The organism is Pseudomonas sp. GP01-A4 (assembly GCF_058780865.1).
Genome location: NZ_JBYSWF010000063.1, coordinates 1 through 46,692, shown reverse-complemented (window position 1 = coordinate 46,692; position 46,692 = coordinate 1). Strand labels below are relative to the sequence as shown.

Annotated in this window: 31 protein-coding genes and 1 pseudogene; 18 read left to right on the top strand and 14 right to left on the bottom strand. The window is 62.9% G+C overall.

What is annotated here, in order from left to right:
* Nucleotides 1-234: 234 nt before the first annotated feature.
* A complete protein-coding gene (leuD, locus tag AC3WKX_RS27275) occupies nucleotides 235-849 on the bottom strand; it encodes a 3-isopropylmalate dehydratase small subunit (RefSeq protein ID WP_102605705.1) in 615 nt (204 codons plus the stop codon).
* Nucleotides 846-2,267 carry a 3-isopropylmalate dehydratase large subunit gene (leuC, locus tag AC3WKX_RS27270; protein WP_102605704.1) on the bottom strand — a complete coding sequence of 474 codons (1,422 nt, stop codon included), beginning with the start codon at nucleotides 2,265-2,267 and terminating at the stop codon, nucleotides 846-848. The genes leuD and leuC overlap by 4 nt, the downstream gene beginning before the upstream one ends.
* 251 nt (nucleotides 2,268-2,518) lie before the next feature.
* Here leuC and AC3WKX_RS27265 point away from each other — a divergent pair, with 251 nt between their 5' ends.
* Genes AC3WKX_RS27265 through AC3WKX_RS27230 form a run of 8 tightly spaced genes read left to right on the top strand, consistent with a single transcriptional unit; the run spans nucleotide 2,519 to nucleotide 8,673 of the window.
* Nucleotides 2,519-3,721: a PepSY-associated TM helix domain-containing protein gene (locus tag AC3WKX_RS27265; RefSeq protein WP_087695105.1), complete on the top strand. Its 1,203-nt coding sequence runs from the start codon at nucleotides 2,519-2,521 to the stop codon at nucleotides 3,719-3,721.
* Nucleotides 3,718-4,257 carry a PA2404 family protein gene (locus AC3WKX_RS27260; protein WP_008431660.1) on the top strand — a complete coding sequence of 180 codons (540 nt, stop codon included), beginning with the start codon at nucleotides 3,718-3,720 and terminating at the stop codon, nucleotides 4,255-4,257. The genes AC3WKX_RS27265 and AC3WKX_RS27260 overlap by 4 nt, the downstream gene beginning before the upstream one ends.
* Nucleotides 4,254-4,583 (top strand): hypothetical protein, encoded by a 330-nt coding sequence (locus tag AC3WKX_RS27255; RefSeq protein ID WP_003208992.1) that lies wholly within the window; start codon nucleotides 4,254-4,256, stop codon nucleotides 4,581-4,583. Before AC3WKX_RS27260 ends, AC3WKX_RS27255 begins: the two co-directional genes overlap by 4 nt.
* Nucleotides 4,580-5,140, top strand: coding sequence for a DUF6162 family protein (locus AC3WKX_RS27250; protein WP_102605703.1), 561 nt, complete (start codon nucleotides 4,580-4,582; stop codon nucleotides 5,138-5,140). The genes AC3WKX_RS27255 and AC3WKX_RS27250 overlap by 4 nt, the downstream gene beginning before the upstream one ends.
* A 26-nt stretch (nucleotides 5,141-5,166) precedes the next feature.
* A complete protein-coding gene (locus AC3WKX_RS27245) occupies nucleotides 5,167-6,087 on the top strand; it encodes a metal ABC transporter substrate-binding protein (RefSeq protein ID WP_023659272.1) in 921 nt (306 codons plus the stop codon).
* Nucleotides 6,084-6,830, top strand: a complete 747-nt coding sequence (locus tag AC3WKX_RS27240) for a metal ABC transporter ATP-binding protein (RefSeq protein ID WP_102369603.1) — start codon at nucleotides 6,084-6,086, stop codon at nucleotides 6,828-6,830. Before AC3WKX_RS27245 ends, AC3WKX_RS27240 begins: the two co-directional genes overlap by 4 nt.
* Entirely contained in the window at nucleotides 6,827-7,726 is a 900-nt protein-coding gene (locus AC3WKX_RS27235; protein ID WP_003208998.1) for a metal ABC transporter permease, read from the top strand. Before AC3WKX_RS27240 ends, AC3WKX_RS27235 begins: the two co-directional genes overlap by 4 nt.
* Nucleotides 7,726-8,673, top strand: a complete 948-nt coding sequence (locus AC3WKX_RS27230) for a metal ABC transporter solute-binding protein, Zn/Mn family (RefSeq protein ID WP_003208999.1) — start codon at nucleotides 7,726-7,728, stop codon at nucleotides 8,671-8,673. Before AC3WKX_RS27235 ends, AC3WKX_RS27230 begins: the two co-directional genes overlap by 1 nt.
* 149 nt (nucleotides 8,674-8,822) lie before the next feature.
* On the opposite strand, the gene AC3WKX_RS27225 is transcribed toward AC3WKX_RS27230, so the two are convergent.
* The 5 genes from AC3WKX_RS27225 to AC3WKX_RS27205 all read right to left on the bottom strand — a co-directional run bounded on the left by AC3WKX_RS27225 (nucleotide 8,823) and on the right by AC3WKX_RS27205 (nucleotide 13,575).
* Nucleotides 8,823-9,047, bottom strand: coding sequence for an MbtH family protein (locus AC3WKX_RS27225; RefSeq protein ID WP_003209001.1), 225 nt, complete (start codon nucleotides 9,045-9,047; stop codon nucleotides 8,823-8,825).
* A gap of 80 nt (nucleotides 9,048-9,127) precedes the next feature.
* Entirely contained in the window at nucleotides 9,128-10,528 is a 1,401-nt protein-coding gene (locus AC3WKX_RS27220) for an aspartate aminotransferase family protein (protein ID WP_087695097.1), read from the bottom strand.
* 150 nt (nucleotides 10,529-10,678) lie between these two features.
* Entirely contained in the window at nucleotides 10,679-11,452 is a 774-nt protein-coding gene (locus AC3WKX_RS27215; RefSeq protein ID WP_102605702.1) for an N-acetylmuramoyl-L-alanine amidase, read from the bottom strand.
* A gap of 123 nt (nucleotides 11,453-11,575) precedes the next feature.
* Nucleotides 11,576-12,895 (bottom strand): ATP-binding protein, encoded by a 1,320-nt coding sequence (locus AC3WKX_RS27210; protein WP_008431673.1) that lies wholly within the window; start codon nucleotides 12,893-12,895, stop codon nucleotides 11,576-11,578.
* Nucleotides 12,895-13,575, bottom strand: coding sequence for a response regulator (locus tag AC3WKX_RS27205; protein ID WP_003209011.1), 681 nt, complete (start codon nucleotides 13,573-13,575; stop codon nucleotides 12,895-12,897). The genes AC3WKX_RS27210 and AC3WKX_RS27205 overlap by 1 nt, the downstream gene beginning before the upstream one ends.
* A gap of 175 nt (nucleotides 13,576-13,750) precedes the next feature.
* Between AC3WKX_RS27205 and dsbD the strand changes: the two genes are divergently transcribed.
* From dsbD to dsbG, 3 genes are read left to right on the top strand one after another with little or no spacing between them, the layout of a single operon-like run.
* Nucleotides 13,751-15,481 (top strand): protein-disulfide reductase DsbD, encoded by a 1,731-nt coding sequence (gene dsbD / locus AC3WKX_RS27200; RefSeq protein WP_102605701.1) that lies wholly within the window; start codon nucleotides 13,751-13,753, stop codon nucleotides 15,479-15,481.
* Complete coding sequence (locus AC3WKX_RS27195; protein WP_087695093.1) at nucleotides 15,481-16,350, top strand: TlpA disulfide reductase family protein; 870 nt, start codon at nucleotides 15,481-15,483, stop codon at nucleotides 16,348-16,350. Before dsbD ends, AC3WKX_RS27195 begins: the two co-directional genes overlap by 1 nt.
* Nucleotides 16,326-17,087, top strand: coding sequence for a thiol:disulfide interchange protein DsbG (dsbG, locus tag AC3WKX_RS27190; RefSeq protein ID WP_003209017.1), 762 nt, complete (start codon nucleotides 16,326-16,328; stop codon nucleotides 17,085-17,087). The genes AC3WKX_RS27195 and dsbG overlap by 25 nt, the downstream gene beginning before the upstream one ends.
* Before the next feature lie 69 nt (nucleotides 17,088-17,156).
* Here the strand turns inward: dsbG and AC3WKX_RS27185 are convergent, their stop codons facing one another.
* Nucleotides 17,157-19,745, bottom strand: coding sequence for a carbohydrate binding domain-containing protein (locus AC3WKX_RS27185; RefSeq protein WP_102605700.1), 2,589 nt, complete (start codon nucleotides 19,743-19,745; stop codon nucleotides 17,157-17,159).
* 167 nt (nucleotides 19,746-19,912) lie between these two features.
* On the opposite strand from AC3WKX_RS27185, the pseudogene AC3WKX_RS27180 reads away from it, so the two are divergent.
* Nucleotides 19,913-19,993 (top strand): annotated as a pseudogene (locus AC3WKX_RS27180) (thiol:disulfide interchange protein DsbG); the annotation flags it as partial.
* 61 nt (nucleotides 19,994-20,054) lie between these two features.
* Here AC3WKX_RS27180 and AC3WKX_RS27175 read toward each other — a convergent pair.
* From AC3WKX_RS27175 to AC3WKX_RS27165, 3 genes are all read right to left on the bottom strand, one after another.
* Nucleotides 20,055-22,643 (bottom strand): hypothetical protein, encoded by a 2,589-nt coding sequence (locus tag AC3WKX_RS27175; RefSeq protein ID WP_102605699.1) that lies wholly within the window; start codon nucleotides 22,641-22,643, stop codon nucleotides 20,055-20,057.
* 132 nt (nucleotides 22,644-22,775) lie between these two features.
* Nucleotides 22,776-35,714: a non-ribosomal peptide synthetase gene (locus AC3WKX_RS27170; RefSeq protein WP_102605698.1), complete on the bottom strand. Its 12,939-nt coding sequence runs from the start codon at nucleotides 35,712-35,714 to the stop codon at nucleotides 22,776-22,778.
* 60 nt (nucleotides 35,715-35,774) lie between these two features.
* Complete coding sequence (locus AC3WKX_RS27165; protein ID WP_003209023.1) at nucleotides 35,775-36,533, bottom strand: thioesterase II family protein; 759 nt, start codon at nucleotides 36,531-36,533, stop codon at nucleotides 35,775-35,777.
* A gap of 278 nt (nucleotides 36,534-36,811) precedes the next feature.
* On the opposite strand from AC3WKX_RS27165, the gene AC3WKX_RS27160 reads away from it, so the two are divergent.
* Nucleotides 36,812-37,363, top strand: coding sequence for an RNA polymerase factor sigma-70 (locus tag AC3WKX_RS27160; RefSeq protein WP_003209024.1), 552 nt, complete (start codon nucleotides 36,812-36,814; stop codon nucleotides 37,361-37,363).
* Between the two features lie 138 nt (nucleotides 37,364-37,501).
* Here AC3WKX_RS27160 and AC3WKX_RS27155 read toward each other — a convergent pair whose 3' ends face one another.
* From AC3WKX_RS27155 to AC3WKX_RS27145, 3 genes are all read right to left on the bottom strand, one after another.
* Complete coding sequence (locus tag AC3WKX_RS27155) at nucleotides 37,502-38,515, bottom strand: GNAT family N-acetyltransferase (protein WP_102605697.1); 1,014 nt, start codon at nucleotides 38,513-38,515, stop codon at nucleotides 37,502-37,504.
* Nucleotides 38,516-38,581: 66 nt separating this feature from the next.
* On the bottom strand, nucleotides 38,582-39,370 hold the full coding sequence (locus AC3WKX_RS27150) for a substrate-binding periplasmic protein (RefSeq protein WP_083853176.1): 789 nt from the start codon (nucleotides 39,368-39,370) through the stop codon (nucleotides 38,582-38,584).
* A gap of 99 nt (nucleotides 39,371-39,469) precedes the next feature.
* Nucleotides 39,470-40,093, bottom strand: coding sequence for a TetR/AcrR family transcriptional regulator (locus AC3WKX_RS27145; RefSeq protein WP_087695088.1), 624 nt, complete (start codon nucleotides 40,091-40,093; stop codon nucleotides 39,470-39,472).
* Between the two features lie 154 nt (nucleotides 40,094-40,247).
* Here AC3WKX_RS27145 and AC3WKX_RS27140 point away from each other — a divergent pair, with 154 nt between their 5' ends.
* The 5 genes from AC3WKX_RS27140 (at nucleotide 40,248) to AC3WKX_RS27120 (ending at nucleotide 46,530) form a co-directional block, all read left to right on the top strand.
* Nucleotides 40,248-42,026: an acyclic terpene utilization AtuA family protein gene (locus tag AC3WKX_RS27140; protein ID WP_102605696.1), complete on the top strand. Its 1,779-nt coding sequence runs from the start codon at nucleotides 40,248-40,250 to the stop codon at nucleotides 42,024-42,026.
* A gap of 12 nt (nucleotides 42,027-42,038) precedes the next feature.
* Nucleotides 42,039-42,911 (top strand): SDR family oxidoreductase, encoded by an 873-nt coding sequence (locus AC3WKX_RS27135; RefSeq protein WP_102605695.1) that lies wholly within the window; start codon nucleotides 42,039-42,041, stop codon nucleotides 42,909-42,911.
* A gap of 3 nt (nucleotides 42,912-42,914) precedes the next feature.
* The gene (atuC, locus tag AC3WKX_RS27130) at nucleotides 42,915-44,531 is read left to right on the top strand and encodes a geranyl-CoA carboxylase subunit beta (protein WP_008431693.1); all 1,617 of its coding nucleotides are present in this window, start codon (nucleotides 42,915-42,917) and stop codon (nucleotides 44,529-44,531) included.
* A gap of 71 nt (nucleotides 44,532-44,602) precedes the next feature.
* On the top strand, nucleotides 44,603-45,760 hold the full coding sequence (gene atuD, locus AC3WKX_RS27125; protein ID WP_003209038.1) for a citronellyl-CoA dehydrogenase: 1,158 nt from the start codon (nucleotides 44,603-44,605) through the stop codon (nucleotides 45,758-45,760).
* The gene (locus AC3WKX_RS27120) at nucleotides 45,757-46,530 is read left to right on the top strand and encodes an enoyl-CoA hydratase/isomerase family protein (protein ID WP_008431696.1); all 774 of its coding nucleotides are present in this window, start codon (nucleotides 45,757-45,759) and stop codon (nucleotides 46,528-46,530) included. Before atuD ends, AC3WKX_RS27120 begins: the two co-directional genes overlap by 4 nt.
* Nucleotides 46,531-46,692: the final 162 nt, after the last annotated feature.

The following is a 46,692-nucleotide window of genomic DNA, read 5'->3' as shown; positions in this document are numbered from 1 at the left end:
AGGTCGTTAACGATGACGCGGGCATTCTGGATGAACGCGGCGCTCTCAGGTTTTTCGCGAGCAAGCCCGCTCCCACATAAAAGCAGATCTGTTTTCGCTCTGGTCTTTGCTTTTGCTTTTAACACTCAAGCCGGCCGGGAGGCCGCTGTGCTCTTGATTTTGATCTGACTGCCCCATTCATCCCAAGGCCGAACGCAGGCAGTGCGGAGCAGCCAACCTGCAACCACAGCCCCATCACCCGAGCCAAGGATTGGCCGCCAAATGCTCCCGCTCAAACGCCTCGATCTGCTCACTGCGCTGCAACGTCGTGCCAATAGCATCCAACCCCAACAACAACGCAGTCTTGCGCAACGTATCGATCTGGAACGCAATCACCTGCCCGTCCGCCAAAAGAATCTCCTGCGCCTCAAGGTCCACACTGATCTGCGCCTGCTCAGGCTGACTCACCATCTGCCCCAACCGCTGCAACACCGCCTCCTCCAGCGTGATCAACAACACCCCGTTACGCTGGCAGTTATCATAGAAAATCCCCGCAAAGCTGCTGCCGATCAACGCGCGGATGCCCATCTGCTTCAGGCCCCACACCGCATGCTCCCGGCTGGAACCACAGCCGAAGTTCGGCCCCACTACCATAAAGCTCGCGCCCTGCCAGGCCGGCTGGTTCAGCACAAACTGCGGGTCAGGCTCACCCGAGGGCAAAAAGCGCAAATCAAAGAACAACCCGCGGTCCAGCCCGTTGCGGTCGATGCCCTTGAGAAACTGCTTGGGCATGATCACGTCGGTGTCGATATTGGCCGCCAGCATCGGCGCCGCCTTGCCGGTGATCCGAGTGAAGGGTTGCAAGCTCATGTGCGGTCTCCAAAGTGGCGAATATCCGTCAGCCGGCCAGTGATGGCCGCAGCGGCGACCATGGCCGGGCTCATCAGGTGCGTGCGGGCACCCGCGCCCTGGCGGCCTTCGAAATTGCGGTTGGTGCTGGAAGCGCAGCGGTCGCCCGGCTCCAGCACGTCGTCGTTCATCGCCAGGCACATCGAGCAGCCCGACTGGCGCCATTCAAACCCGGCGTCGATAAAGACCGCGGCAAGGCCTTCGGCTTCGGCCTGGTCACGCACTTCGGTGGAGCCCGGCACGATCATCGCCCGCACATGGTCGGCCACGTGCTTGCCGCGCACCACGCTGGCGGCATCGCGCAGGTCTTCGATGCGGGCGTTGGTGCAGGAGCCGATAAACGCGTGGCTGATCACAATGTCGCTCAACGGCATGCCCGCTTCCAGGCCCATGTAGTTCAAGGCACGGCGCATGTCCTGGCGCAGGATCAGGTCGCTGATGTCTTGCGGGTCCGGCACGCGGGCACCGATGGGCGCGGCCTGGTCGGGGCTGGTGCCCCAGGTGACCATCGGCTCAAGGGCGCTGGCATCCAGCTGCACTTCGAGGTCGAACACCGCGTCGGCATCCGAGTGTAGTTGGCGCCAGCCCACCAGGGCGCGTTCCCACAACTCGCCCTTCGGCGCGCGTGGCTTGCCCTTGAGGTAGGCGAAGACTTTTTCATCCGGCGCCATGAACGCTCCACGTGCGCCGGCTTCCACCGCCATGTTGCAAATGGTCATGCGCGCCTCGACGCTCAAGGCATCGATGGTCGACCCACAAAACTCAATGGCGTAGCCGGTGGCTCCCGAAGCGCCGATCTTGCCGATCAGCGCCATGATCACGTCCTTGGAGGTCAGCCCACGGGCCAGTTCGCCGTCCACGGTCACACGCAGGCTTTTCAGACGCTTGTAGACCAGGGTTTGCGAGGCCAGCAAATGCTCGATTTCCGAAGTGCCAATGCCAAAGCCGAACGCGCCCAAGGCACCGTAGGTGGTGGTGTGGCTGTCGCCGGCGGCGATCACCATGCCCGGCAGGATAAAACCCTGTTCCGGGGCGATCACATGTTCGATGCCCTGGCGCTTGTCGAGGATATCCAACAGCTCGATCCCGAAATCCCGGCAGTTTTCCGCCAGGTACGACACCTGGCGCGCGCCGCCCGCATCCGGCATGGTCGCGATGCGCTTGGGCGTGGTGGGGTTCACATGGTCGACCACCGCCAACGCCGTACCGGGCCGCCACACACCACGGCCCGCCTCGCGCAAGCCGCTGAAAGCTTGCGGGCTGGTGTATTCATTGATCACCTGGCGGTCGATGTACAGCAGCACATGGCCCTGGTCATCCAGGCGGCACACCGTGTGGGAATCGATGTGTTTGTCGTAGAGGGTTCTGGCAGAAGTCATTATGGGGCTCGCTCAACGGTATGACCCCATCATAGGCAGCGCCCCCGCCCCATCAATCCCGCCTTGGTGATGGCTCGGAACATGTTTCGTGTTGCATGAATGCGTATCTGAAACATTTACTTTCATATCCGCCTTAGGGTTTTGTGTTTCTCATCCGTCTTAACTTAGATACAGCCGCTCGCGTCAGCAAAAGCTACGGGTGGCGTTTTCCGGGCCTTTACCGCCTCCCTCCGATCAAGACCCTCATTCACATGTCGAAGAAGTCACGCTCAAAACTCTGGTTTCTCGTGCACAGCTGGCTGGCATTGCCCATCTGGTTCTTTGTGCTGATCGTCTGCGTCACCGGCACCCTGGCGGTGGTCAGCCAGGAGATCGTCTGGCTGGCCAACCCGGACATCCGCGCCAGCAAGCCGTCGGACGATGCCGAACCGCTCACCTACGACCAGGTGATCGGCGCCATCAAGCGCGCCGAACCCCAGGTGATCGTCGAATCCCTGAGCCGCCCGGACGAATCGCACTTCGCCCTCAGCGCCGACCTCAGCTACCCCGACGGGCGCTCGCTGGAGGTCTACGTCAACCCATACACCGGGGTGATCCAGGGCATCAGCCCATCGTTCAACTTCCAGCAATTTACCCGTGCCCTGCATGGCTGGTGGCTGGTGCCTTTCACCAATGGCTACAGCTGGGGCTGGTACCTGGTCTCGCTGCTGGGCTTGCCGCTGCTGGCCTCGCTGGTCACCGGCCTCGTGGTCTACAAGCGTTTCTGGAAAGGTTTTTTCAGGCCGACCCTGCGCATTCGTCACGGTGCGCGGATTTTCTGGGGCGACTTCCACCGGCTGAGTGGCATCTGGTCGATCTGGTTTATCGCGGTGATTTCCATCACAGGCACCTGGTTCCTGATCCAGGCGATCCTGGGTGATAACCAGATCACCATTTCCAGCGAGCCGATCGTCCCGGCGATTGCCCGCGACAAAGTGCCGATGTCCGCCCCGGGCGTACCGGCGCCCATGATTCCCCTGGACGAGGCGATCAACATCGCCACCCAGCGCATTCCCGGGCTTGAGGCCAGCTTCGTGAGCCTGCCCAGCAACGCCTACAGCCACCTGCGCATCGGCGGGCGTGGCTGGTACCCGCTGATGTTCCAGACCGCGGAAATCAACCCGTACAACGGCGAAATCGCCGCCTCGCACCTGCTGTCCGACCGTTCGGCCCTGGAGTTCGTCACCGAATCCATGCGCCCGTTGCACACCGGGGACTTTGGCGGGATCTGGATCAAGCTGATCTGGGCCTTCTTCGGCCTGGTGCTGAGCATGATGGTCTTGAGCGGCTTGCTGATCTGGACCAAACGCACGGCGCTGGCCACCCTCAATGCGCTGAAACGCGAAGCCAAGGCAGCCCGTCAACCGGCGAAAACCCAGGCCTTGCAGGCTGAGACCACGGAGGCCAACCCATGAACAAGGCCATGACGGTTCAACCCCCCTCGCCCCTGCGGGCCTTCTGGCTCAAATGGCGCTTCCACATCAATATCCTGCTGTTGCTGGTGCCCCTGGGCTTCATGCCCAAGTACTTTGCCGACGCGGCACTGTTTCGCGGCGACAGCGGCCTGGGCGAACGGGAGATCGGCGAAGTACAGGTCGGCCCCTGGAGCCTGAAGCTCGCCGAGCTACGCAACGAGCCGCCGCGCCCGGACCCGGCAGGCCCGATGAAATCCTTCAACGCTGCCCTGTGTGCCACGTGCATCGACCAGGTCAAGGCGACCTACCTGCGTATCGGCAAGCCCCGCAGCCTGCGGGCGGCCGGGGTGATTTTCTTCGGCACCCCATACCGCATGGGCGCCGCGTTGCCGATCCCTGAGCGCACCCCGCTGGACGCCGAAGTGTGGATCACCATGGAAGGCTGGGACGGCGCCATGCACCAGGCCTCCATTCCCTTGAGCCAGGCATCGCCGGCCACCATCGACTGGCTGAAAAAACGAGGAGTTAAACCATGACTTTGCCGCAACTGGCCCGCACCGTTGGCGCGCTGATCCTCAGTGCCGGTTTCAGTACCGTCGCCCTCGCCCACAACCCGATGTGCGAATGCAAGGAAATCGCCGGCGAGCAGATCCAGTGCACCGGTGGTTTCTCCGATGGCAGCGGTGCCCCCGGCGTGACCCTGGATGTGATCGGCTACGACGAGACCATCCTGGTGCCCGGCAAGCTGGGAGAAGACTCGAAGCTGACCTTCAAGAAACCCTCCGCCGAGTTCTACGTGTTGTTTGATGCCGGCCCCGGCCACGTGGTGGAAATCGACCAAGCGGATATCCAGCCCCAATGAGCCGTACAACCCAAGTCGTGCGCCCGGCCGGTGCCGGGCACGAAACCCTGTATGTCCTGCTGTTGTGCCTGATCATCCTCGCCGTTGCCGGCACGGTGGTGGCCTTGCGCGGTGAAAGCCAGGAGATCGCCGCCGTGCCCAGCCACCAACTGGACGCCCGCCGCGACCTCAGCGCCGCCGAGCAAGGCATCTACGCCGACCTGCGGGTGACCCTGGATGAAATCCACTTGCTGCAGGAGGAACACAGCGCTCTGCCGACGCCTGAACAGCTGGCCGAAGAGGGCTTCGCGCCCTTCGCCCAGGACGCCAGTTCGGTGAGCCGTGGCGACCACCGCTGGCAGTTGCTGGACGCGGCCTATCTGGGCCTGAGCCAGACGCCGGACCTCAGCGGTTCGCTGTTGATGCGCATCCGCGGCGCCGAGCCGGATATCTGGCTCAACCGCAGCGCCCACCTCACCGCCCCCACCGACCTCACTGACCAGGCGCTGATCAGCGCGGGCTGGCAGCAGGTAGTCGCGCAATTCGATGCCGGTGTCACCCGCCAGCATCGTCACTGAATTCACGTTGCAGCCGAGAGAAGACCATGTCTATTTCATCTCCATTATTACGTCTGGTGCTGGTCGGCCTGATCACCGTGCTGCTGGCCCCGTTCGCCAGTGCCGACCCGGCAAAGCGCCTGCGCATCGGCATCACCCTGCACCCGTATTACAGCTACGTCGCCAATATCGTCGGCGACAAGGCTGAAGTTGTCCCGCTGATTCCGGCCGGTTTCAATCCCCATGCCTACGAACCCCGCGCCGAAGACATCAAACGCATCGGCACCCTTGATGTGATCGTGCTCAACGGCGTCGGCCATGACGATTTCGCCGACCGCATGATCGCCACCAGCGAGCGCCCGGACATCCCGGTGATCGAGGCCAACGCCAACGTGCCGCTGCTGGCCGCCACCGGCAACGCTGCGCGCGGTGCGGGCAAGGTGGTCAACCCGCACACCTTCCTGTCCATCAGCGCCTCGATTGCCCAGGTGAACAACATTGCCCGGGAACTGGGCAAGCTCGACCCGGACAACGCCAAGACCTACACCCAGAACGCCCGCGCCTACGGCAAGCGCCTGCGCCAGATGCGCGCCGACGCCCTGGCCAAGCTCACCAGCGCGCCCAACCCCGACCTGCGGGTGGCCACCGTGCACGCGGCATATGACTACCTGCTGCGGGAATTCGGCCTGGAAGTCACCGCCGTGGTGGAACCGGCCCACGGCATCGAGCCGAGCCCCAGCCAGTTGAAGAAAACCATCGACCAACTGCGGGAACTGGACGTGAAAGTGATCTTCTCGGAGATGGATTTCCCGTCCAGCTACGTCGACACCATCCAGCGTGAGTCCGGGGTGAAGCTGTACCCGCTGTCGCATATTTCCTATGGCGACTACAGCGCGGAAAAATACGAAGTGGAAATGACCGGCAACCTCAACACCGTGGTGCGGGCGATTCAGGAGTCCGGGGCATGACGGCGGCTGAACACCTGAGTGTGGCCAGCGTTGGCCCGACCCTCGACTTCGATAACGTCGCGCTGACCCTGGGCCGTACGGTGATCCTCGATGCAGTGAGTTTCCAGGTGCAGCCCGGCAGCATCCATGCGCTGGTGGGCCCCAACGGCGGCGGCAAAAGCTCGCTGATCAAGACCCTGCTGGGGCAAACGCCGCACCAGGGCCAGTTGAGCCTGCATTGGCCGGATGCACCCGGCACCATCGGCTACGTGCCCCAGGCGCTGGAGTTCGACCGGGGCTTGCCGATGACCGTCGACGATTTCATGGCCGCGATGTGCCAGCGGCGTCCGGCGTTTCTCGGGCTGTCCAAACATTACGCCGCCGCGATTGGCGACGCACTGGAACGGGTCGGCATGCAGGACAAGCGCAAGCGGCGCATGGGTGCGCTGTCTGGCGGTGAACGCCAGCGGGTGCTGTTGGCCCAGGGCTTGATCCCGGCACCGCAATTGCTGGTGCTGGACGAACCGATGTCGGCGCTGGACGAAGCCGGGATCCAGGTGTTCGAGCGGCTGCTGAACGACTGGCGCCAGGCCGGGATCACCGTGCTGTGGATCGAACACGACCTGGAAGCCGTCGGCCGCCTGGCCGATCGCGTCACCGGCCTGAACCGCCGTGTGCTGTTCGACGCCACGCCGAAAGAAGCACTGACCCCGGACCGCCTGCTGACCCTGTTCTCCACCCACCCACGGAGCCCGGCCTTATGAGCTATGAAGCCTTTCGCCTGATGGTCCAGGGCTGGGCGTCTTCCGGGTATCTGCCGGAAGCGCTGGCCTATGGATTTGTAGTCAACGCCCTGCTCGCCGGCCTGCTGATCGGCCCGGTGCTGGGCGGTTTGGGCACCCTGGTGGTGGTCAAGCGCTTTGCGTTCTTTTCCGAAGCCGTGGGCCATGCCGCACTGACCGGCGTGGCCGTGGGCATTCTGCTGGGGGAACCCTACACCGGGCCTTACGGCAGCCTGTTCGGCTACTGCCTGCTGTTCGGGATCCTGCTCAACTACCTGCGCAACCGCACCGGCCTGGCGCCGGACACGCTGATCGGCGTATTCCTCTCGGTGTCCCTGGCCCTGGGCGCGAGCCTGCTGCTGATTCTGGCGGGCAAGATCAACGTGCACATTCTCGAAAACGTGCTGTTCGGCTCGGTGCTGACCGTCAACGGCAATGACCTGTTGGTGCTGGCGATTGTCGGCGCGCTGGTGATGGCCCTGGCCCTGCCACTGTACAACCGCATCATGCTCGCCAGCTTCAACCCGCAGTTGGCGGCGGTGCGCGGGGTGGCGGTGAAGACCCTGGACTACCTGTTCGTGATCCTGGTGACCCTGATCACCGTGGCGGCGGTCAAGGTCATCGGCGCGATCCTGGTGGGTGCGTTGCTGGTGATTCCGGCGGCCGCCGCACGCCTGTTGAGCCAGTCGCTCAAGGGCTTCTTCTGGATCTCGGTGGTGATCGCCACCGTCAGCACCCTGTGCGGGATCCTGCTGCCGATCATCTTCGACCTGCCGATTCCGTCCGGTGCCGCGATCATCCTGGTAGCCGGTATCGCCTTCGCCCTCGCCGCCATCGCCCGCGGCACGGTCCCCAGCCTGAAAGGGAATCTTGGATAATGCGCCCGATGTTTCGACCACTGCTTCTGGCCCTGGCCATTGCCACACCGGCATTTGCCGCCGACGGCGTCAAGCCGCTACAGATCACCGCCAACCAAGGCGTTGGCCATGCTGCCTTGAACCAGGCCAAGGCGACAAAACCGGTGAAAGTCCTCGCCGCCTTGCCGATCACCTATGGCTTGGCGCAGGTGTTGCTCAAAGGCACTGATGTGCAGCTTGAGCGCGCGGCACCGGCCAACCTGCCCGGCTCGCGGCAAGTCGCCTATTTCACCGGGCGCGGCGCGCAGGCGCTGAACACCCTGGCGCTGGACGCCGATGCGGCCATCGGCCTGCGCTCGCTGTGGCCCGACGACCCGCTGTACCCGGTGGCCCGGCGCAGCAATATCCGCATCGTCGAAGTCGACGCCGCGCGCCCGGTGGACGGCGGCTTGCCGGGGATTGCCGTGCAGCCGGGCGCCACCGACGGCCTGAACAGCCAGCCGTGGCAAGCCAGCAACAACATGGGGCGCATGGCCGATGTGATGGCCGCCGACCTGAGCCGCCTGGCGCCCGAGGCCAAGCCGCAGATCGAAGCCAACCTGGCCGCGCTCAAGCAACGCCTGCTCAAGCTCACCGCCGACAGCGAAGCGCGACTGGCCAAGGCCGATAACCTGACGGTGGCCAGCTTGAGCGATCACTTTGGTTATCTCGTCAGTGGCTTGAACCTGGAGCTGGTCAGCACCGATGCAAGGGCGGATACCGAGTGGACACCCGAGGCGTTGCAGCAACTGAGCGAAGGCTTGAAGGAGAATGAGGTGGCCGTGGTGCTGCATCACCGCAAGCCAAGCGATGCAGTGCAGGCGGCGGTCACGGCGGGCGGGGCGAAGTTGCTGGTGCTGGGCACCGATGGCGCCGACCCGGTGGCGGAACTGGAAGGCAATGTGGATCAGGTGATCAAGGCGCTGTAACGCGCCTCTCACCGGCGAAACACAGTAAATGTGGGAGCGGGCTTGCTCGCGAATGCGGTGTGACAGTCAACACATACGGTGACTGAAACAACGCCTTCGCGAGCAAGCCCGCTCCCACATTTGAGTCGGTGTTATGCCCGAGGTCCGGGTCAGCCGGCAAGTGCCTGGCTATCCATCTTCTGGCGCAGGCTCAGCGGGCGCATGTCGGTCCACACTTCTTCGATGTAGGCCAGGCACTCTTTCTTCATCCCGCTCTTGCCCACGGTGCGCCAGCCTTCCGGCACGGCCTTGTAGTCGGGCCAGATGGAATATTGTTCTTCATGGTTGACCACTACCTGAAACAGGATGTCTTCGCGGTCGAATACTGAGGTCATTGCTGTTCTCCGTCGGTGTAAGGCTGGCTGCGCACCACGCACAGCTGATGTAAGAAGGAACGTGCCAGCCCGATAAAAAATTAGAGGCTGGTGACTGACGCCGCCAGGGCGCGACCAAAAATCTCGGCCACACGGTCGATTTCTGCGGCAGTAATCACCAGCGGCGGCAGGAAGCGCACGACGCTGCCGTGTCGCCCGCCCAGTTCGAGAATCAACCCGCGCTTGAGGCATTCACGCTGCACCAGCGGCGCCAGTTGGCGATGCACCGGCGGGTGGCCCTGGGCATCAGGCGCACCGGCGGGGTCCACCAGTTCCACACCGAGCATCAGCCCACGGCCACGAATGTCTCCCAACTGCGGGAAGTCGCGCTGCAGGATGCGCAGGTGTTCGCCGAGGCGCTCGCCCATGGCGGCCGCGTGGGCGGGAATGTCGTGGTCCTTGAGGTAACGCATCACCGCCGAGCCGGCCGCCATGGCCATCTGATTGCCACGGAAGGTCCCGGCATGGGCGCCCGGCAACCAGGTGTCGAGCCAGTCGCGATACACCACCACCGCCAGTGGCAGGCTGCCGCCGATGGCTTTGGACAGCACGACCACGTCCGGGACAATGCCGGCATGTTCGAAGGCAAACATCTTGCCGGTGCGACCAAAGCCGCTCTGGATTTCGTCAACGATCAGCGCCACACCAGCCTGCTCGGTAATGCGCCGCAGGCCGCGCAGCCAGTCGAGATCAGCCGGGATCACACCGCCCTCGCCTTGCACCACCTCGACGATCACCGCCGCCGGCAGCAATACACCGGCCTCGGGATCGTTGAGCAGGTTTTCCAGATAATGCAGGTTGACCTTGACCCCTTCCGCGCCGCCCAGCCCGAACGGGCAACGGTAGTCGTACGGGAATGGCAGGAATTGCACGCCATTGCCGAGCAAGGCGCCCAGTGGCTTCTTCGGCCCCAGGCTGCCCATCAGGCTCAGGGCGCCTTGGCTCATGCCGTGATAACCGCCCTGGAATGACAACACCGTGCTCCGCCCGGTGGCGGTGCGCACCAGTTTCAGCGCGGCCTCCACCGCATCGGTGCCGGTGGGGCCGCAGAACTGGATCTTGGCTTCCTGCGCCAGCGCCGGCGGCAGCAGGCCGAACAGGTCCTGCACGAATTGGTCCTTGACCGGCGTGGTCAGGTCCAGGGTGTGCAACGGCAATTCATCGCTCAGCACCTGGCGAATGGCATCGATCACCACCGGGTGGTTGTGCCCCAGCGCCAGGGTGCCGGCCCCGGCCAGGCAATCGATAAAGCTGCGGCCTTCGACGTCCTCGACATAGATCCCGCGGGCGCGCTTGAGCGCCAGGGGAATGCGCCGTGGGTAGCTGCGGGCATTGGATTCCTGCTGGCGCTGGCGGGCCAGCAGCGGGGTTTCATCGAACTGGTAAAGCGTTTCCGCAGGGACCGCCTGGGTCTCTTCGATACGGCTGGTAGCGACTGACATCTCTCGATCCCTCAATACGCTGATGATGGTGACCAAACTGCCCACCCGTTGGCGCCAGGCCCAAGGGCCGCGCACGGATTTCCTGTTCTGGAAACGCATCAGCGAAGGGAGGATTTACACCTGTGGTCGTTAAAAACAGCTTTAGCGGATTTACCCGGCCACCCCGGTGTATTTTTCATTCAACGCATACAGGATCGCGCAGGTCTGCGCATCCAGCCGCCCGCTGTAGTCAGAGGGCCGAAAATGCATCTGGAACGCACGGACACGTTGCTGGAAACCCAGGCGATTTTTCGCCGGGGCATAACCGTAGCGCTGGAACGCCCGCTCCACCTCAACCTCTGGCGGCAGGCCGATGTCGAACCGACGTTGATAGGCCATCTTGGCCACCTCTTCATACCAGGCTCCCACGCCCGCCTCGAACAGGTAGCGCCATGGCAAGCGGGGGCCGGGGTCGCTCTTGCGCCAATAGGCAATGTCGGAATGCCCGAGGATGTCGGTAGGACCGATCGCCGGGTAACGCACCTGAATGTCACGAATCAAAGCGATCAACACGTCAATCTGCTCTGCGCCATAGGCCGGGAAGGTCAACACACCGGCGTCATCCCGGGCCTGGTTGACGATTTCAATGCCGATGGAGCGGCTGTTGAGGTTATCGCGCCCGGCCCAGTGGCTGGTGCCGGCGTGCCAGGCGCGTTGCGCTTCGTCCACCAGGCGAAATACCCGCAACTCGTCATAGCCGGCGGCGCGGTAGCTGGCGTCATGGGGGTCGGCCAACAGGTAGTGGGCACTGAAACCGTCGCGGGTCAGTGCACGCAATGACGAGGCAAAGGGCGCGGCGGTGTAATGCACAATCACCTGGCGCACGGCCTGGCCATTGCGCTCATTGAAGTCGTTTGCGGGATACGTGGAATCGATAACCAACATAGGGGCTGTCCTTTTCAACACAGGCCGAGTCATTCAGCCGGTTCAAACACAAAAAAATGACCGCCATCCTGAAGCGTTGCGCTTGAGGATGGCGGTAGCTATGTGTGCTGTGAAAAGAAGGTTTCAGCGCCGCAATGGCATGCCCAGGTCGACGCGCATGCCATCGGCCTGGCTGTCGAATTTCAGGGAGCACGAGCAGCGCTGCACGATGGCCTGGACGATCGCCAACCCCAGGCCGCAACCCGGGCTGTTGCCGTTGCGCCAGAAGCGCTGGGTCAAGTGTTGCAAGTCTTCGCTGGAAATCGGCGCGCCATGGTCACGCACCCGGAACACCACATTGTCGCCAGCGCTGGACACACTCAGTTCCACCCGGGTATCGGCCGGGGTGTGGCGCAGCGCGTTGTCCAGCAGGTTGCGCAGGGCCGCGACGGCCAGGCCCACCGGCATTTCCAAAGGTTTTTCGGACAAACCGTCTGCCAGGATCAGGTCAATACGCTGATTGTCGCCGCCGTTGGCATCCTGGATCGCCAGTTGCGCAACTTGTTCGGCACTCGATTGCAGGCCGTCATCAAACGACAGGCTGCCTTCGACCCGCGCCAGCAGCAGCAACTGCTCAAGGGTGCGGTGCAAGCGGTCGGCGCCCTCTTCAGCGTGGGCCAGGGACTGGTCACGGGCGGCGCCTTCGGTCATGCGCGCCACTTGCAGGTGGGTCTTGATCGCGGTCAACGGGCTGCGCAATTCGTGGGCCGCGTCACCGGTCAAGCGGCGTTCGCGTTCGATGGTCTTGGCGATGCGTTGCAGCAACTGGTTCTGGGTGTCGAGCAGTGGCTTGAGTTCGCTGGGCAGCGGGCTGATCTGCAACGGTTCGAGGGAGTCGGCACTGCGGCGCATCAAGGCGTCACGCATGCGGTTGAGCGGCAACAGGCTCTGGCCGATCCCCAGCCACAACAGGCACAGGCAGCCCAACAATGCCACGCCCACCGGCACCGAGGCGGCCAGCAGGATCGACAGGTTCAACGCTTCACGCTCCACCTGCCGGTCGGCGGTGGTGATAAACAAATCGCCACGGGACAGGGTAAAGCTGCGCCAGCCCACGCCATCAATCATCTGGTCGCGAAAGCCGCTCTTGCGCGACTCCAGGCCCTGGTCCGGCGTGGTGTGGCTGCGGGCCAAAACCACGCCGCGCAAGGAACTGACCTGGCACGCCATACCGCCTGGCACGTTCAATTGTTCGGCGCTGAAGTGCGCGCCCTCCCCCGTGCTGGAAAGGCCGGGCATCTGCTCCATCAGCCCCGCCACCATGCGTGCCGACGCCACCAGGCGCTGGTCGAGAGAAAACATCATCTGGTTGCGCAGGTCGTTGAGCATCCACGCGGCGGCCAGGACCCAGATCAGCACGAAAGCTGCGCCGAGCTTGAAGGTCAGCCGCAGGCGCAGGCTCATCACGAAGCGTCCTCTCCACCGTCAGCCGGGCCCAGGCGATAGCCCAGGCCGCGCACGGTTTCGACGATGCCGTTGCCGAGTTTGCGCCGCAGGTGGTGGATGTGCACGTTGAGGGCGTTGCTTTCCAGTTCGTCGTTCAGGCCGTAGACGCTGTCCTTGAGCTGCTCGCTGGAGAGCACCCGGCCGCGGTTCTGCAACAGGGCCTGCAACAGCGCCTGCTCGCGGCGGGACAGGTCCACCGACTCACCGCCCAGCAACGTTTCGCGGCTGCTGGGGTTGTAGGTCAGGCGCCCGTGCTCGATCAGGTTGACGCTGCGGCCGGCTACCCGGCGCAACAGGGTGTGCAGGCGTGCGGCGAGTTCGCGCAGGTCGAAGGGCTTGAGCAGGTAGTCGTCGGCACCGGCCTGCAGGCCGTCGACGCGGTTGGTCACCGAATCCCGTGCGGTCAGGATCAGCACTGGAATCTCCAGGCCCTGGCTGCGCAGTTGCTGCAACAGCTTCAAGCCGTCTTCATCCGGCAGGCCGAGGTCGAGTACCATCACGTCGAATTCCGCCACCTTGAGCATCGCCCGGGCAGCCGCAGCCGTGCCGACGCGCTCGACCGTCAGGCCCTGGGCGCTGAGCCCGGCAACAATGCCGCTGGCGATCAGCTCGTCGTCTTCACAGACCAGTACGTGCATGGTGAACCCTTTGCAAAATGTGAGGGTGATTAAAAAGGCAGTGGATTAAGCGTGCATTATGCCGCCAACGCCAAGAATCCCGGATAATCGCTTCTTTCTAGGATAGCCCGGTTAATCATCGGTTAATCAACGCCACACATTGTGTGTCCCACTTGCTTCGAACTAAGGCTTGATCATGCGGCATCTGTTTATCTTTCTGCTGGTAGTGTTTGCTGGATTCACCCAGGCCGCGCCTGGCAACAATCCATTCGAGACCAAACCCGACTTCCTCCCGGTGGACAAAGCCTTCACCTTTACCTCCGAGCGTCTGGCCTCCGGCGAAACCCAGTTGTATTGGCAGATTGCCGACGGTTACTACCTGTACCAGCAGCGCATGAAATTCGATGGCCTGGCCGAAAAGCCGACGTTGCCCCAGGGCGAAGCCCACAGCGACGAGTTCTTTGGCGAGCAGCAAGTCTATCGCCAGGGCCTGGAAGTGAAGATTCCCGCTGGCGCCACCGGCCAGGTCAAGCTCGGCTGGCAAGGCTGCGCCGATGCCGGCCTGTGCTACCCGCCGCAATCGATCACCGTGGACCTGGGCGGCAACCCTGCCGTCGCCGCCACCGGCCAGGCCCAGGACCAAAGCCTGGCCAGCGGCCTGCAACAACGCAGCCTGGGCTGGAGCCTGCTGGTGTTCTTCGGCCTGGGCCTGCTGCTGGCCTTCGCCCCGTGTTCCCTGCCGATGTTGCCGATCCTCGCCGGCCTTGTGGTCGGCAGCGGCGCCAGCCCACGGCGCGGCTTTGCCCTGGCCGCCAGCTACGTGGTGTGCATGGCGCTGGTGTATGCCGCGCTCGGTGTATTGGCTGCGCTGCTCGGCGGCAACCTCGCCGCCCTGCTGCAAACCCCGTGGATCCTCGGCAGCTTCGCTGCGTTGTTTGTGATTCTCGCCCTGCCGATGTTCGGCTTCTTTGAACTGCAACTGCCGGCCTTCCTGCGCGATCGCCTGGACAACGTCAGCCGCAACCAAAGCGGCGGCAGCCTGGTAGGCGCCGGCGTGCTCGGCGCCCTGTCCGGCTTGCTGGTGGGCCCGTGCATGACCGCGCCCCTGGCCGGCGCGCTGTTGTACATCGCCCAAAGCGGCAACGCCCTGCACGGCGGCCTGATCCTGTTTGCCATGGGCATCGGCATCGGTGTGCCACTGTTGCTGCTGGTGACCGTGGGCAACCGCTTCCTGCCCAAGCCTGGCACCTGGATGAATATCCTCAAGGGCATCTTCGGTTTCCTGTTCCTCGCCACCGCCGTGCTGATGATTCGCCCGGTGGTCGGTGAAACCCTGTGGCTCGGCTTGTGGGGTGTGCTGGCGCTGGTCATGGCCTACTGCGGCTGGCGCCTGGCCCGCGATTTCGGGCGTACCGCCATGCTGTTCGGTGCCGGTTCGCTGGTGTTGGGCCTCTGGGGCAGCGTATTGGTGATCGGCGCGGCCGGCGGCAGCGACGACCTGTGGCAACCGCTGAAGGTCTACAGCGGCTCGCGGGCAGCTGGCGCTCCCACCGCCCACGAAGCCTTCATGACCATCAACGACCCGGCCGTGCTGCAAAGCCAGCTCGACAGTGCCAAGGCCCAGGGCCAATGGGTGCTGGTGGACTACTACGCCGACTGGTGCGTGTCGTGCAAGATCATGGAAAAACAGGTGTTCGGCAAACCCGAGGTACTGGACGCCCTCAAGGATGTGCGCCTGCTGCGCCTCGACGTCACCGCCGACAACGCCGCCAGCCGCGAGCTGCTGGGCCGCTACAAGGTCCCCGGCCCTCCGAGCTTCGTCTGGATCGGCCCCGACGGTGAAGAGCGCCGCGCCCAGCGCATCACCGGCGAAGTCGACGCCGCCGCCTTCCTGCAACGCTGGACCCAAGCCCAGGAAGCCCTCTGATGCTGACACTGACCATCGGCACCTTCGCCATCGCCCTGAATCACTTGCTGCTGATCACGGCGTTGATCCTCGCCACCCTGGTGGGCTGGCGGGTGGCCAAGCGCGGCGGCGAGAACCCCGAGTCGGTGCTGTTCACCCTGTTTCTGCTGGGTATGCTCGCCGCACGCGTCAGCTTCGTATTGATGTACTGGTCGTACTACCAGAATGACCCGCTGCAAATCGTCGACCTGCGCGACGGCGGTTTTCTCGCCTGGCCCGGCGTGATCGTGCTGATCATCGGCGCGCTGATCTACGGCTGGCGCCGCCCGCTGCTGCGCAAGCCGCTGAGCGCCGGCGTGATCACCGGCCTGGCGTTCTGGGCCTTGACCAGCCTGTCCCTGACCCTCTACGAAAAAGGCACGCACCTGCCGGACATTGCCCTGCGCAACGCCAATGGCGAAACCGTGCAACTGGCCGACTACAAGGGCGGCCCGCTGGTGATCAACCTGTGGGCCACCTGGTGCCCGCCGTGCCGGCGCGAAATGCCGGTACTGGAAAGTGCCCAGCGCCAGCGCCCGGACGTGACCTTCCTGTTCGTCAACCAGGCCGAAAGCATGCAAAGCGTCGCCACCTACCTGGCGACCCAGGGCCTGAACCTGGACAACGTGCTGTTCGACGCCAGCGGCCGCCTCGGCCAGGCCGTCGGCTCCATGGCCTTGCCGACGACCCTGTTCTACCAACCGGACGGCCGCCTGATCAACAGCCACCTGGGCGAGTTGTCCCAGGCCAGCCTGGCCCGCGCCATGGAACGCTTCGAGCCGACCCCCGCCAAACCGGCCTTGCCGGCCACCACAAGGAATTCGCCATGCTCCGCCTCCGCCACCTGCTGACACTCCTGCCCCTGACCCTGGCCGCCAGCCTGGTCCACGCCGAAGACTGGCCGGCGCCGATCAAGAACATCGAAGCCAAGGGGGCCAAGATCATCGGCAAGTTCGATGCGCCCAGCGGCCTCACAGGTTACGCGGCGCAATACCAGAACCGTGGCATGGCGCTGTACCTGACTGCCGATGGCAAAAGCGTGATTGCCGGCAACCTGTACGACGCCGATGGCAATGACCTGAGCACCGCGCCGCTGGAGAAACTGGTGTATGCGCCGATGGCCAAGGAAGTCTGGGCCAAGATGGAACACAGCAACTGGATCCAGGACGGCAACAAGGACGCGCCGCGCATCGTGTACCTGTTCAGCGACCCGAACTGCCCGTACTGCAATATGTTCTGGGAGCAGGCGCGGCCTTGGGTGAAGTCGGGCAAGGTACAGTTGCGGCACATCATGGTGGGGATTATCCGTGAAGACAGCCCGGGCAAGTCGGCCGCGCTGTTTGCCGCCAAGGACCCGCAACAGGCCTTGGAAGCCCATGAGTCGGCCGGTAAAGGCAGCAAGTTGCAGGCGCTGGAGAAGATCCCGGCGGATATCCAGGCCAAGCTTGATTCGAATATGAAGCTGATGGACGAACTGGAGTTGTCGGCCACGCCGGCAATTTTCTATCTGGATGACAAGGGTGGATTGCAGCAACAGCAAGGAGCGCCGTCGCCGGATAAGCTGGTGAAGATTCTCGGTCCGAAATAAGCAGACTGTTGGAAAAGGCCTCCCAAAAGCCGGAGGCCTGTATCCTTCAAGCGACCAATTCCAAGCAGATCAAACCTCCTCCACCACCAGTAACGTCACATCGAAGTCATTGCCGGGGTTCCCCATCTGACGATTATCAACGCTGAGCCTTGTCGTTGAAGTGGCAGTAAAGGTTCCTTGGAGCAACTGCCAAGACAACCCAGGAGAGGTGATCGAAGTAATATCGGCCCCGTTTGCCACCAACACCATAGAAGGCTTTGGAGGTGAGCCGCTATTGTCACGTATCCAAGCACTGAACCTGTAAATACGGCCTGACTGCAGTTGAGTGTAGAGTTTGAAAAGCTTTTCGCGCTGTGTAACGGGGTTACTGGTGTACGTATTCCCCCAATCAAACAAGTAATACCCCGACGCAGCTCCCGGCACTGCCCCGGTTTTAAGTACCAGGTCACCCTGAGATGCTGCTCCCGCCCCTCTTTGCCAGTTATTCCAGCCTTTCTGGTTCGGGTTAAAGTCAGTTACATCTTTCATAGGCTTGGTAAAAACCAAACTCAGTACTGGGAAGACGATCTCCTGACCCGGGCTGGGACTGCCATCCGGCGTGCAGCCGAATGTCACGACCAACGGTGTAAGGTTACGCAACTGCTCCAACTCGGAGCGCAGGAGAACCCGTCTCAGGCCGTTCTCAACATCCCCCTCGGTAATCAGTTCGGCCATCATCACCCTGATGACATAGGCGCTCCCATCTTCCCTTGTGCCGTCTACTTGTAGCCAACCTCTCTGCCCCGCCAGGATAAACCACCATTTTTCCACAGTAATATGGGCATCTCCCGCGAATGTCCGCAGGTCCAGAATACCGCTTTGGGTCGCAGGTGGCGTGGCCTCGGGCACTACCGGCACCGGCAGCCGCACCGGTACACTGATGCGCAAATTGAGCGTTTTGGAGGGTGCCCGCTTGCAGGCACTGGTGACGGTGTAGTTAATCTGGATCGTTTTACCGGCGCCTTGAATCACCGCTTCACGGGGGATTGGGAAATCCACATAACCCGGGTCGCCGTTGCCGGGCTCCGGCGCCAACGGCAAGCGGGTACCGTCCGACCGAATCCAGTCCAGGCTGATCATTTGCCCCGAGCTGATGTGTGCATACTCCACACGCACCGTCACACCGTCCCGACCGTTCCAAATCGTCAGGTCCTGGCCGACTGCCTCCAGCACCCTTGGTGCGTCGAGCACCAGCGCTTCCTGTTCAAGCTCCAAGTGCAACACCGGGAACCGTTCAGCGCTGGCCAGATCAACCTGGCCATTGAAGTTCACCGCAAAGTGCACGCTCAACCCACTGCAATCCGCCAGTTTTTGCAGCTCATGCCGCGACAGCACCGCACTGACGCCGTCGTGCAACCACTCCTCGGCCAGCGGCTCCCCCTCCAGCACATCAAAATGGTAAGGCGTGCCATCGTCCAATTCACCGGTGGCCCATAACCAGCAAGGCTGGCCCAAGGCACGATAAGGGAAAGGAATCACCAGGGCTTGTGCGTCACCGTGGAAGGTATTGAGGTCCAGTACATGGCCTGTGGCCTGGAGAACCTGCGGTGCAGGCAACTCGCTGACATTGAGAATTTGCACATGGCGTTCAGGCGATGGCCACGTCTGACCTTCCCGCTGGACCGTGTAATGGACCGTGACCTGTTCATTGAAATTGGCGCTGATAGCCGAGGGTGGCACGTGAAATTCCACAAACGCCTCATCGCCAGCATTTTTACATTCCAGCTGCGGGCTACCCGCCCCGGGCGTGCCCTCCCAATAGGCACACACCCAGTCGCATGGGCACATCTGCTCATAACTGACCCGGATGGTAGCCCCCTCCTGGGCATTGACCGGATTGAGTGCATAGTGTTCAGGCGAAATCAGCGTCGCTTCAACCAGCGTAGGTGCCACGAGATTCAAATGGGGTTCAGTGAGCACCGTCAATGTGGTACTCGGAAAAAGTCTGGATGCATCATCCTCCGGACCGTTAAAGGCCACGATAAATACCAGGGTCAGTTGACTGCCCTGTTTAAGCCCCCGCAGTTTGTCCAAGGGTAAAGCTCTGCGCCATCCCTCATGCACCTCGGCTTCTGTCACCTGCTCGTGATTGACCAGGCGAAGCGTAAAGGCGCTCCCGTCCGCCAGGGTGCCATGGAGGTCCAGCCAAACGAACTGAATCGGATCAATAAACACCCAAGGCGTCACATACACCTGCGGGTCTTGCCCACACAATACTGTAAGGTCCAACACCCCATCGACCGCCTGAGGCACGTCAGGATGGGGAAGATCGTTGAACGGCAATGTCACATAAATATCGCTCTCACTGCTGGAAAACTCCTCGCCATTATGGGTAACCACACAACGAAACAGCGCAAAGCGATTGATACGCAGCCCGACGTAATAGGGCGGGATATGAAAATCCACACACCCCTCTGTCACACCATGCAGGGGCTCAGGCGCATATTCTTCCCCTGGCAAGCTCTTCCAGAACACCCGAATGAGGTCATCCTCACTCATTCCTTCATAACAAACTCGAAGCGTTGCGCCGTCGATCGCATCAAGCGGATCCAGCCTTCGTCCCACAGCTTGAACCAATGTAACCTCAGGAACGATGGCGGTTGCAGATTTGGCAGGCATACCTAAACTCCTTTTCCATGAGAAGAGCGCCTCATGACGGACTGAAACCAGTCCGACTGGCGAGCCCTTATCAAATGCTGAAAAAGAAACCGAATCTACTGTCAGAATTCACAGTTCCAACCTCAAAAACCACGCCGCACGACGAGTGGCACGTCGTGGCACGAGTGATTTTCTATCTGGATGACAAGGGCGAACAGCAAGGAGCGCCGTCGCCGGATAAGCTGGTGAAGATTCTCGGTCCGAAATAATCAGCCCTAGCCTGAAAAGACAATGCCCGCATCGAAGCGGGCATTGTCTTTTCAGCGCGGATTAAATCCCCTCTACCAGGAAATCATCCATGTACCAATCGTTGCCGCTCGTAGCGCCTTCATGGCTATAGATTTCCAGCAGCACGGGAGCGATGGTTGGCGTAAAGGTGAAGCTCAGTGTGTGCCAGTTCAGATCAACCAACTCCTCCACCGGTGTTTGTTGAATGGAGTCTTTGCGCAACGATAACTTGGGCGTCGCGAACGCAACGCTGTACCGTCGAACCCGTACGGAAAACCGGTAAGTAAAACCGCTCTCCAAATCCAAGAAGCGCCGCTGCAGGATCGGGCCGAAACTGTTATTGGTGTATGTGAAATTCCTGACTGCGTAATCGGGCTTGCCGTCAGGTCCCGTCCCCATATATTCAATGCTGATATCCCTGGCATCGGGTGCGCCTGACCCTACGGTCCATAAACCCAAGGTCTGATCGTTGAAATCCGTCAGGTCTCTGTACTGCTTGCGCAACAGCAACATCAGCACAGGGAACACAATTGCTTCGCTCACATGGGAGCTGCCGTCCGCCGTAACCTTGAACACGATGTTCAATACGGACCTGTGGCGAAACTTTTCCAGTTCCTCACGAGGCAGAACGTGCGACAACCCATGGTTTGCCTGCTCTTGCGTGATCGGCTCATTGACCAGCAGCTTGAGGGTATGGGACGACCCGTCGAGCAAGGTTCCCGTACATTCCAGCCAGCCCTTTTGCCCCGCCAGGATGAACCACCAGGCTTGCAGCGTAATCTCGGCATCCCCGGTAAAGGTGCGCAAGTCCAGTGTCCCCTGGCCACCGGGCAATTGAGTGGCCTGCGGCACCTCTGGCGCAGGCAAACGCTGCGGGACACTGATCTGTAGCTCCAGGTCAGCTGACGTGACGCGCTTGCATGCGCTCGCGACGCTGTAACTGACGGGCACTGTTTTGCCGCTTCCAGCGATTACAGCCTCGCGGGGAATGGTGAAGTCAACGTACTTCGGATCAGTGTTACCCGGCTTGGGTGGCAACGGCAGGCAACTACCGTCCGATTGTGTCCAACACACGCTGATCTCGTCATGAGCACTGATGTGGTCATATTCCACCCGTGCCGTCACGCCATCACGGCCATTCCATACCGTCAACTGCGAGCCCACGGCCTCCCGAATGGTCAAGGGTTTCAGGACCAGGTCTTTCTGATGAATATCCAGGTGCAGCACAGGAAACGGCTCGGCGCTGGCCCTGTCGGACCGGCCATCGAAGTTCACCGCAAAATGCACGTCAAAGCGGCTGCAATCGGCCAGCTTTTGCAGATCGCGGCGGGACAGCAGCGTACTGACGCCCTCCTGCAGCCATTGCTCGGAGAGCGGCTCGCCGTCCAGCACATCGAAGCGATAAGGCGCGCCATCTTCCCGCTCACCGGTTACCCACATCCAGCAGGGCTGCCCCAAGGCGCCGTAGGCATAGGCCGCCACCGTCAGTTGCGCGTCCCCCTGGAACGTATTGAGGTCCAGCGTACTGCCCGTGGCCTGTTCCACCTGCGGCTTGGGCAGGCCGGAGATATTCAGGATTTTTACCGGTCGCGGCAGCGCCGACCAGGTTTGCCCTTCCCGTCGGACGGTGTAGCGGACCGACACCTGCTTATTGAAATTGGCGCTGATGGCTGACGCCGGCACATTAAAATCAACAACGTCCCGATTGTCGGCCTGCTTGCACTCGATTACCGGAGTGCCTGCCCCGGCAGTCCCTTCCCAGAAGGCGCAAACCCAGTCGCAAGGGCACATATGCTCATAGCTGACCCGGATGGTCGCACCGTCCCGGGTATTGACCGGATTCAATACGAGATTTTCAGGTGTGATTTGCGTGGCTTCCACCACCGTGGGCGCTACGAGATCCAAATGAGGCTCGATGAGCAACGTCAACACCAAACCAGAAATCAGCCGATACACCGGCCTGGAACCCGCACGCGGCAAAAACTCAACGTAGAACGCAATATAAAGCTCACTGTCATGCTTGAGCGTGGCCAGCTCGGCACGGGACAACTTTCGGGTCCAGCCATGGCGCACGTCCTCGTCTGTTACCGGTGCATCTTCATAAGGGTAGAGACTGGCCTTGGACCCATCAGGGTAAATCCCTCCGATATAGACCTGAGCCACTTGAACCGGGTCGATGAACGGCCAGGCGTCGACATGCAGAACCGGGTCTTCACCGCACAACAAGGACAGGTCCAGAACACCGCCTGAGGCTTGAAAGATCTGCAGTTGCGGCAAATTGGACGGCAGCTTGATGAACACGTCGGCAACGGGGGAAGGATGTTCCTCGCCATCGCGGGTAACGACATAGGAAAACAGCGCGAAGTTATCAATGCGCAGCCCTACGTAATACGGGGGTACGTGGAACTCGACCGAGCCCGCTTCGACGCCATCCAGGGAGGCAATCGGCGCGTATTCCCCCGGTGTCGACTCCCAGCGCAACGCAATACTGTCGGTGCTGAGCATCCCTTCGTAGAACACCCGGACAGTAGCCCCCTCCAGCAACTGGAGCGGGTCAACCCGGGGCTCTCCCTCGGCTTCGACCAACTGTGGCTTGGGCAGGTCAAGGGTCAACGGTGATGACTTGGGCATGATAGAACTCCATTTCAACGAGTGATGGTGTTGCCCATCACACGCCGAAATGCCCCCCTTGCCTACTGTCAGAATTCACAGTTCGAACCTTAAAAACCGCGCCACCCGACGAGTGGCGCGTTGCGATCCGAGTTAAAAACCCTCCAGCTCCGCCATCAAATCACTCAACCGATCCACCTTCTCGGCGCTGATCTCATTCGCCGCCAGCCCGTCGATATACCCCGCCAACGCCTCCACCGTGCTGCACTCGAACATCGCCCGCAACGGCACATCCCGCTGCAGCGTCTTCTGCACCCGTGAAGCTATCTGCGTGGCCAGCAACGAATGCCCGCCCAGTTCGAAGAAGTTGTCCTGCACGCCGACGCGCTCGACCTTGAGCACCTCGGCCCAGATCCCGGCCAGCGTCTGCTCCAGCTCATTGCGCGGCGCCAGATATTCCTGGCTGTGCAACTGGCCGATCTCCAGTGCCGGCAAGGCCTTGCGGTCCAGCTTGCCGTTGGCGTTCAGCGGCAACCGGTCGAGCCACAACCAATGCAACGGCACCATGTATTCCGGCAGCTCGGCCCGCAGGCGTTGCTTGATGCGATCGAGGCGCTCACCCGGGTTGAGCTGCGCATCCGCCGCCACCAGGTAGCCCACCAGATGCTTGCCGTTGACGCCCTCCTGCACGCCCACCGCCGCATCCCGCACTTCAGGCTGCTCATGCAGGCGCGCTTCGATTTCACCCAGCTCGATCCGGTAACCGCGAATCTTCACCTGATGGTCGATGCGCCCGACGTACTCCAACACACCGTCGCTGCGACGGCGGGCCAAATCCCCTGTTCGATACAACCGGTCCGCACCCAATGGATTCGGCACAAACGCTTGCGCCGTGCGCAGCGGATCGCTGACATAACCACGCCCCACGCCCGTCCCGGCCACGCACAACTCGCCAACCGCGCCTTGGGGCACCAATTCCAGCGCGCCGTCCAGCAGGTACAACCGGTTGTTGTCAGTCGGCGTACCAATCGGCAGATAAGTGCCACGGGTCGACGCCAGGTCGACGCGGAAGAACGCCACGTCGTCCGAACATTCCGCCGGGCCATACGCGTTGACCAGGCCAATCTGCGGATAACGCAGCAACCACTGGTGCGCCAGTTCCGGCGGCATCGCTTCACCCGTCGGCAGCATCCAGCGCAAGCCATCCAGGCTCATGCGCTCCTGGGCGAGCATGCCCTGGATCAGTGACGGCACGCTTTCCAGCACGGTAATGCCCTGGGCCTGGACGTGAGCGAGCAAGCCTTGCGGATCATGGGCAATGGTATTCGGCACAATGTCCACCCGCGCCCCGAACAGCGGCGCCGCAAGGAACTGCCACACCGAGATATCGAAACTTTGCGAGGCGGTCTGGGCGATCACATCGTGCTCAGTCAGTTGCAGATACGGCACCTTGCTCAACTGGTTATTGAGCATGCCGCGCTGTTCGACCATCACGCCCTTGGGCAGGCCAGTGGAGCCCGAGGTGTAGATCACGTAGGCCAGGTTATCCGGCGCGCTGTAGATGCCCGGGTTCTGCTCTGAACCCACCAGCTCCTCCCACACCAGCAGCCTCGGTCGCGAGCCACAGGCAAACTCTTCCAGCAACAGATCCGCCTGTTCCCGACAAGCCTCGGTGCACACCAGCAACGGCGTACGACTGAGGTCGATGATCCGGCTCAAGCGCTGGGTCGGCAGCCCCGGATCCAGCGGCAAGTAACCCGCGCCGGCCTTGAAGCTGCCGATGATCATGCCCAGCAAATCCAGATTACGTTCAGCCAGCAACGCCACCGGTTGGTCCAGCCCGACACCCGCGGCAATCAGCGCATGACCCAGGCGGTTACTGCGCCGGTTCAGCTCAGAGTAGGTCCATTGCTGATCCAGGCAACTGGCGGCAATCCGCTGTGGATGCTGTGCCACCTGGGCTTCGAACAGCTCGATGTAACTGCGCTCCAGCGGATACTCATGCTCGCTCTGGTTGCAGCCGTCCACCAGGAACTCACGCTCCTGCTCGCCAATCAGCGGCAAGTCGGCCATGTCGCCATGGAAGCCCTGCACCAGCGCCAGCAGCAGCCGCTTGAATTCAGTGAGCATGCCTTGCACGGTGGTTTCATCGAAATAACGCTGGTCGTAGGACAGGTGCAAGCCCAGGTCATCGCCCGGGTAGCACACGGCCGTCAGCGGGAAGTTGGTGTGGGTGCGACCGGAATCCGAGGTGGCATTCAGGCTTTGCGCACGGTCCAGTACCGAGACTTCCACCGGGGCGTTCTCGAACACGAACAGGCTGTCGAACAGCGGCTGGCCTTTCGGCAGTTCGCTGTGCTCCTGGATGGTCACCAGCGGCAGGTACTCGTACTCGCGCAGTTGCATATTGCTGTCGAGCAGGCCGCTCAACCATTGGCGCACGCTGCACTGCTGATCGTCCTCCGGCAGCTTGACCCGCAAGGCGATACTGTTGATAAACAGCCCGACAGTGCGCTGCATCTCGGGCATTTCTACCGGGCGCCCTGCCACGGTGACGCCGAACAGCACGTCGCGATCGCCACTCAAGCGCCGCAGCACCAGGGCCCATGCCGCCTGGGCGAAGGTGTTCACCGTCAATTGATGAGCCTGGGCCAGCTCGCGCAATTGCGCGCCGTCGCGCACATCCAGGCGGGTGTAGCAGTCGCCTACCACCATGCCGCCGCTGTGGCCGGCATGCTCGCGCAGGAACGGCCGGTCGCTCGGAATCGGTGTGGTGCGTTCGAACCCTTGCAGGTTCTGCTGCCACCACTGGCGCGCCTCGGCGAGGTTCTGGCGTTGCAGCCAGGCGATGTAATCGCGGTAACGCGGTGGCGTCGCCAGTTGCGCTTCGCGACCTTCGCCGAGGGCCATGTAGATGTCGAAGAAATCGTTCATCAGCAGCGAGCGGCACCACGCATCGATCAGGATGTGGTGGTTGCTCATCATGAACCAGTAGCGGGCTTCGCCTACGCGGATCAGCCGCAGGTGGAAGGGCGCCTGGTTAAGCAGATCGAAACCGGCTTCACGCTCGTTTTTCAGCAACGCTTGCAGGCGCGGTTCCTGCTCGCTTTCCGGCTCCTGGCTCCAGTCGAGGTACTCGATCGGCGTGCTGCCGGGCTTGTGGATAACCTGCAACATGTCTTCGCCGACGTTCCAGCAGAACGAGGCGCGCAAGGCTTCATGACGGGCGATCACCGCCTGCCAGGCCTGGGCGAAACGCTCGGGGTCCAGGGCGCTGTTGATGCGGTAGCGGTCCTGCATGTAGTAGAGGCCGGTGCCCGGTTCCAGCAGGGTGTGCAGCAGCAAGCCTTCCTGCATCGGGGTCAGCGGGTACACGTCTTCGATGGCATTGGCCGGCACCGGCAGCGCATCGAGTTGCCCCTGGGTCAGGTGCGCCAGCGGGAAGTCCGACGGCGTAAGGCCGCCCGCGTCTGCCTTGAGGCAATGTTCGATCAGGCTTTGCAGTTCCGCCAGGTAAGCGTCCGCCAGTTCAGCGATGGTCTGGCTGTGGTGACGCTCGCGGCTGAAGGTCCAGCGCAGCACCAGCTCACCGCCGTACACCTGGCTGTCGACACTCAGCGCGTTGGGCAACGGCGCGTCCGGGTCGTGGGCGATCCCGGCGGACTCGTCCAGCGGGTGGAACAGTGCGTCGGCGCCAAAGCTCTGGTCGAACTGGCCGAGGTAGTTGAAGGTGATACTGGCGGTCGGCAACGCGGCCATGGTCTGGCGGCACAGGTCGTCGGCCAGGTAGCGCAGCACGCCATAACCCAACCCTTTGTGGGGCACGCCGCGCAGTTGCTCCTTGATCGCCTTGATCGAGGCGCCCTGCCCGGCGGCCTCTTCGATATGCAGCGGGGTCAGGCGCAGCGGGTAGGCGCTGGTGAACCAGCCGACGCTGCGGGTCAGGTCGATCTCGTCGAATAGCGGTTCGCGGCCGTGGCCTTCCAGCTGGATCAATGCGGATTCATGGCCACTCCAACGGCACAGCACACGGGCCAGGGCCGTCAGCAGCAAATCGTTGACCTGGGTGCGGTAGGCACTTGGCGCCTGCTGCAACAACTGGCGGGTGCGCTCGACATCCAGGCGCACGCTGACGGTATCGGCGTCGCGATTGCGCAGCGAACCCTGTGGGCGATCCACCGGCAACTCAACGGCAGGGCCGGCCAACTGTTGCTGCCACACGTGCAGCTCCTCACGCAGGGATTCGCTGCCGGCATACGCCTGCAACCGCGCCGCCCAGTCGCGCAAGGCGCTGGTCTTGGCCGGCAGGTTGACCGGCTGGCCGTCGCTCAACTGGCGATACACGGTCTGCAAATCTTCGAGCAATACCCGCCAGGAAACGCCGTCCACCACCAGGTGATGGATCGCGATCAGCAGCCGGCGCTGGCCTTGCGGGCCGTCCACCAGCAGCGCGCGCAACAACGGGCCATGGGCGAGGTTGAGGCTGCGCTGGGTGTCGGTGAACAGCGCGCTGCACTGCTCCATGTCCGCTACCTGGGCTTGCAACAGCAGGCCGCCTTCCGGCACCGCCAAGTGTTCGGCGTGCCATTGGGCGTCGCGCTGGGTGAAGCTCAGGCGCAGGGCGTCGTGATGTTCCAGCACCGCCAGCAACGCTTGCTCCAGGCGATGAGGTTCCAGGGCCTGAACCGGCTCCAGCAGCAATGCCTGGTTCCAGTGTTGGCGCTCCGGGATGTCGGTGTCGAAGAACCAGTGCTGGATCGGCGTCAGCCCGGACGCGCCGGTCAACACGCCTTGTTCGGCGCTGACCTGCTCGCTGCGGGTCGCCACGGCGGCCAGGGTTTGCACGGTCTGGTGCTGGAACAAATCACGCGGGCTGAAATGAATCCCCGCCTGCCGGGCCCGGCTGACCACCTGGATCGACAGGATCGAGTCGCCGCCCAACTCGAAGAAGTTGTCGTCAAGGCCTACCTGTTGCACGTTCAGTACCGCGCACCAGATGGCCGCCAGGGTTTGCTCCAGCTCGTTGCGCGGCGCCACGTACTGTTGACGATTCGCCTCGGGGTCCGGCTGCGGCAAGGCGCGGCGGTCGAGTTTGCCGTTGGCGGTCAGCGGCATGCTGTCGAGGAAGATCAGGTGCGCGGGCACCATGTAGTCCGGCAGCTGCGCTTTCAGATGCGCCTTGAGGGATTCACGCAGCGCGCCCTGCTCCTGGTCGCTGACCAGATAGGCCACCAACTGTTTGCCGCTCGGTGAGTCCAGCGCCAACACCACCGCTTCACGCACCGCCTGGTGTTCCAGCAGGCGGGTTTCAATTTCCCCCAGCTCGATGCGGAACCCGCGAATCTTCACTTGATGGTCGATACGACCGAGGTATTCCACCAGGCCATCGGCACGCTGGCGCACCAGGTCGCCGGTGCGATACAGGCGACCGCCGTTCGTGGCAAACGGATCCGCGACAAACCGCTCCGCCGTCATCCCCGGACGCTGGTGATACCCCTGGGCCAGGCCGGCACCGCCGACGTACAACTCACCCGTCGCGCCTTGCGGCACCAGCGCCAGATCCGCATCCAGAATGTAGGCCACACGCGCGCCGATGATGCTGCCGATCGGCACGCTGCCGGCGCCCTCTTCCAGGGCTTCCGGGGCCAGGCTGGCCAACGGCATCACCACGGTTTCAGTCGGGCCATAGGCGTTGAAAAACAGCGCCGGCTTGAATGCCGCACGAATGCGCTGCAAGTGTTCGCCGGTCAGGGCCTCACCGCCGGTGATGCACATGCGCACCGCCAGGGTCTGGTCTTGCGTGGCCAGCCATTGCGCCAACTGGCTGCCATAGCTTGGGGTGAAGCCCAGGATATTGATGCGGTGCCGACGAATCAGCCCGCAGATTTCTTCCGCGTCCCACTGGCCCTGGGCCCGCAACACCACCTGGGCACCACTGAGCAACGGCACCAGCAGACGCTCGGTGGCAGCGTCAAAGTTGATGGAATAGAAGTGCAGCTCGCAGTCATCCGGGCGCATGCCGAAGCGCTCGATCACCGCCTGGCAATGCATGGCGATTTCGCCGTGGGACACCACCACGCCCTTGGGCTTGCCGGTGGAACCGGAGGTGTAGATCAAGTAGGCCTGATGTTGCGGCAGGCTGATGAAAGGCAACTCGCTTGCCGGGTAGTCCGCCAGGGTCAGCAGGTCCTCTTCCAGGCACCAGCGGCCGACACTCTCAGGCAGTTCGCCCAATGCGTCGAACATCGCGGCATCGCTGAGCAACAGGCCGATGCCACTGTCTTCGATCATGTAGTGCAGGCGGTCCAGCGGGTATTCCGGGTCCAGCGGCACATAGGCGCCGCCGGCCTTGAGGATTGCCAGCAGGCCAACCACCATCTCCAGCGAACGCGGCAACGCCAGGCCGACCCGCACCTGCGGGCCCACGCCGCGCTCGCGGAGCATCCAGGCCAGGCGATTGGCACGGCTGTCGAGTTCGCTGTAGCTCAGGGTCTGCCCGGCAAAGGTCAACGCCGGTGCATCGGCACGGGCCAGGGCCTGCTCGCTGAACAGGTGATGGATGCACTGGTCGAGGCGATGCTCGCCAGCCTCAATGCCGAGGCTGTCTTGCAGGGCGCGCTGTTCGCCAGCCTCCAGCAACGGCAACTCACTCAGGCGCTGTTGCGGATCGCCGAGCAAGGCTTCCAGCAGGTTTTGCCAATGCGCCGCCATGCGCGCAATGCGCGGCTCGTCGAACAGGTCGGTGCTGTAGGTCAGGCAGCAACCCAGGCGATGATCGAGGTCAGTGACTTCCAGGTTGAGGTCGAACTTGGTGGCGCGGGCGTCGTTGGCCAGGTATTCGACGGTCATCCCGGCCAGGGTGCGGCTCTGCTGGAATTCCCAGCGCTGCACGTTGCACATCACCTGGAACAGCGGGTTGTACGCCGCGCTGCGGGTTGGTTGCAGGGCTTCCACCAGGTGGTCGAAAGGCAGGTCCTGATGGGACTGGCCTTCGATCACGGTGTGGCGAACCTGGTCGAACAGTTCGCCGACACTCATCTGCCCGTTGAGCTGGCAACGCAGCACCTGGGTGTTGAGGAATGCGCCGATCAGCCCTTCGCTTTCCGGGCGAATCCGGTTGGCCACCGGCGCACCGATGCGCAGGTCAGTCTGGCCGCTGTAGCGGTAGAGCAATACCGCGAGGGTGGCGGTCATGGTCATGAACAGGGTCAGGCCACGCTCGGCGTTGAAGGCACGCACGCGGGCGGCGAGGTCATCGCTCAAATCGAAACGGTACAGCTCGCCCTGGTGACTTTGCACCGGCGGCCGCGGACGGTCGCCCGGCAGTTCCAGCAGCGGGTGTTCGGTGCCCAGTTGCGCGGTCCAGTAATCCAGTTGGCGCTGGCGTTCGCCGGCCTCCAGCCACTGGCGCTGCCACACGCTGTAGTCGAGGTACTGCACCGGCAGTGGCGCCAGTGGCGATTCGCGGTCGTCGATAAAGGCTTCGTACAGCGCGCTGAGTTCACGGGCAAAGATGTCCATGGCCCAGCCTTCGGTGACGATATGGTGCAGGGTCAGCACCAGGTAATGTTCCTGCTCGCCGGCCTTGACCAGGCAGGCGCGCAGCAGTGGGCCGGTTTCCAGATTGAACGGCGAGTGGGCTTCATGGTCGGCCAGTTGTTGCACACGCCGTTGCCGCTCGGCCTCACTGAACGCCGAGAAATCCTGCCAATCCATGCGCACGCCGGTTTGCGCCGCAACCTTCTGTTGCGCCACGCCATTGATGCTCGGGAAAGTCGTGCGCAGGGTTTCATGACGCATGATCAAGGCCTGCAACGCCGCCTCGAAACGGCCCACGTCCAGCACCCCGCGAAAGCGCGCCATGCCGCCGACGTTATACGCCGGGCTGTCGGGCTCCATCTGCCAGAGGAACCACATGCGCTGCTGGGAATAGGACAGTGGCACCGGTTGGCTGCGGTCGACCTTGCCGATGGCCAGCTGTTGGTTACGTTGCCCGGCGGCCTGGATCAGCCGGACCTGCTCGGCGAAAGCCCCCAGCTCGCTGGCGTCGAACAGCGTGCGCAACGGCAGTTCGACGTCACAGGCCTGGCGGGTGCGGGAGATGATTTGCGTCGCCAGCAACGAATGGCCGCCAAGGGCGAAGAAGTCGTCCCGCAGGCCGATGCGTGGCAGCGCCAGGACTTCACGCCAGATCGCGGCGATTTGCTGTTCCAGCGCTGTTTCAGGTTCGACGTGCTCACGTACCTGCCACACCGGTTCCGGCAAGGCGCGACGATCCAGTTTGCCGCTTGGGCTCAGGGGCATCGCGTCCAGGCGCATCAATTGCGCCGGGACCATGTACTCCGGCAGCTCGGCGGCCAGGGCGGTTTTTACGTCCTGTTCATCCAACGGTTCGCTGGCGGTGTAGTAGCCGATCAACTGCGCACCGGCTGCGGTTTCCCGCACCAGCACCACCGCTTGGGCGATGCCGTCGAGAGCCAGCAGGCGGGCTTCGATTTCTTCAGGCTCGACACGGAAGCCACGCAGTTTGACCTGCTGATCCAGGCGCCCGAGATATTCCAGTACCCCATCGGTGCTCCAGCGCACGCGGTCACCGGTGCGATACAGGCGTGCGCCCGCCTCACCCAGCGGGTCGGCGACAAAGCGTTCGGCGGTCAGCCCCGCACGCCCGAGGTAACCCCGGGCCAGGCCGATGCCACCGATGCACAACTCACCCGGCACACCCGCCGGCAGCGGCTCGAACTGATCATCCAGCACCCGGCAAATCACATTGCCCAGCGGCCGGCCAATCGGCGAACGCTCGCCGTCCTCGGCCTGGCAATGCCAGTGCGTCACGTTGATCGCGGTTTCGGTGGGGCCATACCGATTGTGCAACTGCACCGCCGGCAACTGCGCCAGCACCCGGTTGCGCAACTCGGCAGGCAGCGCTTCACCGCCGGAGAACAGGCGACGCAGGCTGGTGCATTCGGCAGCCAACGCATCGTCGACAAACAGCTGCAACAGCGGCGGCACAAAGTGCAGCGTGGTCACGCCGTGTTCCTGCACCAACTGCGCGATGCGATGGGGATCGCGATGCTCGCCGGGGCCGGCCAGCACCAGGCGGCAACCGGTGATCAGCGGCCAGAAACACTCCCACACCGACACGTCGAAACTGATGGGCGCCTTTTGCATCAGCACATCGGTTTCATCCAATTGGTAGGTGGCTTGCATCCACTGCAAGCGCTCGGCCAGCGCGGCATGGGTGTTGCCCACGCCCTTGGGCTGGCCGGTGGAGCCGGAGGTGTAGATCACATAGGCGAGGTTGTCGCCATTGAGGTGCAAACCCGGCGCGTGGGTCGGCCAACTGTCGAGCTTGAGGCTGTCCATGGCGATGACGCACACGCCTTGCGCCGTGGGCAGTTGTTCCAGCAGTGAAGTCTGGGTCAGCAGCAGTTGCACGCCGCTGTCCTTGAGCATGTAGGCCAGGCGTTCGGCGGGATAATCCGGGTCCAGCGGCACATAGGCGCCGCCGGCCTTGATGATTGCCAGCAGGCCGATCAGCAGTTGCGGCGAACGCTCGGCGGCGATGGCCACGCACACGTCCGGGCCCACGCCTTTGTCCCGCAGGTAATGGGCCAGGCGGTTGGCCTGGGTGTGCAATTGCGCGAAGGTCAGGCTGCCGTCCTGCCACACCAGTGCGGTGCGTTCCGAGACGTGTTGGTTGAGTTGTTCCGGCAGCCAGCGCTGCGCCGGTGTGCACGGCGCAGCGCTCCACTGCTGTTGTTGGCGCTGCTCGTCGGCGTGCAACAGCTTCAGGTCGCCGATGGCCTGTTGCGGCTGTTCGCAGATGGCTTGCAGCAGGTTGATGAAGTGTCCGGCCAGGCGTTCGATGGTGGCGGCGTCGAACAGCTCATCGGCGTAGTCGAAGGACAGGCTCAGGCGCCCGTTGCGGTCTTCTTCCGTGTGCAGTTGCAGGTCGAACTTGGCTTCGCGGCTGTGCCATGCCAGCTCGTCGGCAAGCAGGCCCGGCAAGCGGCGCAGGGCGCCGAGGTCACGCTGCTGGTGGTTGAACATCACCTGGAACAGGCCTTGTTCCCGAGCTTGGGGGAAGGCTTCCAGCAGTTGTTCGAAAGGCAGGTCCTGATGGGCCTGGGCGCCCAGCGCTGCGGTGCGGGTTGCCGTCAGCAACTCGGCGAAGGGCAGGCGCGCATCCAGTTCGGCGCGCAGTACGAGGGTGTTGATAAAGAACCCGATCAGGCCTTGGGTTTCCTGGCGCGGACGGTTGGCGTTGGGCACGCCGATGCGGATATCGCGCTGGCCGCTGTAGCGATAGAGCAGGCTCTGGAACGCCGCGAGCAACAGCATGAACGGCGTGGATTCGTGGCTTTGGGCAGTCTTGCGAATGGCTTCGCCGAGGCTCGCGCTCACACGCACACTGTGACGCGAGGCACTGCGCAGGTGCTGCGCCGAACGCGGGTGATCGGTGGCCAGGCTCAGGGTTGGGTGCTCGTCGCCCAGTTGTTGTTTCCAGTAAGCCAGTTGCCGCTGGCCCTCGCCTTCGGCCAGCCACTGGCGCTGCCAACTTCCGTAGTCGGCGTATTGCAGGGCCAGCGCTGGCAGCTCCAGGGGTTGGCCCTGGGACGCAGCGGCGTACAGTCGCGAGAATTCGTCGATCAACACGTTCAGCGACCAGCCGTCCGCGATGATGTGGTGCAGGGTCACCAGCAGTTGGTGGTCTTCGTCATCCAGGCGTACCAGCGTTACCCACAGCAGCGGGCCTTTCTCCAGGTCGAACTGGGTGCGGGCTTCGTCTTCACGAATCTGCTTGGCACGGGCTTCCCGCTCGGCGGCAGGCAAATCGCTGAGGTCGATGACTTGCAGATCGAAATCAGCCTTGGCGTCGACCCGCTGGAAGGCCTGGCCATCGCGCTCGAAGAAGCGCGTGCGCAGGGCTTCGTGGCGCTGGATCAGTTGCTGGAAGGTTGCGCGCACCGCGTCTTCATCCAGCTCGCCGCGCAACCGCAAGGCGCCGGGAATGGTGTAGGCGCTGCTGTGCGGGTCGAGTTGCCAGGTGATCCACAAGCGGTTTTGCGCGAGGGATTGCGGCAGGTCTTCCTGTCGCGACAACCCATGGATTGCGCCTTGGGCCACGCCGCCGTCCTGCTGCAATTGCCCGACGCTGGTGGCGAAGGCAGCCAGGGTGGGCGCTTCGAACAACAGGCGCAGGTTCAGTTCCAGGCCGAGGGTTTCCCGCAGCCGGGCGACGACCTGGGTGGCGCTGATGGAGTTGCCCCCCAGCAGGAAGAAGTGATCGTCGGCGGCGACCTGCGTCACCTGCAATTGCTCGCACCAGATCGCGGCAATCTGGTTTTGCAGTTCGGATTGCAGGACAGCATCGCCGACCGGCGCCTGCACGCCGGGGAACTGCGCATAACTGTCGAGGCTGCCGTCCGCCAGGCGTGTGCGGCAGGCCGAGCGCTGCACCTTGCCGCTGGACGTTTTCGGCAAGCCACCGGGGTTGAGCAGCACCACCACGCTCGGCGCTTCCTGGCAGGCTTCGGCCACCGCCTGGCGAATCGCCTTGATCAGTGCTTCCGGCGGCAGGATTTTCTGCACGCTGCGGCTGATTTCGGCGGCGATGCCAATGCCTTCCAGGCCCTGGTCATTCACCGCGAACGCGGCGACCCGGCCCTTGCGCACCACTTCCACTTCACGCTCGATGGCTTGCTCGATGTCTTGGGGATACAGGTTGTGGCCCCGCACGATCAGCAGGTCTTTCAGCCGGCCGGTGATGAACACTTCACCTTCGCGGATAAACCCGAGGTCGCCGGTCCGCAGCCAGGTACGGCCTTCGTGCTGGACGAAGGTCTTGGCGGTGGCTTCAGGGTTGCGCCAATAACCATGGGCGATGCTCGGGCCGGTCGCCCAGATTTCACCGACGGCATTGTCGGGGAGCGTCGCCAGGGTGGCGGGGTCGGCAATCAGCACCGCGTGCTCGGGCTGGCTGGTGCCGCAACTCATGATCGCCGCGCCCTGCCCTGGCTCGGCGCGATTGGCGGCCAGAGCCTGTTCGTCCAGGCGCAGGGCCGGGATGCCGTGGCCACGGGTGCCGCCGGCAACGAACAAGGTGGCCTCCGCCAAGCCGTAGGAGGCGAAGAAATTGTTCGGGGTAAAACCGCAGGCGGCGAACTTCTCGGCGAAGCGTTCGAGGGTGTCGAGGCGGATCGGCTCGGAGCCGGAATACGCCACGCGCCATTTGCTCAGGTCCAGGCGATCCAATGCCGATTCGCTGACTCGCTCGCTGCACAAGCGATAGGCGAAGTCCGGCCCGCCGCTGATGGTGCCGCCGTATTCGCTGATCGCTTCGAGCCAGCGCAATGGCCGGCCAAGGAAGTACGCCGGCGACATCAATACGCACGGCACACCGCTGAAGATCGGCTGCAGCAGCCCGCCGATCAGGCCCATGTCGTGGTACAGCGGCAACCAGCTGACGATCACGTCGTCGGGGTTCAGGTCGATGCCGAAGCCGTGACGGATCAGCAATTCGTTGGCCACCAGGTTGCCGTGGGTCACTTGCACGCCCTTGGGCAACGCAGTGGAGCCGGAGGTGTATTGCAGGAAGGCGATGTCATCGTCCTGCAAGTTGGGCGCGATCCAATTGCCCGCGATTTCAACATGGAGACTGTCAACGCAAAGCAACTGCGGCGCGCCTTCGAGTTGCGCCAGCGAATCACCGAGGCTGGACGTGGTCAGCAGCAACCGCGGCTCGGCGTCTGCAATGATCGACAGCAGCCGCTCCTGATGATGGCGGCGGGCGGACTCCGGCGGATAGGCCGGCACCGCGATGACCCCGGCGTACAGGCAACCAAAGAACGCCGCGACGTAATCCGGCCCGCTGGGGAACAGCAGCACCGCACGATCGCCCAGCCCGGCGTCGGCCTGCAAGGCGGCGGCAATGGTGCGGGCGCGCAGGTCGAGGTCGCGGTAACTGAGGACAACGCTCTGTTCGGCCGTCTCGGCAAGGAAGCGCAACGCCAGTCGATCCGGGGTTTGCGCGGCGCGGCGTTGAAGGGACTGAACCAGGGTGCGGGGAAGTTCGAAGGCGTCCATCATGGGGTTCCTGCCTGAAATCGGCTTACTGGGAAATCGGGGAATGTGTGGCCGGGGGCTTGTTCAGCCGGTTGCCCGGGCCATCTGCCGCGCGGCGTCGTTGCGCCAGCGGGCCAGGTGTTCGTCGGCGTAACGCCGCACACAGCGCAGTACGGAACTCTCGTGCTGCACCAGGAAGAAGTGGTGACCGTCGAACATGTCGAGGGAGAAACCGCTGGCGGTGTCTTGCTGCCAGTCCAGCAGTTGATCGGCGCGCACCGTGTCCTGCTTGCCGCCGAATACATGGATGGGCAGGCTCAGCGGCTCACGCTCGCCGTATTCGAAACTGCCGCACAGCAGGAAGTCGGCCCGCAGGATCGGCAGCATCAACTGCATCAGTTCGGCGTTGGCCAGCACGTCTTCGCCCGTGCCCTTGAGTTCCCGCAGGCGGGCGATCAGTTGTTCGTCGTTTTTCTCGATGGCGTATTCGCTGACATCGCGACAGGCCGGGCCGGCGGTACCCGAGGCAAACAGCGCCAATGGCGGCGGCGCGCCCCGTTCGCGCAGGGCATGGGCCAGTTCGAAGGCCAGCAGGCCGCCGAGGCTGTGGCCGAACAAGGCGTAGGGGCCGTCCAGCTCGGCGCGGATCTCATCAGCCAGTTGCCCGGCCAGGTTTTTGATATCGCGCTGCAACGGCTCGTCCATGCGCATGCCGCGCCCCGGCAACTCCAGCGGCCGCACCTGCAACCACTCCGGCAGCGCCCGCCGCCAGCGGCTGTAGACCATGGCGCTGGCGCCGGAGTAAGGCAGGCAAAACAGGCGTAATCGAGCCGGCGTGTTCATTTCAGACCACTCCCGCTCACACGATAAAAACCCATTTTGTCCTCCTCCAGGCGCTGATCCTTGGCCGGTTTGTTAACTGGCCTTTCACCCATGAGAACGGATGGCACCGGGAAATAATTAGTCAGCGAGACGCCGTTCACACCTCTCGATAAAGCATAAGATTAGTTCGTCTTCTCATTTGACAATCATTATCATTAAGCATAATTTGTTGCCCGATGTGTAGGAGGCCTCAGCAAGGACGCCCTCCCCCAACCTTCTCTTGCAACAAGGTGATTTCCATGACGGAACAAGTATCCACAGGCAGGTGCGACTCACCCCTACTCCAGGCCTTCGTCGACAATCGACTGATCCTGGTCAAGATCGCAGCGCGTATTACCGGCTGCCGATCCCGCGCCGAAGACGTGGTGCAAGACGCCTACTTCCGGTTGCAATCGGCCCCCACCATCACGTCATCGTTCAAGGCGCAGCTCAGTTACCTGTTCCAGATCGTGCGCAACCTGGCTATTGATCACTACCGCAAGCAGGCGCTGGAGCTGAAATATTCCGGCACGGAAGAGGAAGGCTTGAATGTGGTTATTCACGGCGCTTCACCTGAGACCTCGCACATCAACTTTTCGACGCTGGAGAACATTGCCGACGCCTTGACCGAGTTGCCTCAGCGCACGCGTTATGCGTTTGAGATGTACCGGCTGCACGGGGTGCCGCAGAAGGATATTGCCAAGGAGCTGGGGGTTTCACCGACGTTGGTGAACTTTATGATTCGCGATGCGCTGGTGCATTGCCGGAAGGTTTCCGGGACCCATAGCGACACGTTTGCGCGGCGGGCCTGACGCGCCACACATCCCATGTGGGAGCGGGCTTGCTCGCGAAAGCGGTGGATCAGTCACACATGCATTGACTGACACTGCGCTTTCGCGAGCAAGCCCGCTCCCACATTTGATCTTCGTGCACTCAGATTTTTTGCTCAGTCAAACCAACCCACACCGCTCAAAAAACCGTTCCCGCCCCAGAATCATCAACGCCGCCCGCTTATGAGGAAAATCAAACTCCTTCTCACAGTGGAAACACTGATTCTGCATATGCCCAATCATCTTCCCGTTATCCGCCCGAGGCTCAGCCACCACACGCTGCGTACGCGGATCATCGAGAAACAAGTAATGCACCAGCGCCGACAACCAGCTCGCTACCTTGTGCGGACCACGGTGGTGCTCTTCGCCCACCAGCATATGAATCCCGCGATCGTAATCCGTCGCATCATAAAACGGCGCAATCCGATCCTCCTTCGCCCAATACGCCTCGAAATAAGCAAACGGCTCATCATCGAAACAGCCAATCAACGTCAACGCATGGGGATCCGCTTCCAGCTTGTCCAGATACTCCCGATGCTGTTCCAGGCTGCCGGTTTCCTGCCAGAAATTCGCCACCCGCGCACTGTTCTGCCAACGATTGAAGCGCGCCAGATCAACATCAATCTCCACCGTACGCAGTGAAATCCACGCCCCCAGCCGCGCATCAAACCGCCGATACACCTCGCCCCGCGGCTTCGGCGCACGGGCAGGATGACGCTTGCCACCGCTGATGATCATCTGCTGCGGATAAGTCCCCGTGAGAGATTGCCCCAGCCACGGTTGCGGCAACTGCCAGAACAACGTGCGCTCGCAATGAAACTGCCCGGCAACCCCGGTCGCCACCAGCAACCCACTGCGCAAGGCATCTTCCGGCGCATGCTCAAGACACCAGACCAGTCGCTGACGCCCGGGCTCCCTGGCAAACAGCCAATAACACGCCGCCCACAAGGCACGGGCAGCCGGCACACTGGCGGGCTCCTGCAAATGCACCTGCACCTCATCACCCCGCTCAAGGCGCAGGCGAATCAGCGGCTGGCCCTCAAGGGTGAGGCTCAGGCGGCTATCAGTTTCATCAGCATTCAGGGCGGGTCCCGCCGGCAAGGGCAGCACTGACAGGTCATTCAGATTGGACATGGGATGGGCTCACGAATCGTCGACAGTTCAACAAGTGACGTGAGCCGAGGGCAAAAATTTAGACGATCACGGTACCGGCATTACATCGATGCGGTAAGGCTCGAAGATCTTCAGCAACTGGCCGTTGTCCCTCAGCTGCTTGAGCAGCCCGGCGAACGCCGGCCCCGTGATCGGCGCCTTGGGCCGCAGCAACGCATAGTGGTGGTACACCTGGTCGATCCGCTCGGACACCAGGAACTGCCCCGCCGTATCGGCATTGCGCACCAGGAAATCGCTGAGGTAGGAACGCGTCACCAGGGCGATGTCGGCCCGGCCCCGGGCGACCATCAGCAGGTTGCTGTCGTGGGAATAGGTCAAGGTGGCGTTGAAGTGCTCCGCCATGTACTTGGGGTCGGGGTTGAAGTTGGCGAACGCGTAGTGATAGCCGCTGAACACCGCCAGGCGCTTGCCGGTCAGGTCGGCGAAATACGATTGGTCGCGACCGGGCTCCTGCTGGGCCACGAAGATTTCCGCATCCTCCAGGCCCATGTCGACATCGGTGTGGGCAATATCCTGCCAGCCCCACTTGGGGTTTTCGAAGATCGCCATGTCCACCCGACCTTGCTGGAAGTCGCGAAAACGCCGGGGAATCGAGGTGGGTACCAGCACAAACTGGTAGTCGGTTTGCAGGGCGTTCAAGGCTTCCACCAGTTGCGGCAGCAACCCGGTGTCGGCGCCCTGCTCCGGGCGCACGGTGTATGGCGGGAAATGCGCAGCACCGACCCTCACCAGTTGGGCGGCCGAGGCAGGCATCAGCCACAGTGCGCCAAGTGCCCATATTGAGAGTCCTGCAGCCAATCGCCAAGGCGAAAACATCAAGGCACACACCGTCGAAAACTTTGATCCCGCTAAGCTAGGCGTTTTTGTCTATCGAGACAACTTTCTGCCACACAATTAATAGCTTGCGCGAAAGGGCTAGTCAGCTTTCAACACCATCAGCAAGGCTTCGTCGGCCAGTTGCTCCAGGGTCATGCTGCCCTGGGCGCGAAACCAGGTGGTGGTCCAGGACAAGGCGCCCGTCAGGAAACGCCGCGTGATAAACACATCGCCCTTGATGTAACCGGCGTTTTTCGCCTCCCCCAGCACCTGCAACCAGATCTCTTCGTAGATATCGCGCAAGGCCAGCACCTGGGCCTGGCCCTCGGCCGACAGGGAACGCCATTCATACACCAGCACCGCCATGGCCTCGCCACTGCCGCCCATGATCGACTGCAATTCGCAACGAATCAGCGCCAGCACCCGCTCGCGCACGTTGCTCGCCTCGGCCAGGGAAGCGCGCATCAGGGCGGTGTTGTAGTGGATGGTTTCCTCCATCACCGCCCGCAGGATTTCGTCCTTGCTCTTGAAGTGATGAAAGATGCTGCCGGACTGGATCCCGACCGCGCCGGCCAGGTCACGCACGGTGGTGCGCTCAAAACCTTTGTTGCGAAACAGGTGGGCCGCGGTTTGCAGCAGCTTGCCACGGGCACTGTCGGGGTCGGTCAATTGGCCGGCGTCGACCATGGTGCGCATCACCCGCAGGGCTTTTTGCTCATCCATGCTGCTCTCCTTAACTTCTGGTTACGTCTTGGGCGGCAATTTAGGCCGTGGCAGCCAACCAAGCAAGCGCTTGGGGCAAAGTTATGACCAGAGTTTACAAACCAAGCGCTTGCTTGGTAGTGTGGGTGCCAGCAAACCAGAGGAAGGACGCCCCATGAACAAGACGGTACGCATCGGCTGCGCCAGCGCCTTCTGGGGCGACACCTGCACCGCCGCCGCGCAGTTGGTGCACGGCGGCACGCTGGATTACCTGGTGTTCGACTACCTGGCGGAAGTCACCCTGTCGATCCTCGCCGGAGCGCGAATGAAAGATCCCCAGGCCGGCTATGCCACGGATTTCGTCGAGGTGCTGACGCCGCTGCTGGCGGATATCCAGCGCCAGGGCATCCGCGTGATAAGCAACGCCGGCGGGATCAACCCCCAGGCCTGCGCCGCCGCGTTGCAGGCGGCCTGCGACCAGGCCCGAATCCCGTTGAAGATCGCCGTACTGCTGGGGGATGACCTGCTACCGCAGTTCAAGCAACTGCACGGCGTCACCGACATGTTCAGCGGCGCGCCCTTGCCGCCGATGTGCGTATCCACCAACGCCTACCTCGGCGCGCCCGGTATCGTGCAGGCGCTGGAGCTGGGTGCCGATATCGTGATAACCGGCCGTGTGGTGGACAGCGCGGTGGTCAGCGCGGCGCTGGTGCATGAGTTCGACTGGTCCTGGCAGGATTACGACCGCCTGGCCCAGGCGGCATTGGCCGGGCATATCATCGAATGCGGCGCGCAGTGCACCGGCGGCAACTTCACCGATTGGCGGGAGGTGCCGGACTACGAACACATCGGTTTCCCGATTGTGGAGGTCAGTGCCGACGGCCAGTTCACCGTCAGCAAGGTCGAGGGCACCGGCGGACTGATCAGCGAACTGAGCGTCGCCGAGCAACTGCTGTATGAAATCGGCGACCCGCGCGCCTACCTGTTGCCCGACGTGATCTGCGACTTCAGCCAGGTCAAGCTCCGGCAACAAGGCAAAAACCGCGTGCACCTGCACGGCGCCAGAGGCCTGCCGCCCACCGACCAGTACAAGATCAGCGCCACCTACCCGGATGGTTTTCGCTGCACCGCCAGTTGCCTGATCGCCGGGATCGACGCGGTGGCCAAGGCCGAACGGGTCAGCCAGGCGATCATCAACAAGACCTCAGAGCTGTTCAGCCAGCGCGGCTGGGCGCCCTACACCGACATCAACATCGAACTGCTGGGCAGCGAAGCCACCTACGGCCCCCATGCCCAACGCCAGGACTGCCGCGAAGTGGTGGTGAAACTGGCGGTGCGTCACCCCAGCAAACAGGCGCTGGTGCTGTTCGCCCGGGAGATTGCCCAGGCGGCCACCGGCATGGCGCCGGGGCTCACCGGAATCGTCGGCGGGCGACCTACGGTGTACCCGCTGATTCGGTTGTTTTCATTCCTGATCGATAAAAGCGCCTGCCAATTGCAGGTCGACTTCCTTGGCGAACGGCATGCCTGCGAATTGCCCGTCACCAAACCGCTGAACACCTCGATCGCATTGATCGACCCGCCCAAACCCCAAGGCCGCGCCGACGCCAACGTGCCGCTGGTCAAGCTGGCCGTCGCCCGCTCCGGCGACAAGGGCAACCACAGCAACATCGGGGTGATCGCCCGCGAGCCCGAGTACCTGCCGTGGATCGCCGAGGCGCTGACGCCCGAAGTGATCGTCGACTGGATGAGCCACGTGCTCGACCCGATCCACGGCCGCGTCGAGCGCTGGTATTTGCCCGGCAGCCACAGCCTGAACTTCCTGCTGGAAAACGCCCTGGGTGGTGGCGGGATTGCCAGCCTGCGCATCGATCCCCAAGGCAAGGCCTTCGCCCAGCAACTGCTGGAAATCCCGATTGCCGTGCCGCAGCACATTGCCGATCAATTCACTTAAAGGACCCGCGCCGTGGCCTTCGACTCGATCTTCAAAGCCGACCTGTTCCAGGGGCAGACCATCATCGTTACCGGCGGCGGCAGTGGCATTGGCCGTTGCACCGCCCACGAGCTGGCAGCCCTCGGCGCCCATGTGATCCTGGTGGGGCGCAAGCCGGAAAAACTGCAAACGGTGGCCGCGGAGATCAGTGAGGACGGCGGTCGCGCCAGCTGGCAGGCCTGCGATATTCGTGATGAAGAAGCGGTCAAGGCGCTGGTCGGCCAGGTCCTGCAGGAGCACGGCCCGATTCATGGCCTGGTGAACAACGCCGGCGGCCAGTACCCCTCGCCGCTCGCGTCGATCAACCAGAAGGGCTTTGAAACCGTGTTGCGCACCAACCTGGTGGGCGGTTTCCTGATGGCCCGGGAAGTGTTCAACCAGAGCATGAGCAAGCACGGCGGATCCATCGTCAACATGCTCGCCGACATGTGGGGCGGCATGCCCGGCATGGGGCACTCCGGTGCGGCACGTTCGGGCATGGACAACTTCACCAAGACCGCCGCCTTTGAATGGGGTTACGCGGGGGTGCGGGTCAACGCCGTGGCGCCGGGCTGGATTGCCTCCAGCGGCATGGACACCTACGAAGGCGCATTCAAGGCGGTGATCCCGACCTTGCGCGAGCATGTACCGCTCAAGCGCATCGGCACCGAATCGGAAGTCAGCGCGGCGATTGTGTTCTTGCTCAGCCCCGCCGCCGCGTTCGTCAGCGGCAGCACCTTGCGCATCGACGGCGCCGCCAGCCTGGGCAGCCGCGCATGGCCGCTGCACAAGGCGCAACCGCCGAGCGTGTCCTTTAATGGTTTCCACCGGGCTTACTTGCCGGACGTGCTCAAGGAGGAGAAATAAGCCATGCCGGTGATCGACTCGCAACTCGACGCCCACAGCCCGCAATTCGCGCAGAACCGCGAAGCGATGCTCACGGGCGTCAATCAATTGCGCCAGCTGGAGCAAAACCTGCTGGGCAAGGCCGCCGAAGCCAAGGCCAGGTTCGACAAGCGCGGGCAACTGCTGCCACGGGAACGCCTGAATTTATTGCTCGACCCCGGCGCGCCGTTCCTCGAACTGGCGAGCCTGGCCGGCTACAAACTGCACGATGACAAAGACGGCAGCGCCGCTGGGGGCGGGTTGATCGCCGGCATCGGCTACGTCAGCGGCGTGCGCATGCTGGTGGTGGCCAACAACAGCGCGATCAAGGGCGGGACCATTTCCCCCTCGGGCCTGAAAAAATCCCTGCGCCTGCAACAGATCGCCATGGAAAACAAACTGCCGGTGGTGACGCTGGCAGAAAGCGGCGGCGCCAACCTCAACTACGCCGCCGAGATTTTCGTCGAAGGCGCACGCAGCTTCGCCAACCAGGCGCGGATGTCGGCCATGGGCTTGCCGCAGATCACCGTGGTGCATGGCTCGGCCACGGCGGGCGGCGCTTATCAGCCGGGTCTTTCGGATTACGTGGTGGTGGTGCGTGGCAAGGCCAAGCTGTTCCTGGCCGGCCCGCCGCTGCTCAAGGCCGCCACCGGCGAAGTCGCCACCGATGAAGAACTGGGCGGCGCCGAGATGCATGCGCAAACCGCCGGCACCGCTGAATACCTGGCGGAAAACGACGCTGACGGCGTGCGCATCGTGCGTGAGATTGTCAGCCTGTTGCCGTGGGATGACCGCTTGCCGCCTGTGCCAAAGCGCGCTTACAGCGAGCCGCTGTACCCGATTGACGAGCTGTTGGGGCTGATCCCCGACGATCCGAAAAAGCCCTACGACGTGCGCGAAATCCTCGCGCGGTTGGCGGACGCTTCCAACTTCCTCGAATTCAAGGGCGAGTTCGACCCGCACACCGTCTGCGGCCACCTGCATATCCAGGGCCGCGCCTGTGGCTTTATCGGCAACAACGGGCCGATCACCCCGAAGGGTGCGAGCAAGGCCGCGCAATTTATCCAGCTGTGCGACCAGAGCCAGACACCGCTGCTGTTCTTCCACAACACCACCGGCTTCATGGTGGGCACCGAGTCGGAACAGCAAGGCGTGATCAAGCACGGCGCGAAGATGATCCAGGCGGTGGCCAATGCCCGGGTGCCGAAACTGACCATCGTCGTCGGCGGCTCCTATGGTGCCGGCAACTATGCGATGTGCGGCCGTGGGCTCGACCCGCGTTTCATCTTCGCCTGGCCCAACAGTCGCACCGCCGTGATGGGCGGCGCCCAGGCGGGCAAGGTGCTGCGGATCGTCACCGAAGCCAAGCAACTGAAAGACGGCCTGGTGCCCGACCCCAAGGTGCTCGACATGCTCGAACAGGTCACCGCACAGAAACTCGACAGCCAGTCCACCGCCCTCTACGGCAGCGCAAACCTATGGGACGACGGGCTGATTGACCCACGGGATACACGGACCTTGCTCGGGTTTCTGCTGGACATCTGCCACGAGGCCGAGGTGCGGCAACTACAGCCCAACAGCTTTGGTGCAGCGCGGTTTTGATGATTGTTCCCACGCTCCGCGTGGGAATGCAGCCCGGGACGCCCCGCGCCCCCATAGGGAGAACAATAAAAATGATCTTCACCCAGGAACACGAAGCACTGCGTCGCACCGTCCGTGGCTTTGTCGAGCGCGAGATCAACCCGCATGTGGATGAGTGGGAAAAGGCCGGACGCTTTCCGATCCACGAGATCTTCCGCAAGGCCGGCGACCTCGGTTTGCTGGGTATCTCCAAGCCGGAAAAATTCGGTGGCATGGGCCTCGACTACAGCTACTCGATCGTCGCCGCCGAAGAGTTCGGCAGCATTCGCTGCGGCGGCATCCCGATGTCCATCGGCGTGCAGACCGACATGTGCACCCCGGCCCTCGCCCGCTTCGGCTCCGATGAATTGCGCGAAGAATTCCTGCGCCCGGCCATCAGCGGCGAACAGGTGGGCTGCATCGGCGTCTCGGAAACCGGCGCCGGCTCCGACGTGGCCGGGCTGAAAACCCATGCCCGCAAGGACGGCACCGACTACGTGATCAACGGCAGCAAGATGTGGATCACCAACTCACCGAGCGCCGACTTCATCTGCCTGCTGGCCAACACCTCGGACGACAAGCCGCACATCAACAAGTCGCTGATCATGGTGCCGATGAACACCCCTGGCATCAGCGTCAGCCCGCCCCTGGAAAAGCTCGGCATGCACAGCTCGGAAACCGCCCAGGTGTTTTTCGACGACGTGCGCATCCCCCAGCGCAACCGCATCGGCCATGAAGGCGCGGGATTCATGATGCAGATGCTGCAGTTCCAGGAAGAGCGGCTGTTCGGCGCGGCCAATATGGTCAAGGGCCTGGAGTACTGCATCGACAGCACCATCGATTACTGCAAGGAACGCAAGACCTTCGGCAAGGCGCTGATCGACAACCAGGTGATCCACTTCCGCCTGGCCGAACTGTCCACCGAAATCGAATGCCTGCGGGCGCTGGTGTACCAGGCCACCGAGCAGTACATCAAGGGCCAGGACGTGACGCGCCTGGCCTCCATGGCCAAGCTCAAGGCCGGCCGCCTGGGCCGGGAAGTCAGCGACAGTTGCCTGCAATATTGGGGCGGCATGGGGTTCATGTGGGACAACCCGGTGGCCCGGGCTTATCGCGATGTGCGGCTGGTGTCGATTGGTGGTGGGGCGGACGAGATCATGCTGGGGATCATCTGTAAATTGATGGGCACCCTGCCGGGGAAGAAGTCGTGAACACGTTGTTGCTGGAACCGCATAACGGGGTGCTGCATGTGACCCTCAATCGGCCGGACAGCCGCAATGCCATGAGCCTGGAAATGGTCAACGAACTGCGTGCGGTACTGGCCGATGTGGCTGGGGACAAGAGCGTGCGGGCGTTGGTTATCAGCGGCGCGGGTGGGCATTTTTCGGCCGGTGGCGATGTGAAGGACATGGCTCGCGCGGGGGCCGCGGGTGGCTTGCAGGCGTTGAACCGGGCGTTCGGTACGCTGTTGCAGGAAGTGGAGGCGCTGCCGCAGGTGGTGATTGTGGTGCTTGAGGGTGCCGTGTTGGGCGGCGGGTTTGGGTTGGTGTGTGTCAGTGATGTGGCGATTGCGGATCATCAGGCGCAGTTTGGGTTGCCGGAGACCGGCCTCGGGTTATTGCCGGCGCAGATTGCGCCGTTTGTGGTGAAGCGTATCGGGTTGACCCAGGCGCGGCGGCTGGCTTTGACGGCGGCGCGGTTTGATGGGGTTGAGGCGCTGCGGTTGGGGTTGGTGCATTTTGTGGAGCACGATCCGCAGGCGTTGGCGGAGCGGCTGGATGAGGTGTTGGGGCAGGTTTTGCGGTGTGCTCCGGGGGCTAATGCGCGGACCAAGGCGTTGCTGCTGGCCAGTGGTGAGCAGGTTTTGGGGCCGTTGTTGGACCAGGCTGCCGAGTGGTTTGCCGAGGCGGTTTGTGGTGAGGAAGGGGTTGAGGGGACTCAGGCGTTTGTGCAGAAGCGCAGGCCGGGGTGGGCGCGATGAATCGGGGGCATATCCGTTATTTTTGTAATGGCGACTATGGGTTCCGCTCTTACAGCGGGTCACTTTTGAAAAGCGCAAAAGTAACCAAAACGCTCTTGCCCCACCACTCGGCACCTCGCCTAGGCTCGGTGTGCCCTCACTCCGGCTTTGGAGCGTGGGCCG

What these genes read in the sequence shown, in the direction of transcription:
- leuD (WP_102605705.1), bottom strand. Translation starts at nt 849, where the DNA reads ATGAGCTTGCAACCCTTCACTCGGATCACCGGCAAGGCGGCGCCGATG.
- leuC (WP_102605704.1), bottom strand. Translation starts at nt 2,267, where the DNA reads ATGACTTCTGCCAGAACCCTCTACGACAAACACATCGATTCCCACACG.
- AC3WKX_RS27265 (WP_087695105.1), top strand. Translation starts at nt 2,519, where the DNA reads ATGTCGAAGAAGTCACGCTCAAAACTCTGGTTTCTCGTGCACAGCTGG.
- AC3WKX_RS27260 (WP_008431660.1), top strand. Translation starts at nt 3,718, where the DNA reads ATGAACAAGGCCATGACGGTTCAACCCCCCTCGCCCCTGCGGGCCTTC.
- AC3WKX_RS27255 (WP_003208992.1), top strand. Translation starts at nt 4,254, where the DNA reads ATGACTTTGCCGCAACTGGCCCGCACCGTTGGCGCGCTGATCCTCAGT.
- AC3WKX_RS27250 (WP_102605703.1), top strand. Translation starts at nt 4,580, where the DNA reads ATGAGCCGTACAACCCAAGTCGTGCGCCCGGCCGGTGCCGGGCACGAA.
- AC3WKX_RS27245 (WP_023659272.1), top strand. Translation starts at nt 5,167, where the DNA reads ATGTCTATTTCATCTCCATTATTACGTCTGGTGCTGGTCGGCCTGATC.
- AC3WKX_RS27240 (WP_102369603.1), top strand. Translation starts at nt 6,084, where the DNA reads ATGACGGCGGCTGAACACCTGAGTGTGGCCAGCGTTGGCCCGACCCTC.
- AC3WKX_RS27235 (WP_003208998.1), top strand. Translation starts at nt 6,827, where the DNA reads ATGAGCTATGAAGCCTTTCGCCTGATGGTCCAGGGCTGGGCGTCTTCC.
- AC3WKX_RS27230 (WP_003208999.1), top strand. Translation starts at nt 7,726, where the DNA reads ATGCGCCCGATGTTTCGACCACTGCTTCTGGCCCTGGCCATTGCCACA.
- AC3WKX_RS27225 (WP_003209001.1), bottom strand. Translation starts at nt 9,047, where the DNA reads ATGACCTCAGTATTCGACCGCGAAGACATCCTGTTTCAGGTAGTGGTC.
- AC3WKX_RS27220 (WP_087695097.1), bottom strand. Translation starts at nt 10,528, where the DNA reads ATGTCAGTCGCTACCAGCCGTATCGAAGAGACCCAGGCGGTCCCTGCG.
- AC3WKX_RS27215 (WP_102605702.1), bottom strand. Translation starts at nt 11,452, where the DNA reads ATGTTGGTTATCGATTCCACGTATCCCGCAAACGACTTCAATGAGCGC.
- AC3WKX_RS27210 (WP_008431673.1), bottom strand. Translation starts at nt 12,895, where the DNA reads ATGAGCCTGCGCCTGCGGCTGACCTTCAAGCTCGGCGCAGCTTTCGTG.
- AC3WKX_RS27205 (WP_003209011.1), bottom strand. Translation starts at nt 13,575, where the DNA reads ATGCACGTACTGGTCTGTGAAGACGACGAGCTGATCGCCAGCGGCATT.
- dsbD (WP_102605701.1), top strand. Translation starts at nt 13,751, where the DNA reads ATGCGGCATCTGTTTATCTTTCTGCTGGTAGTGTTTGCTGGATTCACC.
- AC3WKX_RS27195 (WP_087695093.1), top strand. Translation starts at nt 15,481, where the DNA reads ATGCTGACACTGACCATCGGCACCTTCGCCATCGCCCTGAATCACTTG.
- dsbG (WP_003209017.1), top strand. Translation starts at nt 16,326, where the DNA reads ATGCTCCGCCTCCGCCACCTGCTGACACTCCTGCCCCTGACCCTGGCC.
- AC3WKX_RS27185 (WP_102605700.1), bottom strand. Translation starts at nt 19,745, where the DNA reads ATGCCTGCCAAATCTGCAACCGCCATCGTTCCTGAGGTTACATTGGTT.
- AC3WKX_RS27175 (WP_102605699.1), bottom strand. Translation starts at nt 22,643, where the DNA reads ATGCCCAAGTCATCACCGTTGACCCTTGACCTGCCCAAGCCACAGTTG.
- AC3WKX_RS27170 (WP_102605698.1), bottom strand. Translation starts at nt 35,714, where the DNA reads ATGATGGACGCCTTCGAACTTCCCCGCACCCTGGTTCAGTCCCTTCAA.
- AC3WKX_RS27165 (WP_003209023.1), bottom strand. Translation starts at nt 36,533, where the DNA reads ATGAACACGCCGGCTCGATTACGCCTGTTTTGCCTGCCTTACTCCGGC.
- AC3WKX_RS27160 (WP_003209024.1), top strand. Translation starts at nt 36,812, where the DNA reads ATGACGGAACAAGTATCCACAGGCAGGTGCGACTCACCCCTACTCCAG.
- AC3WKX_RS27155 (WP_102605697.1), bottom strand. Translation starts at nt 38,515, where the DNA reads ATGTCCAATCTGAATGACCTGTCAGTGCTGCCCTTGCCGGCGGGACCC.
- AC3WKX_RS27150 (WP_083853176.1), bottom strand. Translation starts at nt 39,370, where the DNA reads ATGTTTTCGCCTTGGCGATTGGCTGCAGGACTCTCAATATGGGCACTT.
- AC3WKX_RS27145 (WP_087695088.1), bottom strand. Translation starts at nt 40,093, where the DNA reads ATGGATGAGCAAAAAGCCCTGCGGGTGATGCGCACCATGGTCGACGCC.
- AC3WKX_RS27140 (WP_102605696.1), top strand. Translation starts at nt 40,248, where the DNA reads ATGAACAAGACGGTACGCATCGGCTGCGCCAGCGCCTTCTGGGGCGAC.
- atuC (WP_008431693.1), top strand. Translation starts at nt 42,915, where the DNA reads ATGCCGGTGATCGACTCGCAACTCGACGCCCACAGCCCGCAATTCGCG.
- atuD (WP_003209038.1), top strand. Translation starts at nt 44,603, where the DNA reads ATGATCTTCACCCAGGAACACGAAGCACTGCGTCGCACCGTCCGTGGC.